Annotated in this window: 59 protein-coding genes and 1 tRNA gene (1 of these 60 running past the window's edge); 13 read left to right on the forward strand and 47 right to left on the reverse strand. The window is 31.3% G+C overall.

Annotated elements, in window-relative coordinates; translation table 11 throughout:
• The coding region (locus tag Q4528_RS07625) for a beta-class phenol-soluble modulin (RefSeq protein ID WP_303521279.1) at positions 1–77 on the reverse strand (77 nt) is incomplete at its 3' end.
• Between the two features lie 47 nt (positions 78–124).
• Positions 125–259, reverse strand: a complete 135-nt coding sequence (locus tag Q4528_RS07630; RefSeq protein WP_017637181.1) for a beta-class phenol-soluble modulin — start codon at positions 257–259, stop codon at positions 125–127.
• 362 nt (positions 260–621) lie between these two features.
• Between Q4528_RS07630 and Q4528_RS07635 the strand changes: the two genes are divergently transcribed.
• A tRNA-Arg gene (locus Q4528_RS07635) sits at positions 622–695 on the forward strand.
• A 164-nt stretch (positions 696–859) separates the two neighbouring features.
• Here Q4528_RS07635 and Q4528_RS07640 read toward each other — a convergent pair.
• The 14 genes from Q4528_RS07640 to zapA all read right to left on the reverse strand — a co-directional run bounded on the left by Q4528_RS07640 (position 860) and on the right by zapA (position 15,329).
• A complete protein-coding gene (locus Q4528_RS07640; protein ID WP_029055487.1) occupies positions 860–1,684 on the reverse strand; it encodes an N-acyl homoserine lactonase family protein in 825 nt (274 codons plus the stop codon).
• Positions 1,681–2,118: a MarR family winged helix-turn-helix transcriptional regulator gene (locus Q4528_RS07645; RefSeq protein ID WP_029055488.1), complete on the reverse strand. Its 438-nt coding sequence runs from the start codon at positions 2,116–2,118 to the stop codon at positions 1,681–1,683. Before Q4528_RS07645 ends, Q4528_RS07640 begins: the two co-directional genes overlap by 4 nt.
• Before the next feature lie 110 nt (positions 2,119–2,228).
• Positions 2,229–2,747, reverse strand: a complete 519-nt coding sequence (locus tag Q4528_RS07650; protein WP_046466584.1) for a YfcE family phosphodiesterase — start codon at positions 2,745–2,747, stop codon at positions 2,229–2,231.
• A complete protein-coding gene (locus Q4528_RS07655; RefSeq protein WP_017637634.1) occupies positions 2,740–3,327 on the reverse strand; it encodes an XTP/dITP diphosphatase in 588 nt (195 codons plus the stop codon). Before Q4528_RS07655 ends, Q4528_RS07650 begins: the two co-directional genes overlap by 8 nt.
• Positions 3,328–3,342: 15 nt before the next feature.
• The gene (gene racE / locus Q4528_RS07660; RefSeq protein ID WP_017637635.1) at positions 3,343–4,140 is read right to left on the reverse strand and encodes a glutamate racemase; all 798 of its coding nucleotides are present in this window, start codon (positions 4,138–4,140) and stop codon (positions 3,343–3,345) included.
• 173 nt (positions 4,141–4,313) lie between these two features.
• On the reverse strand, positions 4,314–5,147 hold the full coding sequence (sdhB, locus tag Q4528_RS07665) for a succinate dehydrogenase iron-sulfur subunit (RefSeq protein WP_017637636.1): 834 nt from the start codon (positions 5,145–5,147) through the stop codon (positions 4,314–4,316).
• On the reverse strand, positions 5,147–6,913 hold the full coding sequence (gene sdhA, locus Q4528_RS07670) for a succinate dehydrogenase flavoprotein subunit (RefSeq protein ID WP_046466582.1): 1,767 nt from the start codon (positions 6,911–6,913) through the stop codon (positions 5,147–5,149). Before sdhA ends, sdhB begins: the two co-directional genes overlap by 1 nt.
• 53 nt (positions 6,914–6,966) lie before the next feature.
• On the reverse strand, positions 6,967–7,581 hold the full coding sequence (locus Q4528_RS07675) for a succinate dehydrogenase cytochrome b558 subunit (RefSeq protein ID WP_017637638.1): 615 nt from the start codon (positions 7,579–7,581) through the stop codon (positions 6,967–6,969).
• Between the two features lie 410 nt (positions 7,582–7,991).
• On the reverse strand, positions 7,992–9,776 hold the full coding sequence (uvrC, locus tag Q4528_RS07680) for an excinuclease ABC subunit UvrC (protein ID WP_046466581.1): 1,785 nt from the start codon (positions 9,774–9,776) through the stop codon (positions 7,992–7,994).
• Between the two features lie 131 nt (positions 9,777–9,907).
• A complete protein-coding gene (gene trxA, locus Q4528_RS07685; protein ID WP_017637640.1) occupies positions 9,908–10,222 on the reverse strand; it encodes a thioredoxin in 315 nt (104 codons plus the stop codon).
• Positions 10,223–10,394: 172 nt separating this feature from the next.
• Positions 10,395–12,743 (reverse strand): endonuclease MutS2, encoded by a 2,349-nt coding sequence (locus Q4528_RS07690; RefSeq protein WP_017637641.1) that lies wholly within the window; start codon positions 12,741–12,743, stop codon positions 10,395–10,397.
• Between the two features lie 9 nt (positions 12,744–12,752).
• Positions 12,753–14,465, reverse strand: coding sequence for a DNA polymerase/3'-5' exonuclease PolX (gene polX / locus Q4528_RS07695; RefSeq protein ID WP_046466580.1), 1,713 nt, complete (start codon positions 14,463–14,465; stop codon positions 12,753–12,755).
• A gap of 75 nt (positions 14,466–14,540) precedes the next feature.
• Positions 14,541–15,062, reverse strand: a complete 522-nt coding sequence (locus Q4528_RS07700) for a CvpA family protein (protein WP_017637643.1) — start codon at positions 15,060–15,062, stop codon at positions 14,541–14,543.
• On the reverse strand, positions 15,063–15,329 hold the full coding sequence (gene zapA, locus Q4528_RS07705; RefSeq protein WP_017637644.1) for a cell division protein ZapA: 267 nt from the start codon (positions 15,327–15,329) through the stop codon (positions 15,063–15,065).
• Between the two features lie 375 nt (positions 15,330–15,704).
• Between zapA and rnhC the strand changes: the two genes are divergently transcribed.
• A complete protein-coding gene (gene rnhC / locus Q4528_RS07710; protein WP_017637645.1) occupies positions 15,705–16,643 on the forward strand; it encodes a ribonuclease HIII in 939 nt (312 codons plus the stop codon).
• A 336-nt stretch (positions 16,644–16,979) separates the two neighbouring features.
• On the opposite strand, the gene pheT is transcribed toward rnhC, so the two are convergent.
• The 9 genes from pheT to isdC form a co-directional block, all read right to left on the reverse strand.
• The gene (gene pheT / locus Q4528_RS07715; RefSeq protein ID WP_303521151.1) at positions 16,980–19,382 is read right to left on the reverse strand and encodes a phenylalanine--tRNA ligase subunit beta; all 2,403 of its coding nucleotides are present in this window, start codon (positions 19,380–19,382) and stop codon (positions 16,980–16,982) included.
• Positions 19,382–20,440 carry a phenylalanine--tRNA ligase subunit alpha gene (gene pheS, locus Q4528_RS07720; protein WP_046466578.1) on the reverse strand — a complete coding sequence of 353 codons (1,059 nt, stop codon included), beginning with the start codon at positions 20,438–20,440 and terminating at the stop codon, positions 19,382–19,384. Before pheS ends, pheT begins: the two co-directional genes overlap by 1 nt.
• 438 nt (positions 20,441–20,878) lie before the next feature.
• The gene (locus tag Q4528_RS07725; protein WP_046466577.1) at positions 20,879–21,619 is read right to left on the reverse strand and encodes a TrmH family RNA methyltransferase; all 741 of its coding nucleotides are present in this window, start codon (positions 21,617–21,619) and stop codon (positions 20,879–20,881) included.
• 228 nt (positions 21,620–21,847) lie between these two features.
• Positions 21,848–22,171, reverse strand: coding sequence for an antibiotic biosynthesis monooxygenase (locus tag Q4528_RS07730; protein ID WP_017637649.1), 324 nt, complete (start codon positions 22,169–22,171; stop codon positions 21,848–21,850).
• A 16-nt stretch (positions 22,172–22,187) separates the two neighbouring features.
• Entirely contained in the window at positions 22,188–22,916 is a 729-nt protein-coding gene (srtB, locus tag Q4528_RS07735; protein ID WP_029055500.1) for a class B sortase, read from the reverse strand.
• A gap of 37 nt (positions 22,917–22,953) precedes the next feature.
• Complete coding sequence (gene isdF, locus Q4528_RS07740; RefSeq protein ID WP_017637651.1) at positions 22,954–23,931, reverse strand: hemin ABC transporter permease protein IsdF; 978 nt, start codon at positions 23,929–23,931, stop codon at positions 22,954–22,956.
• Between the two features lie 12 nt (positions 23,932–23,943).
• Complete coding sequence (gene isdE, locus Q4528_RS07745) at positions 23,944–24,825, reverse strand: heme ABC transporter substrate-binding protein IsdE (RefSeq protein ID WP_017637652.1); 882 nt, start codon at positions 24,823–24,825, stop codon at positions 23,944–23,946.
• Positions 24,822–25,856 carry a hypothetical protein gene (locus tag Q4528_RS07750; RefSeq protein WP_046466574.1) on the reverse strand — a complete coding sequence of 345 codons (1,035 nt, stop codon included), beginning with the start codon at positions 25,854–25,856 and terminating at the stop codon, positions 24,822–24,824. The genes isdE and Q4528_RS07750 overlap by 4 nt, the downstream gene beginning before the upstream one ends.
• Positions 25,856–26,503: a heme uptake protein IsdC gene (gene isdC, locus Q4528_RS07755; RefSeq protein WP_017637561.1), complete on the reverse strand. Its 648-nt coding sequence runs from the start codon at positions 26,501–26,503 to the stop codon at positions 25,856–25,858. Before isdC ends, Q4528_RS07750 begins: the two co-directional genes overlap by 1 nt.
• A gap of 207 nt (positions 26,504–26,710) precedes the next feature.
• On the opposite strand from isdC, the gene Q4528_RS07760 reads away from it, so the two are divergent.
• Positions 26,711–27,901: an NEAT domain-containing protein gene (locus Q4528_RS07760; protein ID WP_046466573.1), complete on the forward strand. Its 1,191-nt coding sequence runs from the start codon at positions 26,711–26,713 to the stop codon at positions 27,899–27,901.
• 160 nt (positions 27,902–28,061) lie between these two features.
• On the forward strand, positions 28,062–30,674 hold the full coding sequence (locus Q4528_RS07765) for an NEAT domain-containing protein (RefSeq protein WP_046466572.1): 2,613 nt from the start codon (positions 28,062–28,064) through the stop codon (positions 30,672–30,674).
• 58 nt (positions 30,675–30,732) lie between these two features.
• Here Q4528_RS07765 and rpmF read toward each other — a convergent pair whose 3' ends face one another.
• Both rpmF and Q4528_RS07775 read right to left on the reverse strand, forming a co-directional pair.
• On the reverse strand, positions 30,733–30,906 hold the full coding sequence (rpmF, locus tag Q4528_RS07770; protein WP_017637655.1) for a 50S ribosomal protein L32: 174 nt from the start codon (positions 30,904–30,906) through the stop codon (positions 30,733–30,735).
• A gap of 78 nt (positions 30,907–30,984) precedes the next feature.
• Complete coding sequence (locus tag Q4528_RS07775) at positions 30,985–31,545, reverse strand: YceD family protein (protein ID WP_017637656.1); 561 nt, start codon at positions 31,543–31,545, stop codon at positions 30,985–30,987.
• 126 nt (positions 31,546–31,671) lie between these two features.
• Here Q4528_RS07775 and Q4528_RS07780 point away from each other — a divergent pair, with 126 nt between their 5' ends.
• Positions 31,672–32,814: a nucleotidyltransferase gene (locus Q4528_RS07780; RefSeq protein WP_303521158.1), complete on the forward strand. Its 1,143-nt coding sequence runs from the start codon at positions 31,672–31,674 to the stop codon at positions 32,812–32,814.
• Between the two features lie 59 nt (positions 32,815–32,873).
• Here Q4528_RS07780 and coaD read toward each other — a convergent pair whose 3' ends face one another.
• Both coaD and rsmD read right to left on the reverse strand, forming a co-directional pair.
• A complete protein-coding gene (coaD, locus tag Q4528_RS07785; RefSeq protein WP_017637658.1) occupies positions 32,874–33,359 on the reverse strand; it encodes a pantetheine-phosphate adenylyltransferase in 486 nt (161 codons plus the stop codon).
• A gap of 1 nt (position 33,360) precedes the next feature.
• Entirely contained in the window at positions 33,361–33,903 is a 543-nt protein-coding gene (gene rsmD / locus Q4528_RS07790; RefSeq protein WP_046466571.1) for a 16S rRNA (guanine(966)-N(2))-methyltransferase RsmD, read from the reverse strand.
• Positions 33,904–33,971: 68 nt separating this feature from the next.
• Here rsmD and Q4528_RS07795 point away from each other — a divergent pair, with 68 nt between their 5' ends.
• A complete protein-coding gene (locus tag Q4528_RS07795; RefSeq protein WP_046466570.1) occupies positions 33,972–34,361 on the forward strand; it encodes a DUF7147 family protein in 390 nt (129 codons plus the stop codon).
• 26 nt (positions 34,362–34,387) lie between these two features.
• Here the strand turns inward: Q4528_RS07795 and Q4528_RS07800 are convergent, their stop codons facing one another.
• Entirely contained in the window at positions 34,388–34,639 is a 252-nt protein-coding gene (locus tag Q4528_RS07800) for a YlbG family protein (RefSeq protein ID WP_017637661.1), read from the reverse strand.
• A 270-nt stretch (positions 34,640–34,909) separates the two neighbouring features.
• Between Q4528_RS07800 and Q4528_RS07805 the strand changes: the two genes are divergently transcribed.
• Positions 34,910–35,830 carry a lysophosphatidylglycerol phospholipase D gene (locus Q4528_RS07805; protein WP_046466569.1) on the forward strand — a complete coding sequence of 307 codons (921 nt, stop codon included), beginning with the start codon at positions 34,910–34,912 and terminating at the stop codon, positions 35,828–35,830.
• 73 nt (positions 35,831–35,903) lie between these two features.
• On the opposite strand, the gene hisIE is transcribed toward Q4528_RS07805, so the two are convergent.
• From hisIE to cyoE, 12 genes are all read right to left on the reverse strand, one after another.
• Positions 35,904–36,533: a bifunctional phosphoribosyl-AMP cyclohydrolase/phosphoribosyl-ATP diphosphatase HisIE gene (gene hisIE, locus Q4528_RS07810; protein WP_046466568.1), complete on the reverse strand. Its 630-nt coding sequence runs from the start codon at positions 36,531–36,533 to the stop codon at positions 35,904–35,906.
• On the reverse strand, positions 36,530–37,288 hold the full coding sequence (gene hisF / locus Q4528_RS07815) for an imidazole glycerol phosphate synthase subunit HisF (RefSeq protein ID WP_046466567.1): 759 nt from the start codon (positions 37,286–37,288) through the stop codon (positions 36,530–36,532). Before hisF ends, hisIE begins: the two co-directional genes overlap by 4 nt.
• Entirely contained in the window at positions 37,285–37,989 is a 705-nt protein-coding gene (gene hisA / locus Q4528_RS07820; RefSeq protein ID WP_029055509.1) for a 1-(5-phosphoribosyl)-5-((5-phosphoribosylamino)methylideneamino)imidazole-4-carboxamide isomerase, read from the reverse strand. Before hisA ends, hisF begins: the two co-directional genes overlap by 4 nt.
• Positions 37,982–38,560 carry an imidazole glycerol phosphate synthase subunit HisH gene (gene hisH, locus Q4528_RS07825; RefSeq protein WP_046466566.1) on the reverse strand — a complete coding sequence of 193 codons (579 nt, stop codon included), beginning with the start codon at positions 38,558–38,560 and terminating at the stop codon, positions 37,982–37,984. The genes hisA and hisH overlap by 8 nt, the downstream gene beginning before the upstream one ends.
• Positions 38,557–39,135 (reverse strand): imidazoleglycerol-phosphate dehydratase HisB, encoded by a 579-nt coding sequence (gene hisB, locus Q4528_RS07830; protein ID WP_046466565.1) that lies wholly within the window; start codon positions 39,133–39,135, stop codon positions 38,557–38,559. Before hisB ends, hisH begins: the two co-directional genes overlap by 4 nt.
• A gap of 59 nt (positions 39,136–39,194) precedes the next feature.
• Positions 39,195–40,433, reverse strand: a complete 1,239-nt coding sequence (hisD, locus tag Q4528_RS07835) for a histidinol dehydrogenase (protein WP_303521163.1) — start codon at positions 40,431–40,433, stop codon at positions 39,195–39,197.
• Complete coding sequence (gene hisG / locus Q4528_RS07840; RefSeq protein WP_046466564.1) at positions 40,426–41,040, reverse strand: ATP phosphoribosyltransferase; 615 nt, start codon at positions 41,038–41,040, stop codon at positions 40,426–40,428. The genes hisD and hisG overlap by 8 nt, the downstream gene beginning before the upstream one ends.
• A gap of 30 nt (positions 41,041–41,070) precedes the next feature.
• Positions 41,071–41,889 carry an ATP phosphoribosyltransferase regulatory subunit gene (locus Q4528_RS07845; RefSeq protein ID WP_046466563.1) on the reverse strand — a complete coding sequence of 273 codons (819 nt, stop codon included), beginning with the start codon at positions 41,887–41,889 and terminating at the stop codon, positions 41,071–41,073.
• Between the two features lie 246 nt (positions 41,890–42,135).
• Positions 42,136–42,570: a YlbF/YmcA family competence regulator gene (locus tag Q4528_RS07850; RefSeq protein ID WP_017637670.1), complete on the reverse strand. Its 435-nt coding sequence runs from the start codon at positions 42,568–42,570 to the stop codon at positions 42,136–42,138.
• A 19-nt stretch (positions 42,571–42,589) separates the two neighbouring features.
• The gene (locus tag Q4528_RS07855) at positions 42,590–43,633 is read right to left on the reverse strand and encodes a CAP-associated domain-containing protein (RefSeq protein ID WP_046466562.1); all 1,044 of its coding nucleotides are present in this window, start codon (positions 43,631–43,633) and stop codon (positions 42,590–42,592) included.
• A gap of 196 nt (positions 43,634–43,829) precedes the next feature.
• A complete protein-coding gene (locus Q4528_RS07860) occupies positions 43,830–44,291 on the reverse strand; it encodes a DUF420 domain-containing protein (RefSeq protein WP_029055516.1) in 462 nt (153 codons plus the stop codon).
• A gap of 27 nt (positions 44,292–44,318) precedes the next feature.
• Positions 44,319–45,230: a heme o synthase gene (gene cyoE, locus Q4528_RS07865; protein WP_303521165.1), complete on the reverse strand. Its 912-nt coding sequence runs from the start codon at positions 45,228–45,230 to the stop codon at positions 44,319–44,321.
• 246 nt (positions 45,231–45,476) lie between these two features.
• Here cyoE and Q4528_RS07870 point away from each other — a divergent pair, with 246 nt between their 5' ends.
• Positions 45,477–46,394 (forward strand): COX15/CtaA family protein, encoded by a 918-nt coding sequence (locus Q4528_RS07870; RefSeq protein ID WP_046466561.1) that lies wholly within the window; start codon positions 45,477–45,479, stop codon positions 46,392–46,394.
• 54 nt (positions 46,395–46,448) lie between these two features.
• Here Q4528_RS07870 and Q4528_RS07875 read toward each other — a convergent pair whose 3' ends face one another.
• From Q4528_RS07875 to Q4528_RS07885, 3 genes are all read right to left on the reverse strand, one after another.
• Positions 46,449–49,901 carry a pyruvate carboxylase gene (locus tag Q4528_RS07875; protein WP_303521168.1) on the reverse strand — a complete coding sequence of 1,151 codons (3,453 nt, stop codon included), beginning with the start codon at positions 49,899–49,901 and terminating at the stop codon, positions 46,449–46,451.
• Positions 49,902–50,220: 319 nt separating this feature from the next.
• Complete coding sequence (ftsW, locus tag Q4528_RS07880) at positions 50,221–51,444, reverse strand: cell division peptidoglycan polymerase FtsW (RefSeq protein WP_017637676.1); 1,224 nt, start codon at positions 51,442–51,444, stop codon at positions 50,221–50,223.
• A gap of 310 nt (positions 51,445–51,754) precedes the next feature.
• Positions 51,755–52,030 (reverse strand): Fpa/YlaN family protein, encoded by a 276-nt coding sequence (locus Q4528_RS07885; protein ID WP_017637677.1) that lies wholly within the window; start codon positions 52,028–52,030, stop codon positions 51,755–51,757.
• A 147-nt stretch (positions 52,031–52,177) separates the two neighbouring features.
• Between Q4528_RS07885 and Q4528_RS07890 the strand changes: the two genes are divergently transcribed.
• The gene (locus tag Q4528_RS07890) at positions 52,178–52,660 is read left to right on the forward strand and encodes a hypothetical protein (RefSeq protein ID WP_046466559.1); all 483 of its coding nucleotides are present in this window, start codon (positions 52,178–52,180) and stop codon (positions 52,658–52,660) included.
• Positions 52,661–52,840, forward strand: a complete 180-nt coding sequence (locus tag Q4528_RS07895) for a DUF2197 domain-containing protein (RefSeq protein ID WP_046466558.1) — start codon at positions 52,661–52,663, stop codon at positions 52,838–52,840. It abuts the gene before it with no gap.
• Between the two features lie 79 nt (positions 52,841–52,919).
• Here the strand turns inward: Q4528_RS07895 and typA are convergent, their stop codons facing one another.
• Positions 52,920–54,767, reverse strand: coding sequence for a translational GTPase TypA (typA, locus tag Q4528_RS07900; RefSeq protein ID WP_017637680.1), 1,848 nt, complete (start codon positions 54,765–54,767; stop codon positions 52,920–52,922).
• Between the two features lie 99 nt (positions 54,768–54,866).
• Here typA and Q4528_RS07905 point away from each other — a divergent pair, with 99 nt between their 5' ends.
• Positions 54,867–55,058 carry a DUF5325 family protein gene (locus Q4528_RS07905; protein WP_070452779.1) on the forward strand — a complete coding sequence of 64 codons (192 nt, stop codon included), beginning with the start codon at positions 54,867–54,869 and terminating at the stop codon, positions 55,056–55,058.
• A 153-nt stretch (positions 55,059–55,211) separates the two neighbouring features.
• Here the strand turns inward: Q4528_RS07905 and Q4528_RS07910 are convergent, their stop codons facing one another.
• Positions 55,212–56,030 (reverse strand): inositol monophosphatase family protein, encoded by an 819-nt coding sequence (locus Q4528_RS07910; RefSeq protein WP_017637682.1) that lies wholly within the window; start codon positions 56,028–56,030, stop codon positions 55,212–55,214.
• A 166-nt stretch (positions 56,031–56,196) separates the two neighbouring features.
• Between Q4528_RS07910 and Q4528_RS07915 the strand changes: the two genes are divergently transcribed.
• Positions 56,197–56,811: a YktB family protein gene (locus tag Q4528_RS07915; RefSeq protein WP_046466556.1), complete on the forward strand. Its 615-nt coding sequence runs from the start codon at positions 56,197–56,199 to the stop codon at positions 56,809–56,811.
• Positions 56,812–56,948: 137 nt separating this feature from the next.
• Positions 56,949–57,671: the 5' portion of an Nramp family divalent metal transporter gene (locus Q4528_RS07920; protein ID WP_017637684.1), read on the forward strand. It continues 624 nt past the right edge of the window; only the first 723 of its 1,347 coding nucleotides appear in the window; the start codon lies at positions 56,949–56,951; its stop codon lies off the right edge, out of view.

Below are 57,671 nucleotides of genomic sequence, written 5' to 3' on the forward strand. Positions count from 1 at the left end.
CTTGTTCCTAATTTAGCTCCATCGTGATTTTGTGCTGCTTGTACTGTATTTGCGATTGCTTCTGCTAATTTTGTCATAATAAAAATCTCCTTTTGTTATAATTTATTTTAGTAATTGATAAATCTTAGAATCCAAATAATTTACTTAATACCCCTACACCATTTTCTACGATACCTACGATACTTGTACCTAATTTAGCACCGTCATTATTAACACCGGCTTCAACTGTATCTTTAATTGCTTTGAATAAACCTTCCACTATAAACACTCCTTAATATTTATTGTTCAAAAGTTACTTTCAAAAACTGAGGTAAATTGATTCGTGTTGTTTATCTATCGTTTTGTTATTTATAATATATAACTTTCATGCCCAACTTTGGCGTCTTTTCCTTACTTCGCTATAAACACTTCAAAACTGTAAAATCGTTTTCAGTTTTGAACAGTTAGGGATACAAAACTGAATTGTTCACAATTCAATAGATTCAAATATTCTTCAAACTTAAAAACACTTTATGATATTGTTTCAATACACTACAATAGTGAAAAATATAAACATTTTTTATATCATAGCTATTGCATATTACAGTTAATTTAGCTATAATAATTCTTGTGTTAAAAAATGTCCTGGTAGCTCAGCTGGATAGAGCAATGGCCTTCTAAGCCATCGGTCGGGGGTTCGAATCCCTCCCAGGACGCTAACTAGAACTGTAATCCTGTTGGATTACAGTTCTTTTTTTATGACATCAAAACAGCTAGGCATTCAAAAATGCCTAGCTGTTTTGATTATTAATTTATAGGGACTTTTTAGGGACCTGAATACTTACAAATAAAATTAAAAAAAATGATTTCCTATCTATCATTATAATTCTACAATATGAGGTTTAACATCTGGGTCGTGATTAGCAATGGCTTCTATACAATTAGGATTTTGCACCATCTCTATCACCCAATTTAAAGATTGTTGAGCATCTTTTTTATCAACTAATACTCCAGGTAATATATTTTCTTTCCAAGATTTAGAAGCATAACCAATATCAGATACTAGGAATAAGAATTTCTCATTATCATAAGATTTTACAATCGTAGAACTTAGACCTTTACTATGTCCTGGTGACCATATCATTTTAATAGTACCGTCTCCAAATAAATCAAAAGCTTTCTTTTTAGGTCCTAAATCGCTATCTTCAAATTTAAATGTTTCTAAGTGAACACCCTTCCATTCATGAGGAAGATAATGCATTTTATCTTTTTGTATAGCTTCATATTCCTCTTCACTAACTAATATATGTTTAGCATCTTTAACTAATCTTAATCCGTCAGCATGATCACAATGCATATGACTCATTAATATATAGTCGATATCACTAGGTTTATATCCTAGTTTTATCAATTGTTCATGCACTGCTTCTCCTTTTGGTAAATCAGCTTTATTTACAGGATATTGAAAACGTAAATTTTTAATTTGATGTGTTCTATTATCTGTATGCCATCCAGTATCTATTAATACTAAACCTTTAGGATGTTCTATTAAATAAACTGAAACAGGTATCTTAATTTGATGCTGTTTAGATCTAAAAAGACCTGTCCATGCAAGTAATCTATTATTTGAATATCCAAATGGTAACGCTTCATCTACAATCACATTCCCTGTGTGTAAAACATGAACTTTAATTTTATTTGTCATTGTTCTTCATCCTTTTTTAAAATGTCGTTGATGTGGTTCGTATAATCAAAAAGATCATTTAATTCTTTATTATTTAAATTTAATTTCCTTTTAAAACCTTCATACAACTTGTTTTGTCTATTATTATAAAATTGAAGTCCTTCCTCAGTTAGTTGTATAACTTTCTCTCTTTTATCTCCAGACTTTATCCGTTCTACAAAATGTTTTGTTTCTAATTTCTTAATCCTTTTTGAAATTGCAGTTTTATATACACCTTGTTTTTCAGCTATTTGATTCACAGATAATTGTTTATGTTCTAAAAGTAATTTAAAAATGCCTAATTGTTCTCTTGAAATATCAATATTTTCTTCATCAATAACTTCGTTAATAATTTTACTTATTTCAATAAATGTTAAGTGAAATTGATTAAATTGTTGTAATTCATTACCTTTCATATGTACCTCCAATAAAATAGTACACCTAGGTGTACTATATGTCAAAAAATAATAAGCTTTCTTGTCCGTTGAATATATAATTCAACTTTGAAGAAAGCTTATGCATATTTTTAAATATCATTTAGTTTAAATTCAATTGTATCTATCACTTTATGTTCTCGATTTCTAAAATTTAACGTTGCCTTGTTCTCATCATCTTCAATAATTAGTTCAGCATATGTTTCTTCCACAGCGCTTCTTGATTGAGAAATACTACCTGGATTAATCACATGTACATCAGCTATATTTTCATATTTAGCAACATGTGTATGCCCGTAAAATGCTAGTTGAGCGTTTAATGTTTTAGCTTTTTCAGCTAATTTCATTCTCGTTTGATTTACTTGGTATAAGTGCCCATGTGTATAAAAGGCATTGATCCCATTATTTGAGATTGTATTTTCTTCAGGAAATTCTGGATAAAAATCACAATTCCCTTTCACTCTGTTGTAAAGGCTAAGTTCAGTATCATCATATTGAAATTCTGAATCACCTAAATGAAGAAAAACATCTGCATCATTATGTTTCTCGTAAATATCGTAAAGAATTCCCGATTCATTATGATTATCACTTACTACAATCCATTTACTCATTATTCTCACCTGCTAAAAATTGTTGTAATTGATTAATAGCATTTCCACGATGACTGATTTTCGCTTTTTCCTCATCTGTTAATTGTGCCATTGTTTTACCAAGTGACGGAACATAAAAAACAGGATCATAACCGAAGCCATTTTCTCCTATAGGTTCAGTTGTGATTTCTCCTGATACCGTTCCTTTAAATTGCTGAGTTTGTCCGTTTGGTGAACTCATACTAATAACGCATACAAATTGTGCAGCTCTTTCAGTCTCGTTATTCATATTATCAAGTAACTTTTTAATATTATCTTGGTCATTTTTATCTAAACCAGCATATCTTGCAGAATAAACACCTGGTTCTCCATTAAGTGCTTGTACTTCAAGGCCACTATCATCTGCAATGACTTGCTTATTTAATGCTTTAGCTGCAGCTACTGATTTTAATTTAGCATTTTCTTCAAATGTTGTACCAGTTTCTTCTACATCAAAATCTTTAATCAATTCACTTATTCCTATGACATTTTTATTAGGAAATATAGCTTTAAAATCATTTATTTTACCTTGATTATTAGACGCAATAACGATATCTTCCATTATTTTTCCCTCCATTTATCCAACATTAACTCGTTCAACTTCAGCATCCATACCTAACCATTCTTGAATAATATTTTCAATATATGTCGTATCTCCTGTAGCAAAAAAGCGATGTGCTGGATGTTCTGTATAACTAGCATGTTCATTACTAAATGTTAATAATGCACTTACTTCTCGAGCTGTCTCTAGTCCAGAAGAAATAACAGTTTTCTTACCACCAAAATAATCATATATAGGTTGATATAATAATGGATAGTGTGTGCAACCTAATATAACAGTATCAGCATCACTATTTCTCCATTGTTTCAATGTTTGATGTATAACAATACTTGTAATTGTCGGATCATTATATCTCATTTGTTCTACTAAAGGAGCAAAAGCTGGACAAGCAATACCATATACTTCTACATTAGGATTAATTTGTTTAATGTGTTTACGATAAGCTTCTGATTTAATTGTACCTTCTGTTCCTAATATTAAAACATTTTGATTTCTTGTTGTCATAATAGCTGTCCTAGCACCAGGTTCAATGACACCTACCACTGGAATCGGTAATATTTTCTGTAAATGTTCTAATGCAACGGCAGTCGCTGTATTACATGCGATGACTAGCATTTTAATATCAAATTCTACAAGTTTTTGTGCAATTTCAGTTGTAAATTGTTTAACTTCTTCACCTGGTCTTGGACCATATGGACATCTACCAATATCTCCTAAGTAATAAATCGTTTCATTAGGAAGTTGTCTCATAATTTCTTTAGCTACTGTTAAACCACCAACACCTGAATCTATAACGCCAATTGGTCTATTCATAGTCTTACATCCTTATTTCATAATTAAGTTTTATTTTATCATACGCGATTCAATGTGTTTATTATTTTGAATTGTTACAGTCGTTATCTATTCATGGCCAATACAAAGTAAATCATTAAATAAAAAAGCGATACCCCTTTTATTGGGTATCGCTAAATCTGTCACTTATATTATTAATCTACTTTATGGTCAGAACCAAAGAATGATTTGAACATATGGAATGAAGTTTCTCTATTCATTGCAGCAATTGATGTTGTTAAAGGAATACCTTTTGGACATGCATTCACACAGTTTTGAGAATTACCACATTGTTGTAGACCACCTGCGCTCATTAATGCATCTAAACGTTCATCTTTTGTCATTGCACCTGTTGGGTGTAAGTCGAATAAACGAACTTGTGAAATAGCTTGTGCGCCAACGAAGCTATTATTTTGTGTAACGTTTGGACAAACTTCTAAACAAACACCACAAGTCATACATTTAGATAATTCATAAGCTGTTTGACGTTTTTTCTCAGGCATACGTGGTCCTGGTCCTAAATCGTAAGTACCATCGATTGGAATCCAAGCTTTCATACGTTTCAAGTTGTCGAACATTCTTGAACGGTCAACTTGTAAATCACGAATTACTGGGAAAGTACTCATTGGTTCTAAACGAATAGGTTGTTCTAATTGGTCAACAATTGCAGAACAAGATTGTCTTGCGCGTCCGTTGATAACCATTGAACAAGCACCACATACTTCTTCTAAACAGTTCATATCCCAAGTTACTGGAGTTGTTTTTTCACCATTAATATTAACTGGATTACGTCTAATTTCCATTAGACAAGCAATAACATTTAAATTTTCTTTATAAGGAATTTCAAATGTTTCTTCATATGGTTTAGATTCACTATCGTCTTGACGTTTGATAATTAATTTAACCGTTTTTTGTTTTGGTTGATCGTTTTGCTGTTGTTGTTGATTACTTTGAGTTTCTGGAGTGTCTTTTACTGATTGGTCAGCCATTATTTTTTACCTCCTTTAGACTTACTAGTGTAATCACGTTTACGTGGTGGGATTAAGCTAATATCAACTGGATCGTATTCAAATCTAGGTGCTTCTGTTCTACCTTGGTAATACGCCATAGTTGTTTTTAACCATTCATCATCATTACGATCAGGGAATTCTGGTTTGTAGTGTGCACCACGTGATTCATTACGGTTATAAGCCCCAATTGTAATTACTCGTGCTAGCACAAGCATATTCCATAATTGACGAGTGAAGAATACAGCTTGGTTACTCCAAGTTTGTGTATCTTCCATATCGATATCTTCATAACGTTTCATCAATTCTTGGATTTTCTTATCTGTTTCTAATAATTTATCATTTTCACGCACAACAGTTACATTTGCTGTCATAATTTCACCTAATTCACGATGAAGTTTATAAGCATTTTCTGAACCGCGCATGTTTAATAATTTATCAAAGCGTTCTTGTTCTTCTTTTACACGTGCTTCATAAATACTGTCATCTAAGTCAGTGTATGAAGTTTCAATATCATCAAGATATTTAATAGCATTAGGGCCAGCTACTGTACCACCATAGATGGCAGATAATAATGAGTTAGCGCCAAGTCTATTACCACCGTGTTGAGAGAAATCACATTCTCCTGCAGCAAATAAACCTTTAATGTTAGTCATTTGGTCATAATCAACATATAGACCACCCATTGAGTAGTGTACTGCTGGGAAAATTTTCATTGGTACTTTACGTGGATCATCACCAGTGAATTTTTCATAAATCTCAATAATACCACCAAGTTTAACGTCTAATTCATGTGGATCTTTATGAGATAAATCTAAGTAAACCATGTTTTCGCCGTTAATACCTAATTTTTGGTTAATACATACATCGAAAATTTCACGTGTCGCGATATCACGAGGTACTAAGTTACCATAGTCAGGATATTTTTCTTCTAAGAAATACCAAGGTTTACCATCTTTATATGTCCAGATACGTCCACCTTCACCACGTGCTGATTCACTCATCAGACGTAATTTATCGTCACCAGGAATAGCAGTTGGATGAATTTGGATGAATTCACCATTTGCGTATGCTGCACCTTGTTGATAAACGATAGATGCTGCAGAACCTGTATTAATCATTGAGTTAGTTGTTTTACCGAAGATGATACCAGGACCACCTGTTGCCATAATTACTGCGTCAGAACCGAATGATTGAATTTCAGAAGTTGTCATGTTTTGTGCAACAATACCTCTAGCAGCATTGTCCTCATCTTTAACTATACCTAAGAATTCCCAACCTTCGTATTTTGTTACTAATCCATCTACTTCAAATGAACGAACTTGTTCATCTAACGCATATAATAATTGTTGACCTGTTGTAGCTCCAGCAAATGCTGTTCTGTGATATAACGTACCACCGAAACGTCTGAAGTCTAATAGACCTTCATTAGTTCTACTAAACATAACACCCATACGGTCTAATAAGTGAATGATGTTAGGTGCAGCTTCAGCCATTGCTTTTACTGGTGGTTGGTTTGCTAGGAAGTCGCCACCATAAACAGTGTCATCAAAGTGAATCCAAGGTGAGTCACCTTCACCTTTTGTATTTACCGCACCGTTAATACCACCTTGGGCACAAACTGAATGCGAACGTTTAACAGGTACTAATGAGAATAAATCTACATGTGCACCTTTTTCTGCTGCTTTAATTGTTGACATCAGACCGGCAAGTCCTCCACCGACAACAATAATTTTTTTCTCTGCCATAGAAATGTCACTCCCCTGAAATATAAAAACTAAGACTAGTTAATCTGTATTTGTTACATAAATGCGATAATAGCAGTTACGCCGATATAAGAGATAATTAAAAATACAATTAACGATACCCATGTGAAGACACGTTGTGATTTTTTAGATTGTAAAATACCCCATGTAACTAAGAATGACCATAATCCATTTGAAAAGTGGAATACTACTGCAATTACACAAATAATGTAGAAAATAGCCCACAATGGATTATGTAAAGTTTCGTGCATCATATTATAATCAACTGCTTTACCGAAGAAAGCTTTTTGTAAGCGTGTTTGCCATAAGTGCATACCAATAAAGATGAATGCTAAAATACCACTTATTCTTTGGCAAAAGAACATCCAGTTTCTGAATAATGAGTAATGACCCACATTCTCTTTTGCTGTAAATGCAATGTGTAATCCAAATAAACCATGGTATAAAAGCGGAATATAAATAAATAGAAATTCAACTACCAATAAGAACGGTATTGATTCCATGAAACCTGAGGCTTTATTAAAAGCTTCCGCCCCTTGTGTTGCTTGATGATTGACCAATAAGTGAACAATTAAGAATGCACCGATTGGGATAATACCTAATAACGAATGGATTCGTCTTAAGTAGAATTCATTTTTTGATTGAGCCAAAAGGAGTCCCCCCTGTAAACATTTAATTAATTGACTAAAATTATAAAGTTGTATGTAAACTGCCGTAAAAAACCATATAAAATACTAGCTTCTTTTACTTCTTTATTTTGTACTCGTCTTAATTAAATCACTTTAAAGATACTTGGGAGCATCTTCCTGTTAAATTTAAAATCAAACAAGTATTTCATAAAAAAGAAAAGGGCTAGTCATGTTATAGATTTCATATAATGATGTCGTCATATGTGAGTATTCTATAGCAATTCATGTAACCCTACATGATTGATAACAATTCTCAATTAGAAAACGCTTCCAAACAACTTTAAAAAAATAGCCTTTTGTTAACTATATTGTAACATTATTTAAAGCACTTTTGGACATGAGAATAATTCTCATGTCCAAAATTTGTCAATTTATTTCGATTGAAGTGCGTGCTGTAAGTTTTTTGCAACATTTTCAGGTAACCCAGAATTTTTTAATTCTTCTAAAGATGCTGCTTTCATCTTCTTAATTGATCCAAAAGTTATTAATAATTTCGTTTTACGTTTACTTCCAATTCCATCTATATCATCAAGTACCGACTTAAGACCTGTTTTTTGTCTAGTTTGTCTGTGGAATGTAATAGCAAAGCGATGGACTTCATCTTGAATACGATGCAGTAGATAGAAAGCTTGGCTATTTTTCTTCAAAGGAACAATTTCAGCACTAGCGCCATATAACAATTCTGACGTTTGGTGTTTGTCGTTCTTTTGTAATCCAGCAACTGGAATATCCAAACCTAATTCATTCTCTAGTACATCCATTACACCGTTCATATGGCCTTTACCACCATCAACAATGATTAAATCTGGTAAAGGCGTTCCTTCGTTTAGAACTCGAGTGTAACGACGACGGACTACTTCTCTCATTGATTTATAATCATCTGGCCCTTCAACCGTTTTAATTTTATATTTGCGGTAGCCCTTTTTATCTGGCTTACCATCTACAAAAGTTACCATGGCTGATACGGGATCCACACCTTGGATATTGGAGTTATCAAATGCCTCAATTCTAATAGGAGTTTGTATTCCCATTCTTTCACCGAGTTCCTCAATTGCTTTAACTGTTCTTGATTCGTCTCTAGCGATTAATTCAAATTTATTTGTTAATGACACTTCGGCATTATGGTTAGCTAAATCTATCATTTCTTTTTTTGCACCTCTTGAAGGTTGCACTATTTTAGTATCCACAACAGATTGAATAATTTCTTTATTTAAATTTTTAGGGACATGAACTTCTTTAGGTAGGATGTGTTGATTTAAACTGTAGAACTGACCTATAAATGTATAGAATTCTTCTTCTTCTGTTTGTTGAATCGGAATCATCGTTGTATCTCTTTTAATCATATTGCCTTGCCTAATGAAAAATACTTGGATACACATCCATCCTTTAGACACACTATATCCAAAAACATCACGAATCGTATTATCGGTAGACATAATTTTTTGCTTTTTAGTGAGATTATGAATGTGTTGAATTAAATCACGATATTCTTTAGCACGTTCAAAATCTAATGATTCACTAGCTTTCTCCATACGATCTTGTAAATTGTTTAATATCGTTTTATCTTCACCATTTAAAAAATCACTAATTTCTTTTGTCATTTGAGCATATTTATCTAAATCTACATCATAAACACACGGCCCCATACATTGACCAATATGATAATAAAGACATAATTTATCCGGCATTTTATCACATTTTCTAAATGGATATATCCGGTCCAATAATTTTTTTGTCTCTTGTGCGGAATAAGCGTTAGGATATGGACCGAAATATTTACCAGATCCTTTTTTAACTGTTCGGGTTACGATTAATCTAGGATGTTTTTCTTTAGTAATTTTAATGAATGGATAGCTTTTATCATCTTTCAGCAAAATATTGTAACGTGGTTGATATTGTTTAATTAAGTTTAATTCTAAAAGTAATGATTCTGTCTCGCTTGAGGTTACAATAAATTCAAAATTACGTATTTCACTCACTAAGCGCGTTGTTTTAGCATCATGTGCACCAGTAAAATATGAACGTAATCGATTACGTAATTTTTTAGCTTTACCAACATAAATTACTTGATCATTACGATCTTTCATTAAATAACAACCAGGTTCCAATGGTACGACATTTAACTTAGTTTTAATTTGTTCTTGATACGTTTCCATGTTTTTCCTCCTTTCTTGTTGTTTTTAATTACGATAAATTCTTTTATGAAAAAATATTAATATTAAATAGGAATAGACAAAACAAAGCTGGAGCATTTTTATGAAATGCCCCAGTCTTCATGTCTATATTCTTATAGGTGTTTATCTAATACTTCAGCTAAGTTTTCTTTAGGTTGGAAACCTACTACTTTATCAACTGGTTGTCCATCTTTGAATACAATTAAAGTTGGAATACTCATTACTTCGTATTTTGCTGCAGTTGATGGGTTTTCATCTACATCTAATTTTAAGATGTCTGCTTTACCATCATAGTCCCCTGCTAATTCTTCTAAAACTGGAGCGATCATTTTACATGGTCCACACCAAGTAGCCCAAAAATCTACTAATTTAACTCCAGATTCTATTTTACTATCGAAATCAGAATCAGTTACTTTTACGATTGCCATAATTGCCAATCCTCCTTAATTTTTAAATGATGAGCAAATTATAACAGAATTTATAAGGTAATGCATTGCAATCTGCTTGCTCTTTTTTTAAAGTGGCAAATTTCCTCAAGAAATCATTCAATTTTCCACTTACTTTAGGCTAATGCCTCAACAAAATATCTATTATGAAGATTTATTTTAAAGAAGCTACGGTAACACCAAATCCACCTTCACTTGGCATACCACCTCTAAATGTTTTAACACTTTTATGTCGTTTTAAATGTTGTTGTACACCTTTTTGTAATGCACCAGTGCCTTTACCATGAATAATATAAACCTGTTCGAAATTGCTTAATACTGCTTGATCTAAATACTGGTCTAATTCGATTAGTGCATCTTCATAGCGATAACCTCTTAAATCAAGTTCTGTTTTTACAGTTTGTCTATTCGCACGGGTAACCATTTTCGTTGGTTTCTCTTTTTTCTTTTTCATTTTTTCTAAATCTTCAATAGGTAGTTTCATTTTTAAAATACCCATTTGAACAACCGCTTCTTCATCGCCAACTAATTCAAGCACTTCACCTTTTTGTCCATAAGATAAGACTTTAACTTCATCGCCAGCTTGAATTTTATCATACTTTTGTTTTTGAACATGTTGTTTAATGGATTTCGCTTCATATTGATCATCTAATTGTTTTTTCTTATCAATAAGTTCATGTTCTTTAACGTCTGCACCTTTTTTATCTCTTAATTCTCTCAATTCTTTAAGAATCGCATCAGCTTCTTTAGTTGCAGATTTCACACGTTGATTCGCTTTTTCTTTCGCTTCATCCATTAATGATTTTTCATAATTTTGATACTGTTGATATTGTTTTTCTAGTTCGTCGTGTGTTGTTTGTGCTTCCTTGACTAGTCTATCTAATTCAATACGTTGTTCATCCACACGTTTTGAATTTTTCTCAAGTGATTCTATCATATTGTTTATTTCTTGTTCATCAGTACCAATCATTGTCTTAGCTTTATTAATAATATGAAGACTTAAGCCTAATTTCTTAGATATATCAAATGCATTAGAACGTCCAGGCACACCCATAAGTAATTTATATGTTGGACTTAATGATTCAACATCAAATTCAACACTCGCGTTCATCACGCCTTCACGGTTATAACTATAAGCTTTTAATTCTGGATAGTGAGTTGTCGCCATAACTAAAGCGCCTAAACTTCTTACATGATCTAGTATACTCATCGCAAGTGCTGCACCTTCACTAGGATCTGTTCCTGCACCTAATTCATCAAATAGAATTAAGCTATTTTTATCTGCATCTTTTAATATTTCAACAATATTTTTCATATGTGATGAAAATGTCGATAATGATTGTTCTATTGATTGTTCGTCACCTATATCACAATACACGTTTTCAAATACACTTAATTGACTACCATCTAATGTAGGAATAAGCATCCCTGATTGTGCCATGACAATAATTAATCCTAATGTTTTTAATGTTACTGTTTTACCACCTGTATTGGGACCCGTAATAATGACTGTTTCGATGTCATCTATAAATTCAATCGTATTGGCTACAACTGTATTTCGATCTAATAGTGGATGGTATGCATTAGGTAAATAAACTGTTCTCTCTTTATGAAAAGTTGGTTTAGTTCCTTTGATAGCACGTGCATATCTCGCTTTTGCAATTAAAAAGTCAAGGTGACCCATAATTGACTCTGATGTTAACAAAGCATCCGCTTCAGCTGCTACTTGACCCGTTAACTCAGTTAAAATACGTTCACGTTCAACTGCTTCATCATTTCGCAATCGACTTATTTGGTTATTCATTTCAACAACTGAAGATGGCTCAATATACAACGTTTGTCCAGAAGCTGATTGATCATGAACGATACCATTAAAGTCCTGTCTATACTCTGCTTTTACAGGAATAACATTTCTATCATTTCTTACTGTCACAATGGCATCAGACAATTTCTTTTGATTAGCCTGACTTTTAACTACTCTATCTAAATTTTGTCTAATACGTTGGTTAGTACTTGATATCTTACTACGAATGCTTTGTAATTCGTAACTTGCGTGATCAAATAAATCATGTGTGTCACATTTTTCATTAATATCTTTAAAAAGGTCAGTTAGTATTGGTAGTTGTGCCATATTACTATCTAAAATTGGATATTTAACCTCTTCATCTTCTTCTAATAATTGATTATAGAATGTCTTAAATTGATTTTGAACTTGTATCAAACGTTTAATCGCAGTTAATTCAGTTACATTTAAGACGCCACCAATAGTTGAACGATGAATATATTGCGCTACTTTTGATAAACCACTTAAACTTGGAAGTCGGTGTTTATTATATATTTGCGAAATTTCGTCAGTTTCATTTATTTGAAATTCAACTGTTTCAAAATCTGTTGCTGGAGACATTTCTGCTACCTTTTCTCTTCCTAAATCACTGATAGCTTCATTTGATACAAATGATTTTATTTTATCAAATTCTAAGACATCTAATGTTTTTTGTCTCATGCAATCCCTCTATTTCTTCATTTTTATGTTGTTATTAATAAACGATTTAAATGCCTCTCTAGACATTGTATTGATTACTCTATCTTTCGTAACAAATCCTTTTTGCGCTGTTGCAACACCATATTTCATAAATTCTAAATGATCAGTATGATGCGCATCTGTATTAATGGTTAATTTAACATTTGGATATTGGCGTACTGTTTGTGCATTTAAATCCAAACGCTTTGGATTCGCATTAATTTCTAAAATTGTATTTGTTTCTTCAGCAAGTTGAGCTAGTTTTTCAATATTTGGTTCGTATCCAGGACGACGGCCAATAATTCTACCAGTTGGATGAGCAATATGTCTTACGTATGGATTACGACACGCATTTTCTAAGCGTTTCATAATGTCTTCTTCAGATTGATTAAAACTTTGATGTATCGCTGCAATGACATAATCCAATTGTGCAAGAATCTCATCATCATAGTCTAATGAACCATCGGGTAATATGTCCATTTCAATACCTGAATAAATATCAATTTCATCATATTCTTCATTTAATTGTTTAATTTCTTCATTTTGACGTAACAAACGTTCCACTTGTAAACCATTTGCCACTCTTAAACTTTGTGAATGATCAGTAATAACCATAAATTCATATCCTTTAGCGATATTGGCTTCTATCATGTCTCTTATTGAAAATGCACCATCGCTATATGTGGTATGCATATGAAGATCACCTTTAATATCATCTAATTGAATAATTTGGCTTAAATCTTTATCAAATTCACTTCCATCTTCACGCATTGAAGGTTCAATCCAAGAAACTCCAAAATGTTCATAAATTTCCGCTTCGCTATTAAATTGCAATACTTCCCCATTATCCTTTTCAATACCATATTCACTAACTTTCTCATTTTGAGCTTTGGCTAATTGTCTAATGCGAATATTATGATCTTTAGATCCAGTGAAATGTTGCAATGTATGATAAAAAGCAGAAGGTTCAATCAATCTAAAATCTACGCCAATTGTTTCATCATCGTATTCTAGTTCTACTGATATTTTAGTTGAACCTATCGCTACATCTTTAACTTTATTAGGAATATTTAATAATTGTTGTTGTACTTTTTCTGGTTCATTCGTGCTAATAATAAAATCTAAATCTTTACTTTGTTCTTTATATCTTCTAAAACTTCCCGCTGAAGAGTATTGATCGATATCGTCTAATTGACTAATATAATCTATAATTTGGTGATTAAGACCTCTCATCTGATCAATTGGATAACTTTCTTTTTTAGCACCTAATGCTTTAACTGCTTCTAGAATATTTTGTTCCGTCTTTTTAGCGAAACCACTTAATTCACTTACTTTACCTGATTCACACGCTTCTTGTAATGACGCTTTATCGGTAATATTTAGTTCTTTATATAATTTAGCTATTTTTTTACTACCTAGCCCTTGTATTTTTAATAAAGGAACTAGTCCCTCAGGAACTTCTTTTTGTAAATCTTCTAATGCAGTTGAATGTCCAGATTGTCGATATTCATTAATGACATCACCGACTCCTTTTCCAATACCTTTTAATTCAGTTACATCTTCAATCTCATCTAGTGGTCGTTCATCTACTTCTAAACTTTGAGCTGCTTTTCTATACGCAGACACTTTAAAGGTATTTTCTCCTTTTAACTCCATATAAGTAGCTATTTTTTCTAATAATTGAATAACATCTTTTTTAGTCATATACATCTCTCCATAAAAATAAGACCAGGACATATTACTATTTCAAATTGTCTGTCCTGACCTCAACATCATTTTTTATAAATTTAAAATTAATTGTGAAACATAAGGTGTGTGCAATAGAATATGCTTAGCTAATAATGAATGACCCAATGAATTTTGTATCATTACATTAGGATATAAAGCTAAAATATACATCATGATTTGAATAAATATAATACCCATTATTAAACTTAATATAATACCTAAGATACGGCTAATGATATTTAAAGGTTGATATGCAACTATATTATCAAATGTGACGATGATTAGATATAAAATCAACTTACTGCATAGCGCAATTAAAATAAAAGCTACTATAGATTCAAAACGATATTGTAAGTGATCAAAAGATATCGCATATTGGGTATCATATGCAACAGTCTTTGGAAAAGGTAAAAACACGATTAAACGTTTTGCGATGTCTCGATAAAATTGCATTGCAATCCATAACGACACTATTGAAGAAATAAAATGTAAACTTGTAAGCCACAATCCTCGTCGAAATCCAACGATTGCAAAATACAGTAAAATGATTAATATAACAATGTCTAATAACATCTAATCTTCTCGTTGTTTTAATTGATTAAGTTCTTGTTGTAATCGACGGTTTTCTTCCTCTAAGCTTACTTTTTCATGCATGATATTGACGGCTGTTAAAATAGCTTTCCTCGTTGTATCTAGTCCAGCTGATTTTTGCCCTAATTCTCTCATTGTCTCATCTACTAAATGAGCAACATGTCGTATATGCTCTGGGCTATCATCACCAATTATTGTAAAATGTTGGTCATTAATTGTTACATTTATTCTATTCTTAAAATCACCCATAATTATATCTCCTGACTTTTAATTAAATTATTCCGTATCTCTATTTAATTTAACCAAAATCATGTTTCTATATTATTTGTACATAATATTAATTTTTGGTTTTATTCTTTTTACTTATCATTAAACATTATACATGAGTCATAATTATTTTGTAAGTATGTGGTTTAATAAAGTCAATCTTTTTCTTTAGAAAATTATGATTACCTTTTTAATTTTTAGTATTATACATTTTAGAAAAATCCATACTCAAAGACTTCAAATGTAATTTAAGTATCTAATCTCTTTTGATTTTCACTTATGATATAAAAGATAATGTTATGATATGATTTGATTAATGTACCACAATAGTATGAATAAAGAGAGGTTTAACAAAGTATGGCTAATATAGTCCATAAATTAACAACAAATGAAATCAATACATTAATGTCTAAAATAAAATTTGATACAGTACAGTTGCCCCAAGGTATGAAAGCTCGCACGAAACATAACGGTGCTGTTATCAATATATATAATTCTGGAAAAGTCATGTTTCAAGGCAATAATGCCGAAACTGTAGCACAACAATTACTACCTGAAAAACAAAGTAACACTACTAGTTTAAATTCTTCCAAATCTTCTAAGTCACAGGCATCTTATATTAAATACAATCAATATAATTGTATAGGTAGTGATGAAGCTGGCAGTGGTGATTATTTTGGCCCACTAACAGTATGTGCCGCATATGTTACAAAAGAGCATGTGAAAATTTTAAAAGAATTAGGTGTTGATGATTCTAAAAAATTAACCGACACTAAAATAGTAGAAATAGCAGAACAACTTGTTAACTTTATTCCCCATTCATTACTTACACTTGATAATGTTAAATATAATGATCGACAACGTGCTGGATGGTCACAAGTTAAAATGAAAGCTGTATTACACAATCAAGCTATTGCAAATGTTGTCCAAAAAATTGAAACTAATGATTTGAATTATATTGTCATTGATCAATTTGCAGAACGTGGCGTATATCAACGTTATGCTTTATCCGATTTGCCTTATCCTAAATTAACAAAGTTCGAAACAAAGGGCGAATCTAAATCTTTAGCCATAGCGGCTGCCAGTATTATCTCTCGATATGCCTTTGTAAAACATATGAATCATATATCTAAATCATTAAAAATGGAAGTTCCTAAAGGCGCAAGTAATAAAGTTGACTTATTCGCTGCAAAAATAATTGAAAAATATGGTATTGATAAATTAGACAGTATTTCTAAAAAACATTTCAAGAATAGAGACAAAGCTCAGGCTTTAGTTAAAAAGAAATATTTATAAGTGCAATCCAATGCAAGTAAGTACTATTTATATTGATTAGTAATTATATTAGACTGTCCGTAAAGTCCATGACTTTGTTGGCAATTTTTACACCCATGCTTTCCCAGGGTACGGTTTCAGCCAGAAATTCTACACAGATAAACCTGTGGAAATTTCTATGGTCTTCAACTAATACTGTTACCTCTGGAGTCAGCGCATAAATACAGCTCATTATTCCTCAAATAATCTAACAATGAGATGATTTTAAAAAGACAAACCTATCGCCAAGATAGATTTGTCTATAAATATGGCAAGTATCAACCTCTAAGGAATGATACTTGCCTTTTACTTACTTTATTATCTTATTGTTGAGCCTTTTTCTTTCAATGCTTCGATAATTTGATCATGTACTTTTGATACACGCTCATCAGTTAAAGTATTTTCAGTATCTAAATAATTTAATCTGATTGCTACTGATTTTTTACCTTCTTCTAAATGTTCACCTTCATACACATCAAATACTTGTGTATCTTGAAGAATATCAGCACCATTATCATGAATTGTTGAGATAAGTTCAGATGCTGGTACATCATGATTTACCTCTAATGCAATATCACGTGAAACACCTGGATATTTTGGAATTGGTTGATAATTGATATAACCAACAGAAACTTTCATCATTTCTTCGTAGTTTAATTCAAACACATATGTGCGTTTTAAGTCATTATCAGCCGCTACAGAAGGATGTAATTCACCGATAAAACCAATATCTTTGCCATTTAAAGAGACAATTGCAGTTCTACCTGGATGTAAACCTTCAATTTTAGCTGCACGATAATCCAATGTTAAATTAAGTTTTTCAGCAACTCGTTCAATAACACCTTTAGCTAAATAAAAGTCAACTTCTTCTTTTTTACCTTGCCATTGATTTACAACATAATCACCTGTCATAATACCACTTAAATATTCAACTTCTTCAGGTAATTCACCTTCACCATTGCCGAAAAATACTCGTCCAATTTCATATAATTTCACATCTTTATTTTTACGTGCAACATTATACGTTGTTGCCTCAATTAAATGTGGTAGTAAACTTTGACGCAATGTTGAATGTGCTTCACTCATTGGCATAAGTAGTTCAATTGTTGATCTATCTTGTAATGCAAAATCTTTAGCATGTTCTTTAGATACAAGTGAATATGTGATAGCTTGGTTCAAACCTGCACCTTCTATTGTTTCTTTCACTATTCGTGTTTTACGTTGACGGTCAGTTAAAGTACCACTAGTTACTTCTTCAAACACTGGTAATGTTGATGGAATCTCATCATAGCCGTATATACGTGCGACTTCTTCAATCAAGTCTTCTTTAATAGAAATGTCTTTACGACGAGATGGTACAAATACCGTAAGTTCATTATGATTTACTTCTGTTTCAAAACCTAATTGTTCGAAATTCTTTGTAATTTCATCTGCAGATAAATTAAATCCGACTGTTTCATTGATTTTGTCAGTTGTAATGTGAATTGGTGTAATGAATTCACCTAAATCGCCTGCAGAAACTCTATCTTTAAGGACACTACCAGAAGCATACATTTCTAATAAATAACATGCACGGTCAACAGCTTCATTGACAAATTCTGTCGCAATGCCCTTTTCAAATCGACTAGAAGCTTCACTACGTAAATTTAAGCGTCTAGATGTATGACGAATAGAAGCAGAATCAAAAATAGCGCCTTCTATAACAACATTAGTTGTTCGATCACTCACTTCTGAAAAATCTCCGCCCATCACGCCACCTAATGCAATTGGTGTTTGTCCATTAGTGATGACAATATCTGACTCAAGTAGTGTTCTTTCTTGATCGTCTAATGTCGTCATTGTTTCATTTTCTTGTGCTTGACGAACTTCAATATGATTAGAACCAATTTGATCTTGGTCAAACATGTGTAAAGGTTGTCCATATTCTAATAAAACATAGTTTGAAATATCAACGACATTATTAATTGGTCTAATTCCCGCTTTCATTAAACGTGATTGCATCCATATTGGTGATTGACCAATAGTGACATTTTTAACTATTCTCGCGCTATAATAAGGTACTTTATTTTCATTTTTAACGGTAACAGATAATTCATCTGTAGCGAATTCATTTAACTCATTACTAGCAGTTTGTGGTTTAGTCATTTGAGTTTGATATAACGCTGCTACTTCATATGCAGTACCTACCATACTTAATGCGTCTGCACGGTTTGGAGTTAAATCAAATTCCATAATTTGGTCATTTAAATACAATGCATCTAATGCATCTGTACCGGGTGTTACCTCTGTAGAAAATACGAAAATGCCATTTTCAAATGCTTTTGGTACAACATTACTTGAGATACCTATTTCTTGTAATGAACAAATAATGCCTTCAGAACGCTCCCCGCGTAACTTGGCACGCTTAATTTTAATACCACCTGGTAAACGTCCACCTACTTTAGCAACAATGACATATTGTCCTTCATCAACATTAGGTGCACCACAAACGATTTGTACAGGCTCTTCCTCACCAATGTCTACTTGGCATATATTTAATTTATCTGCATCTGGATGAGACGTTTTAGATACGACATAACCTACTACTAAGTTTTTAATGTCTTTTGTATAATCAATAATATCGTCAACTTCGATACCAGTGCGTGTTATTTTTTCTGCTAAATCTTGAACATTTTGATTCACGTCTACATAATCTTTTAACCATTCATTTGAAATTAACATTAAATCTCACCTCTATCTTCTACAGCTTTAAACTGGTCTAAGAAACGTACATCATTTGTATAGAAATGACGAATATCCTCAATACCATATTTCAACATTGCGATACGGTCTGGTCCCATACCAAAGGCAAACCCAGAATATTCATTTGCATCAAAACCAGCCATATTTAAAACGTTAGGGTGTACCATACCTGCCCCTAAAATTTCGATCCATCCAGTATGTTTACAAACATTACAACCTTTACCTTTACATTTGAAACATGACACATCCACTTCAACAGATGGTTCTGTAAATGGGAAATAACTTGGTCGTAATCGAATTTCTCTATCAGCACCAAATAATTCTTTCGCTAATAATTCTAATGTCCCTTTTAAGTCACTCATTTTAATATTTTTATCTACTACTAATCCTTCAATTTGAGTAAATTGGTGGCTGTGTGTGGCATCATCTGAATCACGACGATAAACTTTACCAGGGCATATTATTTTAACTGGACCTTGACCATTTCGTTGTTCCATTGTTCTTGCTTGCACTGGTGACGTATGCGTTCTCATTAAAATTTCTTCAGTAATATAGAAACTATCTTGCATATCACGTGCTGGATGAGATTTAGGTAAGTTTAAAGCTTCAAAATTATAATGATCTTGTTCTACTTCAAATCCATCTACAATTTCATAACCTAATCCTAAGAATAAATCTTCAATTTCTTCAATAGTTCGAGTTAATGGATGTTTAGAACCTATTTCAATTTGACGACTTGGTAAAGTAACATCGATTGTTTCTTCTGCTAATTGTTGATTTAACTTTTTATTAGCTAAAATCGTTTGTCTTTCGTCTAGTTCTTGTTGAATTGTTTGTCTTAGCTCATTGACTTTTTGTCCATAAGCTGGTTTTTCTTCATTTGGTAAGTCTTTCATATTTTTCATTAATGCACTTACCGAACCCTTTTTACCTAAATATTTAACTTTCACATCTTGTAAAGCTCTTTCATCATTAGCAGCATTTATATCAACCAATGCTTGTTGCTTTAATTCACCCATATGATCATTTTGAGTCATACGTTTTTCCTCCTTTTATCCCATCAACAATATATTAATCAATCAATTATTTATTTATTTTTTAAACAAAAAAGACTTTCACCCCTCTAACTGGGACGAAAGCCTTCCGTGGTACCACCCAAATTTATGCTTATGCATACACTTGTATACGTTGTTAACGAAGACGTACTCCGACTTAAATCTCTTTAAGTAGCCAAAAAGATGAAAAAAACTAATCAAAATTGGAATAACTTTCAGTCGCGGTTATTCTCCCTTAAACAATTTCACATGTTAGTTTACGTCTTTTTATAGGCTATTAATTCTCTTGTAGACCATATCATTGATTATTTATGAATTCATTATTTATTATAGACGATTGATTGATATAGGGTCAACCGGCAATAACCGTTTTGAATATCATTTATAAATTTTAAAGTCACCTAAATGTAGACAAATATTTTATCCTTTTAATTGGTAAAGTAAGATACTACCAGCAATTGCAACATTTAAACTTTCAGCTTTTCCATAAATAGGAATAGTTAAATTTTGAGTTGTACTATTTAATAGCGTTTCATTTACACCTTCACCTTCGTTACCCAAAATAAGTGCAAATGTGTCTTGTGCTTCAATTTCTTTAAAGCTCACAGCTTCGTCTAATGCTGTACCATAAATGGGTCCATCAAATGTATCGATGAATGTCTGTAATGATTCTGACATAACTGGAATATGAAATACACTACCTTGACTCGCACGTAATACTTTATCTTGATATGGATCTGCAGTACCTTTTTCCATAACTATAAGATCAATGCCTGCTGCATCTGCAGTGCGGATTAACGTTCCTAAATTACCTGGGTCTTGTATTCTATCAATTAATAATACTTGCTTCGCAGTGGATATATCATATTCCGGTTTCTTAATCACTGCGAAAAAGCCTTGAGGTGTCACAGTTCCAGACAACGCTTCTGCAACTTTTAAATTAATTTCAAATGTTTCACTAGCATACTCAATTAATTGTTCATCTGTTCTACTAGGATCAACAACAAATAATTGTTCAATGTCTAACCCGCTTTGATATGCTTCATCTATTAAATGTATACCTTCGATAAGTGCTAAGCCAGTTTTATCTCTATCTTTCTTTTTCTTAAGTTTATTCGCATTTTTAATTTTACTATTTTGAGCCGACGTAATTTGTTCCATATAATTAATCTCCAATATGATAATTTCTAATTATCCTTAATTGTATATGATTAAGTTATAAATTGAAAATAAAGTATCACTACTATTTTAATAGTTAAGTGATACTTACGCATTAGCTTTAGCTAAGGTGTTCTACTAAGAAACAACTTTACATTATTAAAATAAAAAAGCTTCCGACTAAATTTTAATGATATTTAATCGGAAGCTAATTGCTTTTTAAACAAATGTTTATTTCAAATAATGATAGCCAATATCATATGTATGAACGCTATTTTTAATAATCGGACTACTTTTATCATCAGATTGACTGCGAACATTTTGATGTGCTTTTTTAAATACATCTGATTTCAACCAGTCTGTAAAAGCTTGTTTATCTTTCCATAAAGTTAAAATTTTAACTTCATCATAATCCTCTTTTTCTAATGTACGAGTAACAAACATACCTTCAAATCCGTCTAATGTCTCAATACCATGTCTAGTATAAAATCTTTCAACAATTTCTGTTGCTGTCCCTTTGTTTAGCGTTAATTTGTTTTCAGCCATAAATCTCATGATTGTCTTCATCCTTTTAGTTAATTTTAGTTAATTTGGCAACAACTGCTATTCTGCCTGCTGTTTGTCTAAATGCATCTTCACAAGTCGATAATGTCACAATTTTATCTCCTTCATTGACATCTACATTCGTTTTTATCAACGAACGCTTCTTTGTTTTGAGTAAAAATGCTTTAAACTGTTCATCATTATCAAAAGTCGTTTGGATATAATTGTCATTACTTGTTGTTTTAAATGCACTAAAAATTTGTAATTGATATTTACCATATTTAGTATCAAAGTGGATTGATTTGTGTTTGTCATAAAATGATTGTTTTAAATAATCATCAAGTACATCAAACATAGTTTGATCACCAATATGATGACCATATATCACCGTATTTTTATCTAAAGGGTTCAATGAATTTCGATAATCCATAAAAATACTTCCTTTACGACGTTGTTCTCTTTCAAAATCTAAATTTAAATATTCATGATTTGTTTTACCTTGTAAAATAGGATAATTGAGCGATGTTCCCTCTAATTGAATCCAACCAACGATGTCTTTATTAATTTTTTCTAAGGATTCAAATTGTGGTCTTACTGATGATTGATGTTCATTTGATAGTGTTTTAAATTTCTTTTGTATTTTGGCATAACTTTCTTGTTCATCTTTATCTTGAACATAAATTTTAATTATTTGATAAGTAAAAACGACAATAACAACGATTAAAATAATTTGTATTATTCTTATTATGTGTTTCATATAATGTGATAATCCTTTATTCTTCATTAGTTAAGCCTTACATAGATTTATAAATACGTTGACGTTTACCCTTACATAATAAATAAATCAATGTAGGTCCACCTACAATCATTAAAATAGCATTGGCAGGTATTTCTAATGGTGGATGTATTGTACGTCCTGCTAAATCAGCTAAAAGTAAGAACCAAGCTCCTATGACTATTGAAAATGGTATAACTGCTTTATAATTAACACCTACTATTTTTCTTACAATATGAGGTACAATAATCCCTAAAAAGGCTATTTGACCTACTATCGCAACTGTTGCACTTGCTAAAAATACTGCTAATAAGCCAATTATCCATCTATACGTATCTATTTGAAAACCAATACTCTTAGCTTGCATATCGTCTAAATTTAATAAATTCAACTTAGGAGATAGTAAAATACTTAAACTTAATCCTATCATTGCAGAAATCGCTATAATATATACATCTTTCCATGTTTTCATAGTTAAACCTTGAGACATTTTCAGTAATGGATTTTGACTTAAGATGTCATATACACCATTTAATAAAACAAATAATGCTACACCTACTAAAATCATACTTACCGCATTCAACTGATATTTAGTGTGTAAAAATATAATGATTATAAATGGAATCAATCCTCCGATAAAAACTAAAAAGGGTAAATAATTATATAGTTGAGGAATATACATCATACATAGCGTTCTCATAATTAAAGCGCCAGTCGAAACGCCAATTAAATTTGCTTCAGCTAATGGATTTTGTAGGGACGCTTGTAAAAGTGCTCCTGATACTGCCAACATAGCCCCTACTATCATTGCTATTAATATTCTTGGTAATCTCAAATCTAATATCGCATCCACCGCATTATTTTCACCAGTTGATAATTTATCTATCCAATCATTAAATGTAATTTTTAAAGTACCAGTAACAAATGATAAATATGCTGTTAAAACAGTTAATAGTATAAATATTATTAAAAATAACTTCTTATGGTTCTTTATCATACAATCATTCCATTACTTTTTATTGTTATAAAATAAGTCATATAACTGTTTCATTGCTTCGTCAGCATCAACATTCGCTGTAATTCCAAATGGAATCTCTTCTAAATCATAAACTTTATTATTTTTAACAGCTTTAAAATGCTTCCAAATATCATTTTGTTTAAATTCTTTTTTAAACATTTTTTTCACTTCATCTGGCATGCCATGTGGTAAACGTAAAATGATATCAGGGTCTACATTGAGTAAGTTTTCAGTATTTGACGAAATATACTGTCTATCTTTTACTTTAATTACATTTTCTCCACCAGCAATTTTCACTAAGTCGCCAATATAAGATTTATCAGTCGCAACTAAATAACTTCCTGGCACACCCATAAGTATTAGTACTTTAGGATGTTTACGTTGTTTAGCAGCTTTGTCTTCAATTTCCTTTTTCACTTTATTTAAGTGATCATTTAATTCTTTTGCTTTTTCAGTTCTATTAAACTGTTTACCTAATTCTGTAATTGAATTTTCCATACCTTGCAAACTATCGTAGTCATAATAGTAACCTTTCATATTAAGCTGTTTATAAAAAGGTTTCATTTCATCTTTGATTGTAGACACACTTAATACGTGAGTTGGATTTAATTTTTTAACTGCTTCTACACTAGGTTGCATAGGTTGTCCCACTTCGGGAACATCTTTATATCGTGCCGGTAATGTTTTATAAGATGTTGGTTTTCCAACGATTGGTAAATCCAGTTTGTCTAGTGTCATTGTCAATGCAACAGTGGTAGGTACTATTCTATATTTTTCAGCTTTTTCTTCTTTTTTTGGTTTCGACGATGATTCACAAGCGACTAATAAAATAGCACATATAATTCCTAAAATTATTGTTTTTACATGTTTCAATCTTTTTTACCTCGCTTTCTCATTAATAAATGAGATACAACTAGGAGTAACATTGCTAATACTATAGCTACGCCCAATATCGCATATTCTTTTTTATGACTTTTTGCTTTTTGATTATTTTCATATTTTTTATTATTTGGTTTATGTTTCTTTACATCATCATCTCTATTGAATGATGGTAATGTTTTATCTTTTTCCTTTTTAATATTGTCCCTAGTACTTTGAATTTTAGTTGATTGTGAATCAACATTATTTTTCAAACTTTGATCATTATTATTTGAATTTCCAGACGATTGAGTATGACTGCTGTTACTATTTTTAGTCACATTTATATTTGTTGTAGTTGATTTGTTTTTTTGTTCTTGAGTACTATTCTTATATTCTTTTGGTTTATTTTGACCAGTCTTTTTATTTTTAGATATATCTTTATCTGTAGTTCGTGTTTGTTGATTATTATTCTTATTTTGTTGAACTATTATTTGATTCTGATTTTTATCTTTTTTGTCTTCTTTATCATCTTTATTTTGTTTTAAATGAATGAATAGTACACTGTCTTCCTTATCATGGAGATTTTGTTTATAACGCATTTCCAAGGTTTGTATATTTTGCTTTAATAATATTCTTATCGTTGTTGTATTATCATTACTTTTAGTTACAAATGGTAATGGCTGAGAATTGGATGTCAAAAATTGATAATTTTCAATCTTAGTATGTGGAGATAATTTGATTTCTAGGTAAACTTGATTTTTACTATTAAAAATAAGTCGACCTTTTTCATCAAATACTTCTACTTTTTTATCATCTTTATCTCTTACATCTAGATAGATATTATTAGTCTTTTTAGGTAATTCTTTAAAAATAGCTTCATCTAATTTCTGAGGGTTATCTTGCTGTGTATTATAAGAATTGGCTGATGGACTATTCATCTCATCAGCCAATAATAATGCATCTTTATTATTTAAAATCATAAATGTCGATACACAACAATAAATGATTAACGTTTTAAAGCTAGTTTGTAATGATACATTCATTATTTCACATTACCTTTGTTAACCTTTTTAGCATAAAATGTAATGAAAACGAATGACATCAATGCAACTGCAGGAACGATATAAATATATCCTGGAATACCAGCACTAGTTTGTGGGTTTTCTACACCACCAGTACCAGTGTTTGTAGTACCCCCTGTAGTATCATTACCAGTAGTACTTGCACTGCTACTACCATTACCAACTACATTAGATGGTCCATTAAATTTATAAGTAATATTGTAATGGTGATCATATAAGAAAGGTTTGCCATTTACTTTTTCATTAATATATACATCAATTTTACCTTGGACTTTACCGCTCACTTTACTTACTTCAAATTCAGAAGTACGTTCATCTTTCGCAGCATTTTTATTAATAATTTTTTCTTTATGGCCTTCGATACTCATACCTGTAATCCAATGACTGTGGTTAACAGTAATTTGAACATATAACTTACCGTTCTTTTTAACATATTTAGCTGGTTTATTAAAATAATCATTGGCAATAGATGTATCGTTAGTATTATATTTTAAGATTTCATAATTGAAAGTTCCGCTATCTTCAGCAAAAGCATTATTAACAGTTGTCGCAAAAAACAATATAAAAGACAATACGGCTACACTAAAAATTTTATGTAATTTTTTCAAAATATATACCTCCCATTTAAGACGAATATTACGTCTTTACAAAAATAATAAATGATAACGATTATCAAAGTCAATATTTATTTTATAATAAAATTATATTATTGTTATAACGATATACTTGTGGTACTATTATTGATAACCATTTTCAATTAAATTGGTTAATCACTTTTAATGACATAGCACAATCATTTTTAGGAGGAAAACATCATGAACAAACATTATCTAAATCCTAAGTTTTATAAGGAGAATAATCATGCATCATTAAGAAGATTTACAATTGGAAGTGCAACTCTTTTATTAAGTGTATTACTTTATGCAAGTAATGGAGAAAATCATGCGCAGGCTGCTGAAACAAATCAAAATAATAATCAAAATACAGCAGTATCACCTTCTTCATCACAAAATAATACTGTATCTGAAGAATTGAATTTCCAAGTTCAAAGAGATGGTTCAAATGAAGTGTCACACATGGATGAATATATGAAGCATCCTGGTAAAGTAATTAAAAAAGATAATCAATATTATTTCCAAGCTACATTAACAAATGCTTCATGGTGGAAAGAATATAAATTTTTCGATAAAAACAATCAAGAATTAACTACCAATGTTGTTAATGATGACACAGCAAACGATACAAAAACGTTAGATATTTCAGTAGAACCAGGATATACAAATATCACATCAAGAATACATATCGTTATTCCAAACTTAAAGTATGATCATACTTATACAACGCATTTGGAATTTGCGAAACCTATTCCAACATTAGGCGAAACTAATACTAATAGTGATAGTAATACAGCATCTCAACCTAACAATGATGTAGTAACTACTCCAGCTACTGGAGACAATAACAACGGTGCTACTGCTCCAAGTACTGGAGATAACAACAATGTACCTACTACTCCAGCTTCTGGGGACAACAACAATGCATCTACTACTCCAAATACTGGAGACAACAACATTGCACCTACTACTCCAGCTACTGGAGATAACAACAATGCACCTACTACTCCAAACACTGGAGATAACAACAATGCACCTACTACTCCAGCTGCTGGGGACAACAATAATGTACCAACTACTCCAGCTGCTGGGGGCAATAATAATAATGGAACTAATACAAACACTGGTGACAATGTCGGTAAAAATGGCAAAGACAGTAAAGGTGGCAAAACTGGTAGAAAAGAAGATGAAGGTAAAGATAGCAAATCTAATCAAAATAACGGGGATAAAGATGCTAAAAACTCACAAAATAGCGACGACAACAAATCAAAAGAATTACCTGATACAGGTAAAGTAGCTTCACATAGTTACTTTAATGAATTAGCTATGGCGACGATTGCCCTATTCACATCTATTACAATGTTTGTTTTCAGAAGAAAGCACTCTAAATAATCATATGAAACCTATATTGAGAAGTTGATATCTCTCAGTATAGGTTTTATTATTTTTTTATAAAATGGATTGCAATATATTTATACTTTGAGTTACAATACATGTGAACGATTGATAATGATTATCAATCTGTATTAAAACTATAGGAGTTGTTTACAACATGAACAAACATCAACAGCATAACTTCCCAAAATTAAGGTCTTTTTATTCAATACGCAAATCTACACTTGGTGTAGCTTCGATAGTAGTAAGTACACTATTCATTTTTACTTCTCATGGACAAGCCCAGGCTGCCGAAAATTCTAATGACAATAATGTACAAAATCAATCGGCATCTACGGCGAATTCTGATCAATCAAACCAATCTCAACCTGTAACTCAACCGGTTGAAAATAATAATCAAACACAAACAACGAATCAGCCTACTGCCTACCCTGCAGCGGATCAGTCTATAAAAGATGCTATTAAAAACCCTGCAGTTGAAAACCAACCTCATGACATTGGTCCAAGAGAGACAGTCAATTTCCAACTATTTGATCAAAATAATGAAACACAATATTATCACTATTTTAGTATTAAGAACCCTGCTGATGTCTATTACACAAAAACTAAAGCAAACGTTGAACTTGACCTTGATACAGGTTCAACTTGGAAGAAATTTGAAGTTTATGAAGGAAACACAAAACTTCCTGTTAACTTAGTGTCTTATAATCCAGACACAGATCATGCATATATTCGTTTCCCTGTGACTGATGGTACACAAGAACTTAAAATTGTATCGTCTACACAAATTGATAATGAACCTGAAACAAATTATGATTATACAAAATTAGAATTCGCTCGACCTATTTATAATGACCCATCACTCGTTTTAAATGATAATAGCAGTAATAATGCTTCGGAAAATGCAACTGATAACACAACACCAACAAACACTACCAACAATTCAGATAATAATGTAAATTCAACATCAAATAATAACGATGTAAACTCAACAAATGATAATAATCAAAGCGTTAGTAATCAAACTAATAATAGTCAAAATCAACCAAATGAAAACCAATCTGTAGATACAACACCAAATAATAATCAATCAAATACTACAGATAATAATAATCAAAATGATGACACTCAAAATCAAACTGCAGATACAACACCAAATAATAACCAAAGTAATAATGAAGAAAATCAGTCACAAGCTAATGATACAGTCTATCCTCCTGCTGATGTATCAATAAAAGATGCTATTAAAAACCCAGCAGTATTAGATAAAGATCATAGTGCACCCGTTACACGACCTATTGATTTTGAAATGAAAAAAGAAGACGGTGACAGACAATTTTATCATTATGCAAGCACATTAGATCCAGCAACTGTGATATTTACTAAATCTCAACCAGAAATTGAATTAGGATTAAAAACAGCACAAACATGGAGAAACTTTGAAATTTATGAAGGAGACAAAAAACTTCCTGTTACGCTCGTATCTTATGATTCAGATAAAGACTATGCTTATATCCGTTTCCCAGTTTCTGTAGGCACAAAAGAAGTTAAAATTGTATCATCTATTCAACTTGGTGAAAATAAAGTCGAAAATTATGATTATACTTTAATGGTTTTCAAACAACCGATAACTAATAACCCTAATGATTACAAAGATGATGAAACTTATACTGTAGATAAATTATTAGCACCATATCGCAAAGCGAAGACACTAGAAAGACAAGTATATGAATTAGAAAAGTTACAAAAAACTTTACCTGATAAATATAAAGAAGAATATAAATTCAAATTAGAAAAGACAAAAGCTGCTTTAAAACAACAAGTTCAATCAGCAATTGTTGAGTTTGAAAATGCAAAACCAACTAACGATCAATTAACGGAAGTACATGATGCTAATTTTGTTGTATTTGAAAGTGAAGAAAATAATGAGTCAGTAATGGATGGATTTGTTGAACATCCTTTCCAAATTGGTACATTAAATGGTAAGCAATATGTAATTATGCGTACTAAAGAAGATAGTTATTGGAAAGACTTTATTGTCGAAGGTGAACGAGTGACAACTATTTCTAAAGATAAAGAAAAAAACACTAGAACATTAATTTTCCCTTATGACCCTAATAAAGCAGTTTACAATGCAATAGTTAAAGTCGTAGTATCTTCTATCGGTTACGATGGTCAATATCACGTAAGAATTATAAATAAAGATGTCCCAGTTGAAGATACATCTTCTACAAACGTAGACAATTCAATAATTGATGCAGAAAATAATCAAAATGACCCAACTACAACAACTAACAACGAAAACACTCAAATAACTGATGTAGTTAAAGATAACAACACTGATAATCAAACAGATGAAAATGTAGATAATAATGAATCAAATAGTGATAATACAACAATCCCTGATCATAATGTTGATGATATTGCAGATATTGTCGAAGATCACGATGTCGATAAAAACGAAGATAATGAAGTAACTCAAAAAGTTGATGAAGACAGTGATATAATAATACCTGAAAGTGTTAAAACAGATGAAGATATTGATAAAGAACATGTTAAGAAAAAAGGAACAACTGAAACCAAAACTGAGAGTAAAGATAATGTAAAAGATAGTGATAAACAAAAATCAAAAGAGCATGACATGAAAAAAACAACATCTCTTCCAGAAACTGGTCAATCTTCATCTCAAGGATTGACATGGTCATTATTGTTAGCGTTAACTGGTTTAACTTTTATCCTACCAAAGAGAATTAAACATTCTAAAAAATAATACAAAAAAATCCCGTCTGAAAATTAATTTCAGACGGGATTTTTAATAATATCTAAAATTATTTAGATACTACTTCTTCACCATTGTAAGAACCACAGTTTTTACATACGCGGTGAGTTAATTTGTATTCGCCACAACTTGGGCATTCTGTCATACCAGGTACTGACATTTTGAAATGAGTACGGCGTTTGTTTTTTCTAGTTTTAGACGTTCTTCTTTTAGGTACTGCCATGATTTATCCTCCTTAAAATTAAACACATAATTAAATGATATCAGTTTATTTAACAATATTATATCATTAATTAAACCGTTATTGTTCTTTATCGTATAATTGTTGTAATTTCTGAAGCCTTGGATCAACTTGATTACTATTTGAACCATCGTCTTCTTGATCTTGTTCTTGGACAAGTTCAACGAATTCATCTTCATCAATCACTTCCCAACCATTGCCTTCGGTTAACATTTGATCACTGTTGTCTGAATAAGCACGCATCGGTTTTTCGATGATAACTAAATCTTCAACAATATCTTTAATATTAATCATACCGTCAGTAGCTAGATGATAATGTTCATCCTGCTCTTCTTCATCGGTATAATAATCACTACCTTCTAAATCAAATATTTCAGAAGTTTCTACATCCAATGGCACTTCTACAGGAACTAAAGTACGAGCACACGGCATCGTATATGTCCCAGTGACATGTATGTCAGCAATAACTTCATTTGATTTGATAGTTAATTTACCGTCAACATTGATTTCAGAAAGATCAATGAGATCTAATGATTCTTTTAAATGCTCAAAATTCGCCGTTTGATTAAATTCAAAAGGCTTACCTTGATATTTTCTTAATTGTGTTATTGACCATTTCATATGGCTTCACCTCTAACAAGCACAAAATTTATTTTAACTTTCTCAGTATAATATGTCAAGATTTTTTCTTAACATACGTACTTCTGTTACAATACTAATAATGAATTCTGAAAGGAAGAAATGCAAATGAAAAGTGTTGGCTTGATTACTGAATATAATCCTTTCCATAATGGGCATCTATATCATGCTCAACAATCTAAAATAAATTCTCAAGCAGATGTTTCTGTTGCAATAATGAGTGGCAACTTTGTAATGCGTGGCGAACCAGCTATATTCAATAAATTCATTCGTACTCAAATGGCACTTTCTGGTGTTGATTTAGTTGTAGAATTACCTACTATCGCAAGTTTATCTTCTGGAGACTTCTTTGGAAAAATGGCTATTAAAGTAGCGAATTATATCGATATTAACACAATATCTTTTGGTAGTGAGCATGGTAATATAGTTGAGTTACAAAATGCAGTCAATCACGTGCTTGAATTAGAAAATAATCCTATATTCAAGTCCAAAATTAAAGAAGGTAAAAGTTATCCAAGAATTATCAGTGAACTGATTAAAAACCAACAAACTTTAAATATTTTACAATCACCTAACAACATCTTAAGTATAGGATATCTTAAAGCAATCCAGCAATATGCACCACATATTGAAGCAATGACGATTTACCGTGAGTCAGCACAACATCGTGATAACACAATAAAGCATCAACAATTTGCGAGTGGGTCTTCCATCCGCCAATCTTTAATCAATCAAGAAACTGATTGGTATAAAGTAGTACCTCAAAATATTAAATCACTGTATCAAAATCAAATGACTACAGTTGAAGATACTTTCCCTTACATCAAACATCAATTGTTAACACAAGACACTAATACTTTAAACACTATATATACTGTCAGTGAAGGGTTCGAAAACAGATTAAAAACAATCATCAAAGATGTCAATTCGTTTAAAGAATTACTAAGTAAAACGAAAACCAAACGATATACCTATACACATATACAACGTATCCTAATGAATATCCTGCTCAATATTCATCAACATGATATTACAAACGATATACGAGCAATTAGAATTTTAGGTATGAATGAACAAGGTCGCGCTTATTTAAAATATTTAAAGCAACAATATCCAGAACGGCATTTTATAACCAATATCAATAAATCTTCAGCTACATATTTCCCTATCGAAATTAAAGCAACAAATGTATACAACTTATTAAGCCAACAATCTCAAAATGATTTTAATACACCAGTGATTCAAACATAATTTAAGACCGTACTATCGATGATGACTATTAAAAGAGTCACATAGTACGGTCTGCTTTTTTATTTATAATATTTTTCTTTTAATGCTTCAGCAACATTAGGAGGTACAAATTCCGAAATGTCTGCTTTATAAGCTGCAACTTCCTTAACGATACTAGAACTAATAAATGAATAATTCGTACTAGTCATCATATACATAGTTTCAATATTATTATTCAACTTTTTATTCATTGATGTTAAGCGTAATTCATATTCAAAATCACTTACCGCACGTAATCCACGTACAATCGTTTTCGCACCGACTTGTTTGCAAAAATCTACTAATAAACCATTAAAATGATGTACTTCCACGTTGGAAAGATGTGCTACAGAGCCCCTAATTAAATCCATACGTTCTTCTATATTAAACGTGCCGCCTTTACTACTATTTTTCAAAACACAGACATGTATTTCGTCAAAACGATCTGCACTTCTTTCAATAATATCTAGATGACCGTATGTAATTGGATCGAAACTCCCGGGAATGACTGCTTTCGTCTTATTCATATTAATCTCCTTTTTCTAATAGCAATGTATCTGTCAAACCATAATGATATCTTTTTATTTCTTTAAACGGTGCACTTTGAATATGTTCTTCATTACTAAACTCACAGATGATAATACCATTTTCTTTAAGCAAATTAAACTCATTAATGCTTTTTAATGCTTCATCAATAAGACCTTTTTTATATGGCGGATCTAAAAATATGTAATCAAATTGAATCTCTCTTTTAGCTAAAGCTTTTAACGAACGATCAGCATTATTTTTATATACTTCAGATTGTGCTAATAAATCAAGTTGCTTAAGGTTTGATTTAATCACTTTAACTGCTTTAAAATTTTGATCGACAAAGATTACTTTATCCATACCTCGAGATAATGCTTCAATTCCTAATGCGCCGCTTCCTGCGAATAAATCCAAAGCTATGCCTGATACTTCATGTAAACTATTAAAGATGCCTTCTTTAACTTTATCCATAGTTGGCCTAGTATTTCGACCTTCCAAACTTTCTAATGCCTTACTTTTATGTATTCCCGCAATGACACGCATCACTTTCACACTTCCATTTCACAATATAATTTAATATAATTTGGGATAAAAGGAGATTGATTAAACAAATGAAACAATCATTTATTGTTTTAGGTGAGGGTTTAACAGATTTATTCGAATTCACCACTCTCATCGACTACAACCATACTAGAATTGATAAAATAATCTATTTTCATTCCCCACAAACTGAAAAGCAATTATCATCAGTAGCTATCATTATGCAACCGACTGAAGGTAATTATTTCCAAGCAATGTATATGATGATTAACGCATTAAAATATCCATATCCAAATAGTAATAAGAAATTTGACATGATTAACCAGAAAGCAGAGGCATATGATATCCCAGTATTAGGTATAGATGTTCAACCTCCAGAAGCTTTCCATGACAATGACTTATATTTTAACTATTTAATTAGTGTTTTACGATTACAACGTTGGATACCACCATTACAATAGGAAACACATTTCTTAACGAACACGAGTTATATGACTTCGTGTTTTTCTTTTTCATACGTTTTCTTTAAAAATTTGTATGGTGAACCATCTATATGTTGAACATATTTTAATTTCATTAGTTTATTAACGACATCGTCCGCTTCACTTTCATTAACATACATGATAACGAATTTACGTTGACGATTAGAATGAACGATGTGTCCATATTTTCTAATTTGTCTTTCATGTTTGATATGTTTTAAATAAACAATAAGGCTCACTCTTTGAACTAAATTCATCTTTGCTCACTCCATTTAATATACACAGTTTTTATCATATCATGAGTTTAAATTTTATGAAATAACAATCACTTCCATATATTCCATCCCTATTTATATTATTCTATTAAATCAAAACCAATCTTCATAATGGGATATTCCTATACTTAATTCGTCAAGTAAATATTTGTCTATAAAAAATAAAATAATATTCCGTTCTTCACGCACTTCATTTTTCAAATATGAAGGATATCTGTTAATATAACTTTAATACCTAAAGGAGGATATCAAATGGTTAAACTAAATAAGTGGTTCATTAATGGTTCATTCGCAATTGCAAGTATTGTTGGAAGTGTGATTTATGTAAACAAAAATAAAAAACCACGTGAAATTAATGCAATCCCTCCATTTTTCACAGGTGTAGCACCATATTTATTTGCGCATAGAGGCGGCATGGCTGTTAGACCTGAACAAACAAAGCTTGCATTTGATAATGCAGTACAATATGGCGTAGATGGATTCGAAACAGATGTAAGGCTCACTAAAGATAAGGAACTTATCGTATTCCTTGATGCAACTGTTGATAGAACAACTAACGGTTCAGGTAAAGTAAGTGAACATACTTTAGAAGAATTAAGAAAATTAGACGCTGGATATTATTTCACAGATATAAATCGTCAATATCCATTTCGTGGACATGAAGATGCTAAAATTTTAACATTTGAGGAACTTTTAGAGCTTTATCCAGAGATGTATATTAATGTTGATTTGAAAGATCATCCAAACAGTTATGAAGGTTCTATTGCACCTGAAGTCATTTATCATCAAATTGTTAAACATCATGCAGAACATCGTGTATTAGTAACAAGTTTCCATAAAGAACAAATTGAACGCTTTGATCAATTAAGTAAAGGTACTGTAGCAATTGGTGCGAGTCAAAACGAAGTAGCAGATGCGTTTATTAAGTTTAATACGTTTAGAGGACATAAATTCCATCCGAAAGCTAATACTTTCCAAATGCCAACCGAATTTAAAGGAATCAAGCTTACTTCTTCTAGATTTATTAAATGGTTAAAAGTATTAAATATTGTACCAGGATTTTATGGCATTAATAGTATTGATTTAATGACAGATTTATACCAAAAAGGTGTGCATACACTTGTAACAGATCGACCTGATTTAGCACAACAATTTAAAGAGACATTAAAATAATAAATAGCAAAAATCCTTAACGAATAATCACCTTTTCGTTAAGGATTTTTACTTTTACAGACACCGATGTGTATTACCAATTTTCTATAGAATCTCTTTCACCTTTAAAGTTGTTACTTTTATGATGACGTTGTTCTAATACTTTTTCAATTGCTGAAAAAGAAATATTTAACGAATGTAATAAGACAAATAAATGATATATTAAATCCGCCGCCTCGTTGATAACTTCTTTGTTATCATTTTTCATAGCTCCTATTACAACTTCAAACGATTCTTCTCCAAATTTCTTAGTGATTTTTTCTATACCTTGTTCTAACAAATAATTGGTATAAGATTTAGAATGATTAGTTCTAGATCGTTCTTTTATTGTATGTTCCAATAATTGAACTGCAAAATGTGTCTTTGTACTAAAACAGCTTTGATTCCCAGTATGACATGTTGGACCATTAGGAATAACTTCGATTAGTATTGCATCATTATCACAATCTGTATGTATCGTAACGACTTGTTGCGTATGCCCCGATGATTCCCCTTTAGTCCACAATCTTTGTTTAGACCTTGAATAAAAAGTTACTACGTTCTCTTCCATTGTTTTATTAAATGCTTCTTCGTTCATAAACCCGAGCATTAATACTTGCTTCGTTACATAATGTTGTAATATGACCGGTACTAAACCTTTACTAAAATCTACTGTGACTGTCATCTTACTGGCACACCACCTTTTCTTAATGTGTGCTTAATATCAGCTACTGTATATGTTTTACTATGTAAAATACTAGCAGCTAAACCGGCAGATACATCTGTTTCTTTAAATAAGTCTAGAAAATGTTGAGGATTTCCACCACCACCAGAAGCAATGATTGGTATATTCACCTTTGATTTAATATCTGATAAATGTTCAATATCAAAGCCAGTTTTCATACCATCGTGATGGATACTGGTTACAAGTAATTCCCCAGCACCAAGTTCTTCAACTTGTTGAATCCAATCATATACTTTTATAGAGGTTAATTGTTTACCTCCATGTGTAGTACAAAAATAGTCATTTTGTTCCGCACTATAATAACTATCAATAGCAATACAAATACATTGACTTCCAAATTTTTGGCTAGCTTCTTTAATTAAATTAGGATTTTGAAGTGCACTAGAATTTAATGACACTTTATCTGCTCCATGATTAAGTAATTGCGAAATATCATCTAAAGTTTGAATACCGCCTCCAACAGTCAATGGTATAAACAATTGTTTAGAAATGGTTTCGATAACTTCCAACATTAAGTCATGTCCTTTTTCAGTTTTAGAAATATCTAAAAATACAAGTTCATCTGCTCCCGCTTCATTATAGTATTGTGCTAATTCAAGTGGACTACCTATATCGGTTAATCCCTTAAATTGTATTCCCTTAACAACACGCCCATCCTTAACATCTAAACAAGGAATGATTCTTTTTTTTATCAAGATAACCCCTCCCAAAAACTGGGATTATGTGCAGCTTTACCGATAATCGCAGCATAAACACCCAATTTTTCAAATTGGTTTAAATCTTCTTGATTTCTAATACCTCCAGAAGCAATAATACTTAATTCAGTTTGTTGTACTAATTGTCTTGTTAATTCAAAATTAGGACCAGCTAACTTCCCATCTTTTGAAATATCAGTATAGATGATGCCACCTAAAGGTAAATGATTCACTTGTTTAACAACATCAAACAAATTGAGTTGTGTATCTTCTAGCCAACCATTAATCTTTATATCTTGTTTGTATGCATCTATAGACAAATAAATCTTTTTAGGAAATAGATATGACATTCTTTCCAACCAAGTTAAATCTTGAATACCTTTAGTTCCAACTATGCAGTAATCTATACCTATATCAAAATAATGATTTAAAGTTTCTTGTGATCGAATCCCTCCACCTACTTCTATAGGTTTTTGAGATAATGATCTTAGCTTTTTAATATAATGACATTCTTGAGTTTGCTTTAATTTTGCTCCTATAAGATCCACAATATGTATACGTGAAACACAATCAAATTGATTATAAAATTGGATGCTTTCCTCAGCTGTCATAGTCATTTGCTCTTTAGATTCATATTTACCTTCAGTTAGTCTTACACTCGTTGAGTCAATCAAATCGATTGCCGGCCATATGTTAATCATTTATAAAACCGCCTTTCAATGCTTGATTTAAAATTGCCAATCCTTGTTCACCACTTTTTTCAGGATGGAATTGTATTCCTATACAATTGTTATATTGTACTACTGCAGGAATTTGACACTCATAATCTGCATATGCAACAACATGATTATTCATTATCGCTTGATAAGAATGTATAAAGTAAACATCACATTGAAGTAATTGATGATCACTTTTCAATAAATTCCAACCTAAATGCGGGATAGGTTGTGATGTATGGATTGGCACTATTCGTCCAGGTATCAGTCCTAGTCCTTCCACATTACCTTCATCACTATGTTCAAATAACAATTGCATTCCTAAGCAAATACCAATAATAGGTTGATTTTTAATTCGTTTTAAGATAGTGTCTAATCTTTTATTTTTAATTTCTGCCATTCCATCTTTAAAATGTCCAACACCAGGTAATACAATTGCATCTGCCTTATAAATAATACTTTCGTCGTCGGTCAATATTGTCTCATAGCCTAAAAATTCAATTGCCTTTTTCAAGCTGTTAATATTGCCTAGACCGTAATCAACTATAGCTATCATTCAATCACACCTTTAGACGAAGGTATTTCAAATTCAAGAGTTGGGGTTAAAGCCTCTTGTAATGATTTAGCAAAAGATTTAAATAAAGCTTCAATTTCATGATGGGTATTTCCACCTCTAATTAAGTCCATATGTACAGTTAACCTCGCATTAATAATAAGTGCTCTAAAAAATTCTTCTACTAATTCTGTATCAAAATGACCTACTTTTTCTTTGCTTAATTGAACATTAAATGAAAAATATGGACGGCCACTAATATCAATTACAGTTCTTGCTAACGTTTCATCCATAGGTATATAACTTGTACCATATCTTTTAAAACTTTGCTGAGTCTTAACCATTTCCAATATCAACTGTCCTAAAACTATCCCAATGTCTTCTGTCACATGATGATCATCAACATATGTATCTCCTTTAGCTTCAATTTGTAATGATAAGCCACTATGAAAAGCAAAAAGTGTTAACATATGATCTAAAAATCCTACGCTTGTATGTATATTAGGTTTTTCCTTTTCTTTACTTATAGCAATTGAAATAGAAGTTTCAGCGGTTTGACGTGATTTTTGATAGTTCATTGAACTTCCTCCTTGTTGTTAATTCTGAAAATCACTTTTAAATATGGCTTGACCATATGTCAATGTCGAATATGTATTGATTGTTGATGATTATTAAGTGATTCTACACATGCTAACCTTTCTGCAGAATATGCTACCTTTTTAAAAGTTGATTTTGATAGATTAATCACACTGTGACGTGTCATAAAGTCATTAACTGATAAACCATTCGAAAATCTAGCAGTTTGGTTTGTTGGTAAAACATGACTTGGTCCAGCAATATAATCACCAATTGCTTCTGGAGCATAATGCCCTAAAAATAATGCACCTACAAATTTGATTTGATCAATAAACTGTTCTGGATGTTTAGTTTGAATGGATGCATGTTCAGGTGCAATTTTATTCAAAATATGACAGGCATCTTCCATATCACTTACTTCAATTAAGTAATGATGATTGGCTATACTTTTGGACACTATAGAATGACGATCTATTGTTTTTAATTTATTATCAATATTTAACTGAAGTTGTTGTAATATTTGAGCATTGTCGCTAATAACAAATGTACGAGCCATTTCATCATGTTCAGCTTGAGCAAAAATATCATATGTAATGGCGTCAATTTGAGCAGTCTCATCAATAATCATAGCTAATTCAGTAGGGCCGGCAATTTGATCAATGCCTACATCTCCATAAACATATTTTTTTGCAAGCGCAACATACTGATTACCTGGACCAACTATTTTATCAACAGGTTTAATTGTTTCTGTACCATATGTAAGCGCCGCTATACTTTGTGCACCTCCAACTTGATAGACATGATTTACGCCAGTTAAGTGACAGGCAGCTAAAACTTCTTTAGAAACGCCATTTGTTTTTGGAGGTGTCACAACAACAATCTCTTCAACGTTCGCGACTTGTGCAAGTGTAGCCGTCATTAGAACAGTAGAAGGATAGCTTGCTTTACCACCTGGAACATATATCCCAACGCGTTCTATTGGATGGTAAACTTCATAACATTCTCCCTTTTTAGTAGAGGAATACTTTATCTTTTCTTGATATGATTTAATCCTTTCATAGCTTTGGTGTAACGCATTAAGTGTATCTTTATTTAATTCATCATAGGCCTTTTGTATGTCTTGCTTTGAAATTTCTAGAGATGTTGTGTCTACATGATCAAAAGTTAAATTATACTTTTTCAAGGCTGCATCACCATTGACTTTAACATCATCACAAATATTTTTAACTAACAGGTATAAGGACTCATCTAATGATTGATTGTTACAATAAAGTTCTAAAAATTGTTGTGCTTTAAGCATTTATCATCTGCACCCCTAACATATTAATAAATGATTCTATTTCTTCACCCTTTTTAAAATACTGTGTTCTATTTGTAATCAATCTTGCTGAAATATCAGTAATTTTTTCTTTTTCAACAAGACCATTTGCTTTTAATGTAGTACCTGTTTGAACAATATCAATAATTCCATCTACCATTCCTACAATGCATGCGAGTTCTATTGAACCACTTAATTTTACAATTTCAATATCTATTCCTTTGTTTTTAAAATAACGTGAAGTTGTTTGAACATAACTCGTAGCAATTTTTTTATAATCATTTGTAACAGGTTTAGCTGCTAAGGAAAAATGACAGTGTCCAAATGGTAAGTCGCATAAATTATTAATATTATATTTATTTTCATTTAAGATATCAGTACCTACAATACCTATATCTGCAATGCCTTGTTCCACGTATATTGGTACATCACTTCCCTTTACTATAATAAAATCAATACCATCTATCGTAACTAATAATTGACGTTGTCTATGCTTTAGTCCATTTGATAATAAAAATAGTTGTTCTGCCTCTAAATAGTTGATAAAACTTTCTAATAATCTCCCTTTCGCTAAAGCCACTCTAATCATATTGTCACCCCTATTCTTTGAATATGCTGATTATAAAGTCAAAGCCATACCGTATCCTTGGAGGTCACCAGAGTAAAATCCACCAGTTAGTATGCTAGTATCATGTTTATTTAAATAACATCTGATAAAAACACCTTTATAATAAGATCTTGATGGTTGTGCCGAAATATCTAAATGAATATTGGTCAAACCTTGTTTGATTAGTTGCTCTTCCCAACTTTTTAACGTAAGTAATGTTTGAGATGATTGGTCCAAATATTGACTTAATTTTGATAATTGATGACGTGTGCTTTCTGATAGTAATTTTAAGATAGGATGATTATGCGGTAATTGATGTTTTAATCCCGATAGATTTCTCTCTTCAATCATGTTTTTAATAACTAAAGTTCTATATTTTTCTTCTAATAATTCATTCAATAATTGATAATGACCTAAAATAATTAGCTGAATATCATCTTTTAAATACGTTTTAATAAAATGGTAGAAATCATTAAAACTATCATTGAATTGATTATATATAGGCAAATAATTCTCGATACCTATTTGTGATATGACCTCATTATTTCTGACAATAGGTCCAGAATAAGCAACCTTCTTAAAATCTGTTGGAAATATTGAATGATAACGTAGTAATTGATCAGTAAAATCGTGTCTTAAACTATAAATGTGATTGTTATTTTGCCAAAAATTCCTTTCTTTCATTTGTAATAAGTCCTCTTTCGTCAAATGACTCCAATCTAATTTTTCAATTAAATCTATATCTACAAGTTTGTAATTTTTATTTGAAAAGTACTTTAAGAATGCTAATTCAATTTCTTTTATTTTTATTATCTGATTTTGCTTATTCATACTCTACCTCCTTTACTTCCGACTTTAATGCTTTACTGTAGTAAAGTTATAGTTGTATTATAAGTTACCATAAAGACAAATAATAAACAATGTTTATTCATAATTTTCTGATAATTAAAATTAATATGATCTCCATCTTTAAACATAAGGGTTTATATGAATTAAAAAACTCCCCAAATATTGAGTTTAATCAATATTGGAGAGATATCTTGTATGTTTTATAAATTTGGTAAAATTTAAATCATTTTATAAAGAACAGTTACATGATCCACCTGAAGCACAACCTTGTGCAGTCGTTTGAAAAAATGGATTGCCTGTATCAATTTTTACATTATCCGAAACAGCTAAAGCAATTTTACTAATAACTTCATCAATTAAATTCTGTAATGCTACTTCTTTTGACTTATAGTCCATTACCACTGGTAACATTTCATATGCTCGTTTACGTTGGCGTGTTTCCATCATAATTGTCTTATAGTCAGGATGATATCTACCAAATCGCATTACATCGTCGTATTGATCTTTGGTCTTTAGGAAAGCCGAATATAATAAGTGTGCTTCATCATTTTGGTTTAATAATTCTTTCGCTTTAATATATTCATCATAAATTTCTGAATTAACTATCATATCTGATAAGGCTTCGACGTCATCTAAAATTGACAATGTTTCTTCATTTATCATTTGTCATTCTACCCTTCATTTATTTTTCTAAGAAAATTAACGAATAATAATCTTTCATTACTTCTCCGCCCATTTCTTCATATTTCGTATTTAACATTCTAGAGCGATGAATATCGGAGTTCATCCAACTATGGATTAATGTTGGGACATCATCAAAGTCGTAACCTACATTCTGACTTGTCGATTTATAACTAACATCTCTTTCATCTAATTGTTGTTTTAAAGCATTTTCAGTAAATTCTACTGAGTCAGAACCACTTTTAGTCGCGTCAAATAAATTTATTGAAGCAATATGTGCAATATCATTATTTACCTTTAACGGTTTTAATCCCTTTAGTTTTCTCATTTCATTAGTTACCTCATAAAGTGTCACTAATTGATTTGTATTTTGTTCATAAGGTATATCTTTATTTTTTAAATTCGCTGTAGAATGAGATTCATTCGTTTTATATGGTTGCAATGTAGCTAATGCATCTTTATCTAAAAAGCGTATTGCCATGATTTTATTCGTTTGTTGGTCTGAATAAACTTGCGCATATATATTACCATATTTAATTAAAGTTTGTGTTTTTAAATCTTCATCTGATAATTCAAATTCATATTTTTTATTATTTGATTTGATTGTAGGTTCGGGATTGATGCTTGTATTTTCGAATATTTTTGAATTGCTTTCATCTATATGTAAAGGGTTAATATGAGCATCTTTTCCAGTTGCATAAACAGATTTTATTTTATTGTCTTTTACACTGACAATGTAATATTGATTTGTTTTCTTGAATACATAATTTTTATAGCCATCTTTATATGGATATGTTCGGTTAGCTTGACCGTATTTTTTGGTAAGTTGATCAATGTCCTTACCAATCCATGTTCCTACACCATTTTTAGGTTTTGGATTTTCTATATTTTTATTTGAATTTTTGAATTGTTCCGTTCTATCACTTTTTTGGCTTTTATTTGGATTTTCTAATACATCAAATTTTAGCCGTGGTGAGTAAAATAAATAGATTAGAAATGATACTAAAAAAACAACTCCTAAAATTCGTATAACTAATTTTTTCATCTTTCACCCACCTTAACTGAATTATTACTATTGTACATAATTACTTATTTCATAATCAAGATAAGTCTATTGTTATTTCTAGAATTACGAAGCACAATTTTACAAAATGGTGTCTTACATTGGATTAGATTCTTAATATAAAAAAACTGATAAAACTATACAGAAAGTTTTATCAGTCACAATCTTATTTATTCAATTATAAACCTAAAGTAGCTTTAATTAATGATGTTGTTTCTCCACCTGGATACAAGATGTATAACAGTACATAAACTGCTACACCAGTAATCGCTGTGAAAAACCATATTACTGAAGCAATAGGTCCAATTTTTCTATGAATTTTAAATTTCTCTTTAAAAGCTAATACAATTTGTATTATTCCTAAAATCCCACCAATTGTTGCTAAGTTAATATGGAAAATTAAGAAAATAGTATAATAAATTTTAACACTATCTGGTCCACCGAATGCGGTATTACCAATAAAGATTGTTCTACTAGCATAAATAATAAAGAATGTTGCGGCAAAAACGGCAGCCCATAACATTACTTTTTTATGCTGATCAATTTGTCTTTTCCAAATAAGTCTCCATCCAATTGCCACTAATATCGCACTAATGACAATACACGAAGTACTTATTGTAGGTAAAATAGGTACGTTCATATGTTTCATCCTTACTTAATTTTGTATTTATATCATTTTAATAAGTGATACGACTACAACGAGTACGAAAAATACTACTAAATAGTTTAATGAGTAAATAAACATTTTAGTTGCCCATTTGTTTTGATCAGTATTCTTTTTAAATGATGTAAAAGCTAGTGCCATCCACCCTAAATTTAATAAAGTAGCTAAAACAATAAATGTTGTGCCTAAACTAGATAACATAAAGGGAAGTGGTAATAGTAATACTAACCAAATAAACATGCTTACTCGTGTTCTATTGAATCCTTTTACAGATGGTAACATTGGAATATTAGCTAATGAATATTCATCACTACGTTTAATTGCTAACGCATAAAAATGTATTGGTTGCCAACAAAATACTACTAAAAATAGTGCTATTGCTGCAACACTTATTGATCCATCTATAGCTACCCAACCAATTAAAGGCGGTACAGCTCCAGGGAAACTACCTACAATTGTATTCCAAGTCGTATGTCGTTTTGACCAGATTGAATAATATGATACGTATCCTATGATACCAAATAATCCTAAAACACCTGATGGTATATTTAATAAAAATAAACAACCTTCACCTATTAACATCATACCAAAGCTTAAAATTAATAAGTGCTTATCTGAAATTCTATCATTTACAGTGGGTCTATTCTGTTTACTAGGCATAATTTGATCTATGTCTTGATCATAATAATTATTAAGTGCACATGCGCCACCCATTATTAATGTAGAACCTATAATCATTAATAAAATTTGAGGTATTGACGATAGGAAGGAGTGATTTGTCATTACAACAGCCAACCAAGAACCAGCAAATGCAGGGATTAAATTCCCTTGAACAAGGCCCATTTTAATAATCTGTTGTAATTCTTTAAATGTCACTTGGCCCGTTTCCTGTGACAATGTTTGTTCTTTACTCATAATTCCCCTCCTAGAATTTTTTCATATAATACAATGATATAGCAAATAGTCATAAAAGACTAGGTTTTAAAAAATTAAATTGTGACACTTTAACGACATTCCAAATAGTTGATTTTGTAACGTAATTAAAAATGGTATCATTGATATAATGTAAAAGAAAAATATATACGTTAAAATAAATTACAAAATGTCCATTTTTAATGAGAATAGTTGTTAGATTTTATTTTAATGATGGGGTGTTTATCATTGTTTAGAAAAGGAAACCTTAAATGGTTAAGTGTCTTAGCAACAATTATTATGACATTCGTACAATTAGGTGGTGCGCTAGTAACTAAAACTGGTTCGGAAGATGGTTGTGGTTCATCGTGGCCGTTATGTAATGGAGCACTTCTTCCACAAAACTTACCAATACAAACAATTATTGAATTAAGCCATAGAGCAGTTTCAGGACTTTCATTAATTGTCGTAATATGGCTAGTCATTACCGCTTGGAAACACATAGGGTATATAAAAGAAATTAAACCATTATCTATCATAAGTATAGGTTTCTTATTATTACAAGCCTTAGTTGGTGCTGCTGCTGTAATCTGGCAACAAAATGCATATGTATTAGCATTACATTTTGGAATCTCTTTAGTTAGCTTTTCATCAGTATTTTTAATGACATTAATTATTTTCTCAATTGATCAAAAGTATGAAGCTGACGAATTAATGATTCAAAAACCATTACGTACGTTAACATGGTTAATGGCAATCATCGTATATTTAACTATATACACTGGTGCTTTAGTAAGACATACTAAATCAAGTCTAGCATATGGTGCTTGGCCAGTACCTTTTGATGATATTGTTCCACATAATGTACATGACTGGGTTCAATTTGCACATCGTGGTATGGCATTTATTACTTTTATGTGGATTATGATTACGTTTATTCATGCAATTAAAAACTATAGTGATAATCGTACTGTAAGATATGGCTATACAGCTGCATTTATTTTAGTTATTTTACAAGTAGTAACTGGTGCTTTATCTGTTATTACTAATGTAAATTTATTTATTACATTGTTGCATGCTTTATTTATTACTTACCTATTCGGTATGATTGCTTATTTCATCTTATTAATGTTGAGAACGACAAGAAGTCTTAAAAACAAAGCTTAATTATAAAGCCGAAACATTCTTGAATATTGAATGTTTCGGCTTTTTTAATATTTATTAAGATGGATCTTTTTCTAATTCAATTAATAAATCTCCTGTAGCTATAGCATCTCCATTCGATACTGTGATTTGTTTTATAGTACCATCAAATGGTGCTTGTACCGTTGTTTCCATTTTCATTGCTTCTGTAATGAGTAAAGCTTGATTTGCTTTCACTTTATCTCCAACAGCTACCTTCACTTCTGTGACAGAACCTGGCATTTGTGCCCCAATATGATTTGGATTGGTTTTGTCTGCTTTTGGTTTTACATTTACATTAGCTTTTACACTTTCATCTTTAATATAAATGCGTCTTGCTTGTCCATTCATTGCATAGTAAATTGTTCGTTGCCCATTTTCATCGGGTTCGCTAATTGTTTCTAGTTTAATAATCAATCGTTTACCAGTATCAATTTCTATTTCAACTGTTTCACCGTTTCTCATACCGAATAAAAATGTTGGTGTATCTAACAATGATAGGTCCCCAAATTGTTCCTTAGTAGCAATAAATTGTTTATAGACTTTAGGATATAGGACATAGCTAATGATATCTTGTTCTGTTACTTCTGTATTTTGAATGTTTGCTAATTCTTTTCTGACTTCTTCAAAATCAACAGATTCTAAATATTCTCCAGGTCTATTTTCCAATGGCTTTTGACCTTTAAGTATGACTTTTTGCAACTGTGGATTAAATCCATTTACTGGTTGCCCAATTTCTCCTTTAAAGAAGGATACTACAGATTCTGGGAAATCTAATTTATGTCCTTGATTAATGATATCATCTTCATTTAAATCATTTTGAACCATGAATAGTGCCATATCTCCTACTACTTTAGAAGAAGGTGTCACTTTAACGATATCTCCAAATAGGAAATTAACACGACGATACATATCTTTTACTTCATCAAAACGTTCACCTAGACCAAGACTTTTAGCTTGTTGGCTTAGATTAGAATATTGTCCACCTGGCATTTCGTGTTGATATATTTCTGTATTCGGTGACTTAATATCACTTTCAAAATCTGTATAATATGGACGAACTGTAGCCCAGTAATGACTAATTTCTTCAAGTCCTTCTATATCTGTTCTCAAGTTACGTGGGAATCCATTTAACGCATAATACAATGAATTGGCACTTGGTTGACTTGTCAAACCACTCATTGATGCTACAGCAGTATCAATAATATCTACGCCAGCATCTATCGCTTGTTTATATGTTAGTAAACCATTGCCACTTGTATCATGAGTATGCAAATGTATAGGTAAATTAACCGCTGCACGTAAATGACCGATTAGTTCATATGCTGCTTTCGGTTTTAATAATCCTGCCATATCTTTAATAGCTAAAATATGGAAACCTTCTCTTTCTAATTCTTTAGCTAATTTGACATAATAATCAAGTGTATAAATATTTGATCTTTCTGAGTTTAAAATATCACCAGTATAACAAATTGTTCCTTCAGAAATTTTACCAGCTTGTTGTACCGCTTCATTCGCTACTTTCATTTGATCAATCCAGTTTAAAGAATCAAAAATTCTAAAAACATCGACACCAGCTTCTGCACTTTCTTTTACAAATTTTTGTATTACATTATCTGGATAATTTTTATATCCTACTGCATTTGAAGCACGTAATAACATTTGGAATAAAACATTGGGAATAGCTTTACGTAGACGTTCTAGACGTTCCCATGGATTTTCTTTCAGGAAATTATACGCTACATCAAATGTAGCACCGCCCCACATTTCTAATGAAAAACTATCTTTAAATACTTCTGCAGTTTTAGATGCAATATTTAACATATCTTTTGTTCTTACTCGAGTAGCTAATAAAGACTGATGTGCATCTCTGAAAGTAGTATCTGTAATGAGTACATCATCTTGTTCTCGTACCCATTTCGCTACTCCGTTTGGACCTTGTTGATCTAGTAACTGTTTCGTTCCTGAAAATGTATCTATCTTTGCTTGTGATACTTTAGGAATAGAAGCCGTTTCATATAACGGTTTAGGTCGCTTTTCAACATTAGGAAATCCATTAATTGTTACATTCCCAATATATTCAAGTGTCTTTGTTCCTCTATCTAATGTTGGTTGAATGTTAAATAATTCTGGTGTTTCTTCTATAAATTTAGTAGTATAATCTCCACTTCTAAACTGGTCATTTCTCATAACATTAATTAAAAATGGAATATTGGTTTTAACCCCACGAATTCTCATTTCTCTTAAAGAACGTTCCATCTTTTCTTCTGCTTGTTTAAATGACATAGCATGTGTAGATAGTTTTACTAATAAAGAATCATAATACGGTGATATTTCAGCACCTTGGAAACCATCACCTGCATCTAATCGTACGCCAAAGCCTCCACTTGATCGATATGCAATAATGGTTCCCGAATCAGGCATAAAGTCATTTAAAGGATCTTCAGTAGTAATACGACATTGAATTGCATATCCTAATGTTTGAATATCTTCTTGCTTTGGCATACCAACTTCTTGGCTAAATAATTCGCCACCGTCTGCAACTAATATTTGCGTTTTAACGATATCTATTCCAGTTATCATCTCAGTTATCGTATGTTCTACTTGCACACGAGGGTTAACTTCAATAAAGTAAAATTCATTCCCAGACACTAAAAATTCGACCGTTCCTGCATTAACGTAATTAATATGTGACATCAATTGGATTGCCGCATCACATATTTCTAAGCGTAATGATTCAGGTAACCCTACAGAAGGTGCTACCTCCACTACCTTTTGATGACGTCTTTGAACCGAACAATCACGTTCATATAAATGAACAAGATTACCATATTCATCACCGATAACTTGTACTTCTATATGTTTAGGATTATCGATGTAGCGTTCGATATAAATTTCGCTATTACCAAATGATTTTTCAGCTTCTGATTTAGCGCGATGAAATGCATCTTCTAATTCACTGGCTTCACGAACAATTCGCATTCCTTTACCGCCACCGCCACTTGTAGCCTTAATCATTAACGGATATCCAGCCTGACTTGCAAAGGCCTTTGCCGCTTCAAAGCTTTCAATAGGTCCATCTGTACCTGGTATCACAGGTAAGTTAGCTTTAAGTGCAGTTGTTCTTGCTTTAACTTTATCACCAAACATATCTAAGTGTTCTAGATGAGGTCCAATAAATTTAATGCCTTCTTCAGCACATCTACGTGCAAATTGTTCATTTTCACTTAAAAAACCGTATCCTGGATGTATAGCATCAACATTTGCTCTTTTAGCTACTTCTATAATTCTTTCGATATTTAAATAACTTTCTGCTGGTCCTAAATCACTACCTACTAAATAAGATTCATCTGCCTTATATCTATGTAATGATGATTTATCCTCATTAGAATAAATTGCTACTGTACTAATATTCAACTCTGCTGCTGCCCTAAAAATTCTGATAGCAATTTCACCACGATTGGCTACTAATAACTTCTTGATGTGTTTCAAGAGTAAAAACACCCCTTTTAAATATTTAGAATTTTCTAACTACTTATATATTAAAATTTTATCCTATATAGCAATTATTTTCTATAGTTAATATATATTAGTCATAATTCTTTAACTTAAGTGTCATAAAACCAAAACAAATTATTTTATTTTAATAATTCACTTATAATCAAATAAACTTATCATTAACAATAACTTTATATTATCATTATGTTGAAAGTATTTCCAGTTTAAAATAATTTACAAATAAAAAAGCTAATCCCTTACCTTTAGAAAATTCACTGTACAGAGTTTCACTAAAGAGAGATTAGCTAAATAGTTATTGATAACGACGTCTAATATCGATTTTTCGTTGTTTACTTCTAATTTCATCCATTTTAATTTGTTTTGCAGTAATTAAGAGTAATCCCATTGCTATACTTAAACTAATCATAGCCGAACCACCAAAACTAATAAACGGTAATGGTACACCTGTTAATGGAATTGTTGCTGATATACCACCTAAGTTTACAAATGTTTGGCTTCCGATATAACTAGCAATTCCTACACATACTAATTTATAAAAATATGAATTCGTTTTATTAGCTAGTTGGAATGCACGGTAAACAATGAAAAATTCTAGTAGGATGACAAATAAACCACCTACAAGTCCTAATTCCTCACATATAACCGCAAATATAAAATCGGTATGTGGTTCTGGTAAGTAGCCAAGTTTCATAATACTATTTCCAAGTCCCCGACCAAATAATCCACCATTACCTATAGCCATAAGTGAGTTAGATATATGGTAACCTGTACCAGCTTCTGCATTAAATGGATTAGTTAAGGTACTAAATCTAGCTTCAAGGTAACTTGGTAATAATCCTAAAGCAAGCACTAAAATGGATATCACTATACCTGCAATGACTACCATAATACCGTATTTCAAAAGATTTTGTACGCCTATACCAGCGTAAAAAATTATTGAAAAGAAAATAATTAAAATTAATAATGTTTGCCCCACGTCTCTTTGTAAAAGTACTAGCGCAACACAGCTTGAAACTAAAATAATCGGTGCTGCAATAAGTTTAATTTTATTTCGTACTTGAGGCATTTTCTTCTCTATCATAAACGGTAAGTATAAGATGATAGCAATTTTTAATAACTCTGACGCTTGTAAATTCATAAATCCTAAATTGATCCAACTTTTTGAACCATTAATATTTTTACCAATTACAAGTGTTATTAATAACAAAGCGAATATACCTATCATCATCCACTTTTGAACATTAGGCTTTTTCAATATCTTTACATTCATTATAAATGCCATAAAAAAGACTATAACAAAACTCATAATGACGTAAAGTAACTGTCTCGTATAGAAATATGTACCGGATACTTCAGCGCCACCTGTTAATGTACCTTTAGTAGCAGCCACCATGCTGGCACTATAAACCATAACTAAACCAATTAAACATAGAATCACATATGTGACTAACAATGGATAATCGATAAATTTAGATGTTTTCCCAATATACCGCATTATATTTTTAAAGTTTTTCATATATCAGTTCATCCAATTCAATGTTTTTAAGATTTGTTTAAAGGGAATTAATCGAATATTAATCATTCCCACAAACCTATCTTTTTTATTATAAACTTCTTATGTATCACAAAACAAATATAAACATAATGATTTTACAAAAAGATAAAATGACTGAGAAAATATCAATTATGATACTATCTCAGCCACCATTCATACAATGTGTAAGTTGCATTTCACGTTTATATCAAAATGAATTCAAACTATGTTATATCTATACAAATTTGAATTAATATAAATAATAACGTTAGATTAAATCAAATCTATAAAATTAAACATTTGTAAAAGCTTCGTGTAGTTTTGAAAGTTCTTTTTCAAGTCTTAACATAAGTTCTTTGCCGACTTCTTTGTCAACTAGCCCTAGTTGTACAGCAAAATCTACTTCTTTTTGAAGACCGAACATTTGTGTATCTAAAACTTCTTCATAAAGCGGACAAGAAGGTACTGTTAGGTTATCCATTTGAACTTTGATTAGCTGTAAAATTCTATCAGCATCTTTGTTCAATTGCTCATATGCCGCATTATTTAATTTCGACTGATTAGCCATGACACACACTCCCCCTATCATTTCATTAAATATCTTCAATACTTAAAATTTTATCTTACTAAATGTTAAAAAGCAAGTATCTTTAAAATAAGTATAACCTATTTTATGATAAAATAGTATGAGATAAAAATTTAGGGAGTGGGCAAGATGATTCAAATTAAAGGTGCGGTAAAATTCCCCATCACATTAGATAGTACAACTTGGATATTTGACGATCGAAAGGTAAGTATTGAAGACTTAGAAAAAGGTGTCTTTGACGGCACTAAACCAGTTCGATTTGAAGACAATAGAGAATGGAATCGTGCTATTCTTGAAGGACAAACTAATCCGCCAACGCTTAATTCTGAAATAAAATATAAAAAACGTTCTGTTTTAGAAGGTTCATTTGTGATTAACATGACACCATTCTTTAAAACAGCAGAACCACAATCAAACGCAACTGCAATTAAATTATTTAATGATGAAAATTCAGTTGAAGTTCCATTAGATTTATTACCATACTTATTCTTCCAATTTGCTAAAGATGGAAAACGTATGTATGACGATAATTCAGTTGATAGTTTTGTATACGATACAGAAAATGGATACAGCTACGAATTTAAGTATGTAAAATATATTGAGGTGATTTAATTGATTCCTGTTAAATGTATCATTTGTGATACTACAGTTCATATTGATGAAAATACTGTAGAAGCAAAACGGCTTAGAAACAACCCTATTCGTACTTTTATGTGTGATGATTGTAAAAGTCGCTTAGATACACCTAAACAACCTCAACCTTTTACGTATCACGATTCAAAAGAAAATTAACATAATAAAACCACTCGCTAGTTGTATTATCAACTAGCGAGTGGTTTTTTGCTTATATTTTATTCATGTTAATTAAAAATTATTCTTCATCAGACATCATTTGTTTAACACGTTTAGCTTCTTTTTCACGAACTGATTTATTTAAAATTTTCTTTCTCAAACGAATACTTTCAGGAGTTACCTCTACTAATTCATCATCATTAATAAATTGTAAAGCCTCTTCAAGCGTTAAAATACGTGGGCGATTCATTGTTTGAGTTTGGTCTTTAGTTGCTGAACGTACGTTAGTTTGATGTTTTGTTTTTGTGATATTAACTGTTAAGTCATTTTCACGGTTATGTTCACCAACAATCATACCTTCATAAACTTCAGTACCTGGTTCCATAAAGTTAGTACCACGGTCCTCTAGACCTAAAATAGCATAAGTACTAGCAGTTCCTTGATCCATTGAAATTAATGCACCATTTCTTCTGCCACCAATTTTTGCTTTAATACGAGGTCTAAATTCTTCAAATGTATGGTTAATAATTCCATAACCACGAGTCATTGACATAAATTCAGTAGTGTAACCAATCATACCACGTGCAGGTACCATAAAGATTAGACGAGTTAAACCATTATCTGTTGTCATCATGTCTAACATTTCACCTTTACGTGTACCTAAAGATTCAATTACTGCACCAGAATTTTCTTGAGGCACTTCACATTGAACTCTTTCAAATGGTTCACACATCACGCCATCTACTTCTTTAAGAATTACTTGAGGTTTAGAAACTTGTAATTCATAACCTTCACGACGCATATTTTCAATTAGGATTGATAAGTGTAACTCACCACGACCCGCAACGATCCATGCATCAGGTGAATCTGTAGGTGTTACTTTTAATGATACGTCAGTTTCAAGTTGTTGATCTAAACGTTCTTGAATTTGGCGCGCTGTTACAAAGTCACCTTCACGACCAGCAAATGGTGAATTATTGACTCTGAATGTCATTTCAAGTGTTGGCTCATCAATACGTAATACTGGTAATGCATCTTGGTGATCATGTGGTGTTACTGTTTCACCAACGTTAATGTCTTCCATACCAGATACTGCGATTAAGTCACCAGCTTGTGCTTCTTCAATTTCTTCACGTTTTAATCCAAAGTAACCAAAGATTTTAGTTACGCGGAAGTTTTTAATAGTGCCATCTAATTTAATAAGTGATACGTTGTCACCAACACGCATTTTACCTCTAAATACTCGGCCAATACCGATACGACCAACGTAATCATTATAGTCTAATAATGCTACTTGGAATTGTAATGGTTCATCACTGTTATCTATTGGTGCTGGTACGTAATCAATGATTGTTTCGTATAGTGATTGCATGTTTTCATCTTGTTGTTCAGAATTTAAACTTGCAGTTCCGTTAACAGCTGAAGCATATACAACTGGGAAATCAAGTTGTTCATCATTTGCTTCTAATTCAATAAATAAATCTAACACTTCATCAACTACACCTTCTGGTCTTGCTGATGGTTTATCAATTTTATTTACTACTACAACTGGTTTTAAATTTTGTTCTAATGCTTTTTTAAGTACAAAACGTGTTTGAGGCATAGTACCTTCATATGCATCTACAACTAAGACTACGCCATCAACCATTTTCATGATACGTTCAACTTCGCCACCAAAGTCAGCATGTCCTGGCGTATCTAAAATGTTAATTCTTGTTCCTTTATAGTCTACCGCAGTATTTTTAGCTAATATCGTAATACCACGTTCTCTTTCTAAGTCATTAGAGTCCATAGCACGATCGTCAACATGTTCATTCTCTCTAAAGATTCCTGATTGTTTCAATAATTCATCAACTAACGTCGTTTTACCATGGTCAACGTGCGCAATAATTGCTATATTACGTACATCTTCTCTTATATTCGTCATATTATAAATTTCCTTTCTTAAGTAAACTCCCACTTTTAATTACAACTTTTTTATTATATCATAGATTAGAGAAAAAATAAGTAAAAGGTGGGGTATGGGATGCAACAAAAAAAATCTAAAGGCATATTTTGGGTATTCTCAATTTTAGCTGTAATCTTTTTATTGCTTTTTAGTTTTAGTGTTGGTGCTGCAAATGTTCCAATGATGATTTTAACATTTATATTACTCGTTGCAACATTTGGTGTCGGTTTCACAGTAAAAAAGAAATATCGTGAAAATAATTGGTTATAAATGATATAACCCCTTAAAAACGAATTAAAACTTCTTTTAACACGAATTCATCATCATTTAATTTTATTTTAACAATATATTTTCAAAATAAAATTGTAAAAGTCCATGGAGGCATTAGAGTCTTCCATGGACTTATTTTTATCATTGTAGGTATTATCGACCAAATCTTCTTTTATGATGTTTTCGTAACGTTTCTTCAAACTCATTTAAATAATTATTTAATAGTTCATCGTGTAATGAAGGATTTGCCATAACAATAGAATTGGGTTGGTTAATTGTTAAAGCGTCACCAAGTAAATTAGTACCTTTACCGCCTACTTCATTAAGTATCATTAAACCGCCAGCATAATCCCAAGGTTGTAGTCTTGGCGTTACATAAGCGTCTAATTGCCCTTTTGCTACACTAACAATTTCTAGCGCTGCACTACCATATGCTCTAGCACTTCGAGCATCATCAACAATTGGTGTAAATATAGGCCCCATAATAGGTTTAGTTAACCAATTAGGATTAATACCAATAATACTTGTTTTTAATTGCGTAGATTTTAATTTTTCCAATGGATGATTATTCTCATAAGCACCTTCACCAACTTTAGTATGATACAAAATATCTCTCATTACGTCATATACAAATCCAGCGTATGGTTGACCTTCGTGGTAAATACCAATAGAAATCGCAAAATTTTCTTGTTGATGAACAAAATTTAAAGTGCCATCAATTGGATCAACGACCCAAACCACACCATTGATATCTTTTAAATCGTGACCATGACCTTCTTCACCTATCACTTTGTGTTCCGGATAATTTTGGTGAATCATTTCAAATATATAATCTTCTGTTGCTTTATCTACGTTAGTCACTAAGTCGTTAGGGTTGGATTTGGTTTCTATATTTAAATCCTCTTTCATCATTAAACGGACTTTGTTACCCGCTTCTAAAACTAATCCTTTAGCAAAATCGTAAAGTGCCATGGTATCATCTCCTATTAATATCTATTATACACGATAACTATCCCTTTTTTATAATGTTAGATTCTCCTTTTTACATGAAATTATGTATAAAATTGAAACTACAATTTAGAATTTCTAGTCATGGTTATGCTACAATAACTTTAATTATTACCCTAGGAGGCAAGTTATGACAAAATATACATTTACACCTGAAAATTTTAAAGCCTTTGACGTAGATGGTCTTGATGAACGTATGGAAGCACTTAATGAACATGTTAGACCTCAACTTCATCAATTAGGTGATTATTTCACAGAGTATTTTAGTACTCAAACTGGGGAAACATTCTATCCTCACGTCGCAAAACATGCCAGAAGAAGTGTTAACCCACCTAAAGATACCTGGGTTGCATTTGCTCCAAACAAACGTGGTTACAAAATGTTGCCCCACTTTCAAATTGGATTATTTAGAGACCAATTATTTGTAATGTTTGGTGTTATGCATGAAGCTAAAGACAAAGCTGAACGTGTTAAAACATTTGATAAGCATTTCGACACATTAAGACATCTCCCTTCAGATTATAGTGTGTGTCTTGACCATATGAAACCAGAAAAACCACTAATTAAAGATTTTACAGATGATCAATTACATGAAGCCATAGACCGCGTTAAAAATGTTAAAAAAGGTGAATTTTTCGTTGCTAGAGCAATCTCACCTGACGATAATCGTTTAACGTCTGACAAATCATTTATTCAATTTGTAGAAGAATCATTTGACCAGTTTTTAAAATTCTATCACGCATAATAATTTGTTATAAAATACCTGATACATTGAAATGATGTCCGGGTATTTTTTAATAGTGTAAAATATTTTTAGGTTGACCTAAAAATATAATTAGGTTAATATATCGTTATGATTTTACATTAGAGGTGATTTAATTTATGAATAAGCAATCAGACAATCATGAACATCAAAAAAGCTTAGAAGAAATTAATAATACGATAGATTTTGACTACAAAAGTAATGCCAGTCAAAAACTATTAGCTTTTATTGGACCAGGTCTATTAGTTGCTGTTGGATATATGGATCCTGGCAACTGGATTACTTCAATGCAGGGTGGCGCACAATTCGGTTATACACTGCTATTTGTCATTTTGATTTCTAGTCTAGCTGCTATGTTGTTACAAAGTATGACTGTTAGATTAGGGATAGCCACAGGGAAAGATTTGGCTCAAATGACACGCCACTATTTATCTAAGCCTGTTGCTGTTATTTTTTGGATAATTGCAGAACTAGCTATTATCGCGACAGATATTGCTGAAGTAATCGGAAGTGCCATTTCACTTAATTTATTATTCAATATTCCATTAATTGTTGGTGCACTAATTACAGTATGTGATGTGTTTATACTTTTATTTATGATGAAATTTGGTTTTAGAAAAATTGAAGCTATTGTAGGTACACTTATCTTTACAGTATTAGCTATCTTTATATTCGAAGTTTATATATCATCACCTAATGTCATTAACTTATTAAATGGATTTTTACCTCATAAAGAAATTGTTACTAATCAAGGTATTTTATATATTGCTTTAGGTATTGTTGGTGCAACAATTATGCCACATAATCTTTATTTACATTCTTCAATCGTTCAATCAAGAAAG

The sequence above is a fragment of the Staphylococcus pasteuri genome, from assembly GCF_030547725.1.
GTDB lineage: Bacteria > Bacillota > Bacilli > Staphylococcales > Staphylococcaceae > Staphylococcus > Staphylococcus pasteuri.

Coding starts and splice junctions, on each gene's coding strand:
- trxA (WP_017637640.1), bottom strand. CDS start 10,222: ATGGCAATCGTAAAAGTAACTGATTCTGATTTCGATAGTAAAATAGAA.
- Q4528_RS07730 (WP_017637649.1), bottom strand. CDS start 22,171: ATGAGATTTATGGCTGAAAACAAATTAACGCTAAACAAAGGGACAGCA.
- Q4528_RS07885 (WP_017637677.1), bottom strand. CDS start 52,030: ATGGCTAATCAGTCGAAATTAAATAATGCGGCATATGAGCAATTGAAC.
- hisG (WP_046466564.1), bottom strand. CDS start 41,040: ATGATTAGAGTGGCTTTAGCGAAAGGGAGATTATTAGAAAGTTTTATC.
- Q4528_RS07645 (WP_029055488.1), bottom strand. CDS start 2,118: ATGAAAGGTAATGAATTACAACAATTTAATCAATTTCACTTAACATTT.
- ftsW (WP_017637676.1), bottom strand. CDS start 51,444: ATGAAAAACTTTAAAAATATAATGCGGTATATTGGGAAAACATCTAAA.
- Q4528_RS07850 (WP_017637670.1), bottom strand. CDS start 42,570: ATGATAAATGAAGAAACATTGTCAATTTTAGATGACGTCGAAGCCTTA.
- uvrC (WP_046466581.1), bottom strand. CDS start 9,776: ATGGAAACGTATCAAGAACAAATTAAAACTAAGTTAAATGTCGTACCA.
- Q4528_RS07760 (WP_046466573.1), top strand. CDS start 26,711: ATGAACAAACATTATCTAAATCCTAAGTTTTATAAGGAGAATAATCAT.
- hisA (WP_029055509.1), bottom strand. CDS start 37,989: ATGATTAACATATGGCCGGCAATCGATTTGATTGACTCAACGAGTGTA.
- typA (WP_017637680.1), bottom strand. CDS start 54,767: ATGACGAATATAAGAGAAGATGTACGTAATATAGCAATTATTGCGCAC.
- isdF (WP_017637651.1), bottom strand. CDS start 23,931: ATGATAAAGAACCATAAGAAGTTATTTTTAATAATATTTATACTATTA.
- hisD (WP_303521163.1), bottom strand. CDS start 40,433: ATGCTTAAAGCACAACAATTTTTAGAACTTTATTGTAACAATCAATCA.
- Q4528_RS07805 (WP_046466569.1), top strand. CDS start 34,910: ATGGTTAAACTAAATAAGTGGTTCATTAATGGTTCATTCGCAATTGCA.
- coaD (WP_017637658.1), bottom strand. CDS start 33,359: ATGAATAAGACGAAAGCAGTCATTCCCGGGAGTTTCGATCCAATTACA.
- pheS (WP_046466578.1), bottom strand. CDS start 20,440: ATGACTCAAAATGATCATATGGGTGAATTAAAGCAACAAGCATTGGTT.
- sdhA (WP_046466582.1), bottom strand. CDS start 6,913: ATGGCAGAGAAAAAAATTATTGTTGTCGGTGGAGGACTTGCCGGTCTG.
- Q4528_RS07640 (WP_029055487.1), bottom strand. CDS start 1,684: ATGACAAATAAAATTAAAGTTCATGTTTTACACACAGGGAATGTGATT.
- Q4528_RS07655 (WP_017637634.1), bottom strand. CDS start 3,327: ATGGAAGATATCGTTATTGCGTCTAATAATCAAGGTAAAATAAATGAT.
- Q4528_RS07700 (WP_017637643.1), bottom strand. CDS start 15,062: ATGTTATTAGACATTGTTATATTAATCATTTTACTGTATTTTGCAATC.
- Q4528_RS07905 (WP_070452779.1), top strand. CDS start 54,867: ATGCAACAAAAAAAATCTAAAGGCATATTTTGGGTATTCTCAATTTTA.
- Q4528_RS07845 (WP_046466563.1), bottom strand. CDS start 41,889: ATGAATAAGCAAAATCAGATAATAAAAATAAAAGAAATTGAATTAGCA.
- polX (WP_046466580.1), bottom strand. CDS start 14,465: ATGACTAAAAAAGATGTTATTCAATTATTAGAAAAAATAGCTACTTAT.
- pheT (WP_303521151.1), bottom strand. CDS start 19,382: ATGTTAATTTCAAATGAATGGTTAAAAGATTATGTAGACGTGAATCAA.
- hisIE (WP_046466568.1), bottom strand. CDS start 36,533: ATGACAGTCACAGTAGATTTTAGTAAAGGTTTAGTACCGGTCATATTA.
- Q4528_RS07765 (WP_046466572.1), top strand. CDS start 28,062: ATGAACAAACATCAACAGCATAACTTCCCAAAATTAAGGTCTTTTTAT.
- racE (WP_017637635.1), bottom strand. CDS start 4,140: ATGAATAGACCAATTGGCGTTATAGATTCAGGTGTTGGTGGTTTAACA.
- Q4528_RS07775 (WP_017637656.1), bottom strand. CDS start 31,545: ATGAAATGGTCAATAACACAATTAAGAAAATATCAAGGTAAGCCTTTT.
- Q4528_RS07910 (WP_017637682.1), bottom strand. CDS start 56,030: ATGGCACTTTACGATTTTGCTAAAGGATTAGTTTTAGAAGCGGGTAAC.
- hisB (WP_046466565.1), bottom strand. CDS start 39,135: ATGAACTATCAAAAATCACGTCAAACCGCTGAAACTTCTATTTCAATT.
- Q4528_RS07855 (WP_046466562.1), bottom strand. CDS start 43,633: ATGAAAAAATTAGTTATACGAATTTTAGGAGTTGTTTTTTTAGTATCA.
- srtB (WP_029055500.1), bottom strand. CDS start 22,916: ATGAAACACATAATAAGAATAATACAAATTATTTTAATCGTTGTTATT.
- rsmD (WP_046466571.1), bottom strand. CDS start 33,903: ATGCGTGTCATTGCGGGAATACATAAAAGTAAGGCATTAGAAAGTTTG.
- Q4528_RS07800 (WP_017637661.1), bottom strand. CDS start 34,639: ATGAATTTAGTTCAAAGAGTGAGCCTTATTGTTTATTTAAAACATATC.
- rpmF (WP_017637655.1), bottom strand. CDS start 30,906: ATGGCAGTACCTAAAAGAAGAACGTCTAAAACTAGAAAAAACAAACGC.
- Q4528_RS07650 (WP_046466584.1), bottom strand. CDS start 2,747: ATGAGTAAATGGATTGTAGTAAGTGATAATCATAATGAATCGGGAATT.
- Q4528_RS07780 (WP_303521158.1), top strand. CDS start 31,672: ATGAAAAGTGTTGGCTTGATTACTGAATATAATCCTTTCCATAATGGG.
- Q4528_RS07690 (WP_017637641.1), bottom strand. CDS start 12,743: ATGAGACAAAAAACATTAGATGTCTTAGAATTTGATAAAATAAAATCA.
- Q4528_RS07795 (WP_046466570.1), top strand. CDS start 33,972: ATGAAACAATCATTTATTGTTTTAGGTGAGGGTTTAACAGATTTATTC.
- hisH (WP_046466566.1), bottom strand. CDS start 38,560: ATGATAGCTATAGTTGATTACGGTCTAGGCAATATTAACAGCTTGAAA.
- Q4528_RS07890 (WP_046466559.1), top strand. CDS start 52,178: ATGATTCAAATTAAAGGTGCGGTAAAATTCCCCATCACATTAGATAGT.
- Q4528_RS07915 (WP_046466556.1), top strand. CDS start 56,197: ATGACAAAATATACATTTACACCTGAAAATTTTAAAGCCTTTGACGTA.
- rnhC (WP_017637645.1), top strand. CDS start 15,705: ATGGCTAATATAGTCCATAAATTAACAACAAATGAAATCAATACATTA.
- cyoE (WP_303521165.1), bottom strand. CDS start 45,230: ATGAGTAAAGAACAAACATTGTCACAGGAAACGGGCCAAGTGACATTT.
- Q4528_RS07860 (WP_029055516.1), bottom strand. CDS start 44,291: ATGAACGTACCTATTTTACCTACAATAAGTACTTCGTGTATTGTCATT.
- Q4528_RS07750 (WP_046466574.1), bottom strand. CDS start 25,856: ATGAATGTATCATTACAAACTAGCTTTAAAACGTTAATCATTTATTGT.
- sdhB (WP_017637636.1), bottom strand. CDS start 5,147: ATGGCTGACCAATCAGTAAAAGACACTCCAGAAACTCAAAGTAATCAA.
- zapA (WP_017637644.1), bottom strand. CDS start 15,329: ATGGGTGATTTTAAGAATAGAATAAATGTAACAATTAATGACCAACAT.
- Q4528_RS07725 (WP_046466577.1), bottom strand. CDS start 21,619: ATGGAACAAATTACGTCGGCTCAAAATAGTAAAATTAAAAATGCGAAT.